We start from the raw sequence: 47,040 nt of genomic DNA, 5'->3' as shown, positions 1-47,040 counted from the left end.
CCAGCGCGGGGCAAGCCCGCTCACTACAAAAGCTCCCCGCTACACAATTGTTGAAACAACAAAAATAAAAAAGATCCGAGGTGTTGCATGACCGAGTTAGCCGAACCGCAGATTCCTGCCGCGCCCGCCATGGTGCGGCTGCCCCTCTTGCAACTGATTCTGGTAGGCCTGCAACACGTCTTGCTGATGTACGGCGGCGCCGTCGCCGTGCCCCTGATCATTGGCCAGGCCGCCGGCTTGAGCCGTGAAGAAATCGCATTCCTGATCAACGCCGACCTGCTGGTGGCCGGTATTGCCACCATGGTGCAGTCGTTCGGCATCGGCCCAGTGGGCATTCGCATGCCGGTGATGATGGGCGCCAGCTTCGCCGCCGTCGGCAGCATGGTCGCGATGGCCGGCATGCCGGGGATCGGCTTGCAGGGAATCTTCGGCGCCACCATCGCCGCCGGGTTCTTCGGCATGCTCATCGCGCCCTTCATGTCCAAGGTCGTGCGCTTTTTCCCGCCATTGGTGACCGGCACGGTGATCACCGCGATTGGCCTGTCGCTGTTTCCGGTGGCCGTGAACTGGGCCGGAGGCGGCAGCGCCGCCGCTACGTTTGGCTCACCGATCTACCTGGCGATTGCCGCACTGGTACTCGCCACCATCCTGCTGATCAACCGCTTCATGCGCGGCTTCTGGGTGAATATCTCGGTGCTGATCGGCATGGGCCTGGGCTACGCCTTGTGCGGTGCGCTCGGCATGGTCGACCTCAGTGGCCTGGCCGTGGCGCCGTGGGTGCAGGTGGTGACGCCGCTGCACTTCGGCATGCCCAAGTTCGAGTTGGCGCCGATCCTGTCGATGTGCCTGGTGGTGGTGATCATCTTTGTCGAGTCCACCGGAATGTTTCTCGCCCTGGGCAAGATCACCGGCCAGGATGTCACGCCGAAGATGCTGCGCCGTGGCCTGCTGTGTGATGCCGGCGCGTCGTTCTTCGCCGGTTTCTTCAACACCTTCACCCACTCCTCGTTCGCCCAGAACATCGGCCTGGTGCAGATGACCGGTGTGCGTTGCCGCTCGGTGACGATCATGGCCGGGGTCTTCCTGATTGTGCTGAGCCTGTTGCCAAAGGCCGCCTACCTGGTGGCGTCGATACCACCGGCGGTGCTGGGCGGCGCGGCGATTGCCATGTTTGGCATGGTGGCGGCGACCGGGATCAAGATCCTGCAGGAAGCCGACATCGCCGACCGTCGCAACCAGTTGCTGGTGGCGGTGAGTATCGGCATGGGCCTGATCCCCGTGGTGCGCCCGGAGTTCTTCGCGCAACTACCGCTGTGGATGAGCCCGATTACCCACAGTGGCATCGCCATGGCCACACTCAGCGCGTTGTCGCTGAATATCCTGTTCAACATCCTGGGTGGCGCTGAACGCCCTGAAGTCGCTCATACGCATTGATTCCTTCGTTCAAACAAAAACAATAACGAAACGGGAATAACCACATGCACACCCTTCACCTGGGGCCGGCCACAAGCCGTGCCCCATTCTCGCCCCACGCGCTCTTTAACAGCGCACTTGAGCCACGGCATAAGAGCCAGTATTCTCCGCGCCCGCTCGAATCGACTCAAAAAAAAACAGCGAATGTAAAAGCTGACTGCAAGGCCAACTTATCCCGGCCTTATGTCTGCGGCCAAAGTGCGCAAAAGTCCTCTGAATTCGACTGCATCCGATGCAGCCGACGGGGATTTTTTGGCTTTTTAAACACCTTGGCGCAGCTCTTGCTAAAAGCACTAAAGCTGACCGAACAGACGATTTTTGCAGCGAACCAAAAGGCGCCACACCAGAGCGCCTGCGTAGAAGAAAAACCATAAAACTTTAACTCGGGAGCAACCGAATGAAACCTATGTTCAAAGGCCTGATGCTGGCGGGATCCCTGCTGGCCGGTGGCCAAGCCGTGGCCGGTGACCTGTTGCAGTGGCAGAACAACAGCCTGACTTACCTGTGGGGCAAGAGCTTTACCGTCAACCCGCAGATCCAGCAAACCGTCACGTTCGAACATGCCGATGCGTGGAAGTATGGCGACAACTTTATCTTCGTCGACCGCATCTTTTACAACGGCAAGGAAGACGGCAACGTCGGCCCCAGTACTTATTACGGTGAAATAAGCCCGCGCCTGTCGTTCGGCAAGATCTTTGATAAAGACCTGTCGTTTGGCCCGATCAAAGACGTGCTGCTGGCATTCACTTACGAGTTTGGCGAAGGCGATAACGAGTCGTACCTGCTCGGCCCAGGCTTTGACCTGAACATCCCCGGCTTCGACTACTTCCAGTTGAACTTCTACCAGCGCCAGACCGAAGGCAATCGTCCGGGTGACGGCGTCTGGCAGATTACTCCGGTCTGGTCCTACACCATCCCGGTGGGCAACTCCGACGTGTTGATCGACGGCTTCATGGACTGGGTCACGGACAACGACAAGAACGCCCGTGGCACCTACCACGCCAACCTGCACTTCAACCCACAGGTCAAATATGACCTGGGTAAAGCGCTGCATTGGGGTGACAAACAGCTGTATGTCGGCTTCGAATACGACTACTGGAAGAACAAGTACGGGATCGAAGATTCGGGTGCGTTCAAGACTAACCAGGACACCGCAAGCTTCCTGGTCAAGTATCACTTTTAACTGAGCACCGCATACCCTTGTGGGAGCGGGCTTGCTCGCGAATGCGGTGCGCCAGTCAACTCATGTGCTGACTGATCCACCGCATTCGCGAGCAAGCCCGCTCCCACATTTAGACTGTAGGCAGCCCCAGAAACCGCGTGATTTCCTCGCGCTTGGCCAACGCGTCGCGCCGCCCCAGCTCGATCAGCTCGCTGCAATACCCCGCCTCGAACAACAAGTAACTCAAGACCCCCGCCCCACTCGTCTTGGTCGCCCCCGGCCCACGCAAAAACAAGCGCAATGCCGCCGGCAATTCCTGGCGGTGCCGTGCCGCGATTTCGTCGATCGGCTGGCTGGGCGCAATCACCAGCACTTCTACCGCCGCCACGCCAGGCGCGGCATGGCTGAACTGATTCAAGCGCTCCAGCAACTCGATATCGCTTTCCAGGCTGTCAATGAACGTGCTGTTGAGCATGTGCCCGCCGATTTGCGCCAACGTCGGCTCCTGGCCGGTAAAGGTACGTTGCGCCGCCGGCTCATTGCCGCGTGGGTTGCCACTGACCCCAACCACCAGCACACGGCTGGCGCCCAGGTGCAACGCCGGACTGATCGGCGCCGACTGCCGCACGGCGCCGTCGCCGAAATATTCCTGGTCGAGTTTGACCGGGGCGAACAGCAAGGGAATCGCGGAGCTGGCCAGCAGGTGTTCAACCGTCAATTGGGTGGGCATGCCGATACGGCGATGGCGCAACCAGGCGTCGATGGTGCCACCACCCTGATAGAAGGTCACTGCCTGGCCGGACTCGTAACCAAAGGCCGTCACCGCCACCGCGTGCAGATGTTTGTTGCGGATGGCTTCGTCGATGCCGGCCAGGTGCAGCTTGTCTTTGAGCAGCGCCTTCAGTGGCGTGCTGTTGAGCAACGCCACCGGCACCTGCGCACCAAGACCGAGGAGGCTGTGGATAAAGAAGAGGCTCGCCTGGCGGATCACCCCCGGCCAATCACTGCGCAGCACCAAGTGGCTGCGAAAACCCTGCCAGAAGGCGGTCAGGCGTTGGATCGCGGCCCTGAAGTCCGTGGCGCCACTGGCCAGGCTCACCGCATTGATCGCACCGGCCGAGGTGCCGACGATCACCGGAAACGGATTGGGCGCCCCCGGCGGCAACAGCTCGGCAATCGCCGCCAACACCCCCACCTGATACGCCGCTCGCGCCCCGCCGCCGGAAAGAATCAAGCCTGTCACCGGTTCAGCTGGGCGCATTGCGTCACTCCATGTGGGGAAATGTCTGTCTTATCGGCGGCGTTTTTCGTACAACTTAGGCTCACCCGGTGGCCGGCTCTTGAAGCGGCGATGGGTCCACAGGTATTGCTCCGGGCATTCACGCACCGAGGCTTCGACCCACTGGTTGATGCGCAAGCAGTCGGCTTCATCGCTCTCGCCGGGGAAGTCGGTGAGCGGCGGATGGATCACCAGGCGGTAGCCGCTGCCATCGGCCAGGCGTTGTTGAGTGAACGGCACCACCAACGCCTTGCCCAGCTTGGCGAACTTGCTGGTGGCCGGCACGGTGGCGGCCTGGATGCCGAACAGCGGCACGAAGAGGCTTTGCTTGGCGCCGTAGTCCTGGTCCGGTGCGTACCAGATCGCGCGACCGGCGCGCAGCAGCTTGAGCATGCCGCGCACGTCTTCACGCTCCACGGCCAGGGAATCGAGGTTGTGGCGTTCGCGGCCACGGCGCTGGATGTAGTCGAACAACGGGTTGCCGTGTTCGCGGTACATGCCATCAATGGTGTGCTTCTGCCCCAACAGCGCGGCGCCGATTTCCAGGGTAGTGAAATGCAGGGCCATGAGGATCACGCCCTTGCCGTCCAATTGGGCCTGCTTGAGGTGTTCCAGGCCTTCGACGTGGGCCAGGCGCGCCAGGCGCTGGCGCGACCACCACCAGCTCATGGCCATTTCGAAGAAGGCGATGCCGGTGGAGGCAAAGTTTTCCTTGAGCAGTTGCTTGCGCTCTTGGGCGGATTTTTCCGGGAAGCACAGTTCCAGGTTTCGCGCAGCAATGCGGCGACGTTCGCCGGCCACGCGGTACATGCCGGCGCCCAGCAGGCGACCAATGGTCAGCAGCGCACGGTACGGCAGCTGGGTGACCAGCCACAACAGGCCGAGCCCCAGCCATAACAGCCAGAAACGCGGGTGAAAAAATACAGCTCGAAAACGCGGGCGATCCATTACAGATTCCGGTAAAGACAAGGGCCGCGCATTCTACAACGGTTCGACTCGGCTTGCGGCGGGTGAGTGTTCTCGTTATAAGTCTCGACACTTTTCGTGACAAGCCGCTTTTGCCGACCATGAGCCAAACCGAACCGCTAGACCAAGATCCCGTGTTCCAGCTGAAAGGCAGCATGCTCGCCATCACCGTGCTGGAACTCGCCCGTAACGACCTCGACGCCCTGGACCGCCAGCTCGCCGCCAAGGTCGCCCTGGCGCCCAATTTTTTCAACAATGCCCCGCTGGTGCTGGCCCTGGACAAACTGCCCGCCGGCCAGGGCAGCATCGACCTGCCCGGCCTGATGCGCGTATGCCGCTCCCACGGCCTGCGTACCCTGGCGATCCGTGCCAGCCGTATCGAAGACATTGCTGCAGCGATCGCCATTGAACTGCCAGTACTGCCACCGTCCGGTGCGCGTGAGCGTCCACTTGAACCATTGGTCGGTGAAGAGAAGAAAAAACCGGAAAAACCACCCGAGCCTGCGATCAAGCCTACAAAGATCATCACCTCGCCCGTACGCGGCGGGCAGCAGATTTACGCCCAGGGCGGCGACCTGGTAGTGATCTCCTCGGTCAGCCCAGGGGCGGAACTTCTCGCCGATGGCAACATCCATGTATACGGCCCGATGCGCGGACGTGCCCTCGCCGGCATCAAGGGTGATACCAAGGCCCGTATTTTTTGCCAGCAGTTGACCGCTGAGCTAGTGTCCATCGCAGGCCAGTACAAGGTTTCAGAAGATTTGCGCCGTGATCCGCTGTGGGGGGCTTCGGTGCAGGTCAACCTGTCGGGCGATGTGTTGAACATCATCCGTCTTTAACGGATACTGCCGCATTTTCCAAGCATCTCTAGACTCTGATAGCACAGCGAAACCGGCATTACTTATGTAGGAATTATTTTTCCTACAAGGCTGTCCGCCTGCAGCGAGTTCCAAGAGATGTTTTTCAGGGACCGAAATGTCCTTCTTCCTTAGGGGTGAAACACCTTGGCCAAGATTCTCGTGGTTACATCCGGCAAGGGTGGTGTGGGTAAGACCACCACCAGCGCCGCTATCGGTACCGGCCTCGCTCTGCGCGGCCACAAGACAGTTATTGTCGACTTCGACGTCGGCTTGCGTAACCTCGACCTGATCATGGGCTGCGAACGCCGCGTGGTGTATGACTTCGTCAACGTGGTCAACGGTGAAGCCAACCTGCAACAGGCCCTGATCAAGGACAAGCGCCTTGAGAACCTGTACGTGCTGGCCGCCAGCCAGACCCGTGACAAAGACGCACTGACCAAAGAAGGCGTGGGCAAAGTCCTGGCCGAGCTGAAGGAAACCTTCGAATACGTGGTCTGCGATTCGCCGGCCGGTATCGAAACCGGTGCTCACCTGGCCATGTACTTCGCAGACGAAGCCATCGTCGTGACCAACCCGGAAGTCTCCTCCGTACGTGACTCGGACCGTATGCTCGGCCTGCTGGCCAGCAAATCCAAGCGCGCCGAAGAAGGCCAGGACCCGATCAAGGAGCACTTGCTGCTCACCCGCTACAACCCTGAGCGCGTCAGCAACGGCGAAATGCTCGGCGTTGAAGACGTGAAGGAAATCCTCGCAGTGACCCTGCTGGGCGTGATTCCAGAATCCCAGGCGGTCCTGAAGGCTTCCAACCAGGGTGTTCCGGTGATTCTTGACGACCAGAGCGACGCCGGCCAGGCGTACAGCGATGCCGTCGATCGCCTGCTGGGCAAGACCGTGGAACATCGCTTCCTCGATGTCAAGAAGAAGGGATTCTTCGAGCGTATCTTTGGAGGCAACTAAACAATGAAATTTCTCGACTTCTTTCGCGCCAACAAAAAGCCTACGACCGCGTCGGTAGCGAAAGAGCGTCTACAGATCATCGTGGCGCACGAACGCGGCCAACGCAGCACGCCGGACTACCTGCCAGCCTTGCAGAAGGAACTGGTCGAGGTGATCCGCAAGTACGTCAATATCGGCAACGATGACGTGCATGTCGCCCTGGAAAATGACGGCAGCTGCTCGATTCTGGAACTCAATATCACCCTGCCTGATCGTTGATCGAACAGGCGGCCGCCACGGCGGCTCGTTCACCCTGATCCCTTTTTGGGGGCCGGGTGGGCGAGCCGCCGTTGGCGTTTGTTACGAGGCTGTTTAATGCCGCTGTCCAATATTCATATCTTGCATCAGGACGATGCCGTCCTGGTGGTGAACAAGCCCACCCTGTTGCTCTCGGTGCCTGGCCGCGCCGACGACAACAAGGACTGCCTGATCACCCGCCTGCAGGAAAACGGCTACCCCGAAGCCCGCATCGTGCATCGCCTGGACTGGGAAACCTCAGGCATCATCCTGCTGGCCCGTGACGCCGACACCCACCGCGAACTGTCCCGCCAGTTTCACGACCGTGAAACCGAAAAGGCCTACACCGCCCTGGCCTGGGGCCAACCGGAACTGGACAGCGGCAGTATCGACCTGCCCCTGCGCTACGACCCGCCGACCAAACCACGGCATGTGGTGGACCACGAATTCGGCAAGCACGCGCTGACCTTCTGGAAGGTGCTGGAGCGCTGTGGCGACTGGTGCCGCGTGGAGCTGACGCCGATTACCGGGCGCTCTCACCAACTGCGCGTGCACATGCTCTCCATTGGCCACCCCTTGCTGGGTGATGGCCTGTATGCCCATGAGCAAGCCCTGGCTGCCTGGCCGCGCCTGTGCCTGCATGCAAGCATGCTGAGCTTCACCCATCCGCAAAGCGGCGAGCGTTTGCGTTTCGAGTGCCCTGCCCCGTTCTGAAGAATAAATACGGTAAACTCGCGGCATTGTTGTCTGGAGCTATTTATGCGCGAAGCGTTGAATCAAGGCCTGATCGACTTCCTCAAGGCCTCCCCTACTCCTTTTCATGCCACTGCCGCCCTGGCCCAGCGCCTGGAAGCGGCCGGTTACCAGCGTCTCGACGAGCGCGAGACCTGGACCACCGAGGCCAACGGTCGCTATTACGTGACCCGCAACGATTCCTCGATCATCGCCTTCAAGCTCGGCCGTCATTCGCCGCTGCAGGGCGGTATCCGTCTGGTCGGCGCCCATACCGACAGCCCGTGCCTGCGGGTCAAGCCCCAGCCTGAGCTGCAACGCCAGGGTTTCTGGCAACTGGGCGTGGAAGTCTACGGCGGCGCGCTGCTGGCGCCATGGTTCGACCGCGACCTGTCCCTGGCCGGCCGCGTGACGTTCCGCCGCGATGGCAAAGTCGAAAGCCAGTTGATCGACTTCAAGCTGCCCATCGCCATCATCCCCAACCTGGCCATTCACCTGAACCGTGAAGCCAACCAAGGTTGGGCGATCAATGCCCAGACCGAGCTGCCGCCGATCCTCGCGCAGTTTGCCGGTGACGAGCGTGTGGACTTCCGTGCCGTGCTCACCGAGCAGCTGGCACGGGAACATGGCTTGAACGCCGACGTGGTGCTCGACTACGAGCTGAGCTTCTATGACACCCAAAGCGCCGCGGTCATCGGTCTGAACGGCGACTTCATCGCCGGCGCGCGCCTGGACAACCTGCTGTCGTGCTACGCCGGCCTGCAAGCCTTGCTCACCAGCGACAGCGAAGAAACCTGCGTACTGGTGTGCAACGACCACGAAGAAGTCGGCTCCTGCTCGGCGTGCGGGGCCGATGGCCCGATGCTGGAACAGACCCTGCGTCGCCTGTTGCCGGAAGGGGATGAATTCGTACGCACCATCCAGAAATCCCTGCTGGTGTCTGCGGACAACGCCCACGGCGTTCACCCGAACTACGCCGAGAAGCATGACGCCAACCACGGCCCCAAGCTCAACGCCGGCCCGGTGATCAAGGTCAACAGCAACCAGCGCTACGCCACCAACAGCGAAACCGCCGGGTTCTTCCGCCACCTGTGCATGGCTCAGGAAGTACCGGTGCAGAGCTTCGTGGTGCGCAGCGACATGGGTTGCGGCTCCACCATCGGCCCGATCACCGCCAGCCACCTCGGCGTGCGCACCGTGGACATCGGCTTGCCGACGTTTGCCATGCACTCCATTCGCGAGCTGTGCGGCAGCCATGATCTGGCGCATTTGGTGAAGGTACTGGGGGCGTTCTACGCGAGCCACGACTTGCCCTGATGTGGCATGGGGTTGATGTGTTTCTGATACACATCAACCCCACTTCCTGCAATCCGACCTAGACTTGTCAGTATTCCCACTCCGACAAGGCCGTCGCACCATGATCTCCATGTCCTCCTTCCACGCCATGCTGATCCCGATCCTGATCGGCATGATCATGCTCGCCGTGGGCTTCAACTTCCGTGACAAACCCCTCGGTGTGTTTGGCATGTGGATCGGCATGCTGCTGATCCTGGGCACTGTGGTGTACAAGATCCTCGCAAAACTGGCTGAATGACGATTGCGCTCGTACACTCGGTCAACTCGTCGTTTCCAAGGTTGACCGCCTCGTGCTTTCCCGCCTGTTTGCCCTGCCCTGCTATTGCTTGATCGCCCTGCTGACGCTGCTGCCGCTGACGCCTGCCCATGCCGTGGGCCTGCCCGGCCTGCTCGGCAACACCAACAAGACCCAGCCCCAGGCCGAAGTGCCGCTGGGGCAGTCGTTGGACGAGGTGATCAAGACCCTGGAGAACGACCAGCAACGTACCCAGTTGCTGAGTGACCTGAAAAAGCTCCGTGAAGCCACGAAAAAAGCCCAACCGGCCGCCGAAGAAGGTGTGCTGGGGTTGATCGGCGGCACCCTGGCCAACCTGGAAGCACAGTTTTCGGGGGCCGATAGCCCACTGGGGCGCTGGTCCAATGAAATCGACCAGGCCAAGGAAGAACTCAGTGCACTGATACTGCCGGCCAACGAATGGCTGCCGATCATTTTCGGTTTTGCACTGATCCTTGCCGTGTGGAGCCTGCTCGCCGCCGCGCTGATCTGGCTCAGCCACCGCGTGCGCGAACGCTTCGGCCTGCCCGAAGAACTGCCGCAACATCCGCGTACCTGGGACATGGTGCGCTTTGCCCTGCGTAAACTCGGCCCATGGCTGATTGCCCTGGTGATCACGGTGTATTTGAGTTATGCCCTGCCGTCGTCCCTGGGTAAATCCCTGGCGATGGTATTGGCCTACGCGCTGGTGGTGGGCACCTGTTTCTCGGCGATCTGCGTGATTGCGTTTTCCGTGCTCGACGGCCCGCATCGCCATCGCGCGTTGTACATCCTGCGTCACCAGGCGTTCCGCCCGCTGTGGTGGATCGGCAGTTTTGCCGCCTTTGGTGAGGCCTTGAGCGACCCGCGACTGGTGGCAGCACTGGGGCAACACTTGTCCCATACCGCCGCGACCATCGCCAATGTGATGGCGGCGTTGTCCACTGGCGTGTTCATCCTGCGCTTCCGCCGACCCATCGCCCACCTGATCCGCAATCAGCCACTGTCACGCCGCCTCACACGTCGCGCCCTCAGCGACACCATCGAAATCATCGGTTCCTTCTGGTACATCCCCGCGCTGCTGTTGGTGGGTATTTCGCTATTCGCTACCTTCGTCTCGGCGGGCGATACCAGCACAGCACTGCGCCAATCGCTGCTGTGCACGGTGCTGCTGGTGCTGTGCATGGTGATCAACGGACTGGTCCGCCGTCACGCCCTCAAGCCACAACGTGGGCACAAACGCCATGCGCTGTACTCCGAGCGCCTGAAAAGCTTCGTCTACACCCTGGCCCACCTGGTGGTGTGGCTGGTGTTTATCGAGTTGGGCCTGCGGGTGTGGGGGCTGTCGCTGATCCGCTTTACCGAAGGCGATGGCCATGAAGTCAGCGTCAAGCTGTTCGGCCTGGCCGGGACCCTGCTGTTTGCCTGGTTGATCTGGATTCTCAGCGACACCGCGATCCATCACGCCCTCACCCGCTCGCGCAAAGGCCTGGCCAATGCCCGCGCGCAGACCATGATGCCGCTGATCCGCAACGTGCTGTTCGTGACCATCTTCATCATCGCCGCCATTGTCGCCCTGGCGAACATGGGCATGAACGTCACGCCACTGCTGGCCGGTGCCGGTGTGATCGGCCTGGCCATCGGTTTCGGCGCGCAGTCGCTGGTGGCGGACTTGATCACCGGCCTGTTCATCATCATCGAAGACTCCCTGGCCATCGATGACTACGTGGACGTCGGCGGTCACCTCGGCACCGTCGAAGGCCTGACCATCCGCACCGTGCGCCTGCGCGACATCGACGGCATCGTGCACACCATTCCGTTCAGCGAGATCAAGAGCATCAAGAACTACTCGCGGGAGTTCGGCTACGCGATCTTCCGTGTGGCGATCCCCTACAACATGGAGATCGACGACGCCATCAAGCTGATGCGCGATGTCGGCCAGAAGATGCGCAACGACCCACTGCAGCGCCGCAATATCTGGTCGCCGCTGGAGATTCAAGGCGTGGAGAGTTTCGAGTCGGGCAGCGCGATTCTGCGCGCACGGTTCAAGACCGCGCCGATCAAGCAGTGGGAAGTGTCGCGGGCGTTCAACCTGTCCCTCAAGCGTCATCTGGACGAGGCCGGGCTGGACCTGGCCACGCCGCGCCTGAGCGTGCAGGTGGTAACCGCCGGCACTGTGCAGGAGAAAGATCAACAACAATAAACTCAGGAGAGGTCCTTATGCGTTTAACCGGTCTGACACACCCGTGGATTTTTGGCATGTTGTGCGGGGTCGCCAGCAGTACCGTGATAGCCGCCAGCAGCGGCCAGGACAGCGCCCGTGAGGAAATCGCCGCCCAGACAAAAGCCCTTGAGCCGGCGCTGCTGGAAACCCGACGCGACATCCACGCCCACCCGGAATTGGGCAACACCGAAACCCGCACCGCCGAGCTGGTCGCCAAACAACTGCGCGACCTGGGCCTTGAAGTAAAAACCGGCGTCGCCCGTACAGGCGTCGTTGCCGTACTGAAAGGCGCCCTGCCCGGCCCCACCGTCGCCCTGCGCGCCGACATGGATGCGCTGCCGGTGAAGGAAGTCGCCGACCTGCCCTTCGCCTCCAAAGCCAAAGGCACCTACCTGGGCAAAGAAGTCGACGTGATGCACGCCTGCGGCCACGACGCCCACGTCGCTATCCTGCTGAGCACTGCGAAAATCCTGACCGGTATGCGCGAACGCTTGCCGGGCACTGTGGTGTTCTACTTCCAACCGGCCGAGGAAGGCCCGAGCGATTTCATCCCCGACGGCAAAAACACCTGGGGCGCCAAAATGATGGTGCAGGAAGGCGTGATGAAGGCGCCCAAGCCGGACGCGGTGTTCGGCCTGCACGTGTGGGCCGGTGTGCCCGCCGGCCAGATTGCCTACCGTCCGGGACCGACCCTGGCCAGCTCGGACGATTTGCGCATCAAGATCCTCGGCAAGCAAACCCACGCCGGCCGCCCTTGGGATGGCATCGACCCGATCACCGTGGGCGCACAGACTATTGTCGGCCTGCAGACCGTGGTCAGCCGCCGCACCGATATCTCGTCATTCCCGTCGGTGGTGAGCATTGGCACCATCAATGGCGGCACGCGCTACAACATCATTCCGGAGTCGGTAGACATGACCGGCACCATTCGTTCCTACGACTATGGCATCCGCCAGAAGCTGCACGCGGACGTGCGCCAGACCGTGGAGAAAATCGCTGAAAGCGGCGGCGCCAAGGCCGAAGTCACCATCATCGAGAAGTACGATCCCACCATCAACAACCCGGCGCTGACCGAGAAGATGCTGCCGAGCCTGCGCTGGGCGGCCAAGGATGACGTGGTGCAGGGCCCGTTGGTGGGCGGTGCCGAGGACTTCTCGTTTTACGCCAAGGAGGCACCGGGGCTGTTTGTGTTCCTGGGGGTGACGCCGAGGGATCAGGACATGAGCAAGGCGGCGCCGAACCACAATCCGGGGTTCTTCGTGGATGAGTCGGCGCTGGTGGTAGGGGTGAGGACATTGGCGTCGTTGGCGACGGATTATCTCTATACCCACTAGCTGCTAGCTGCCGAAATGCTTGTCTGTGGTGAGCGGGGCTGTTGTGGTGAGCGAGCTTGCTCGCGCTGGAGTGCGAAGCGCTCCCGGCTTTTTAGGGCTGCTGCGCAGCCCAGCGCGGGCAAGCCCGCTCACTACAACTGGCCCACATCCACAGGATCGGTGGGTCAACCGGCGAGCGCAGCCCCGTCCATCTTCTGGCGCAAGCTCAACGGACGCATATCCGTCCAGACTTCTTCGATGTAGGCCAGGCATTCTTTCTTCAGGCCGCTCTTGCCTACGGTGCGCCAGCCTTCTGGCACGGCCTTGTAGTCGGGCCAGATGGAATACTGTTCTTCGTGGTTGACCACTACCTGAAACAGGATGTCGTCGCGGTCAAATACTGAGGTCATTGCTGTTCTCCATCGCTGAAAGACTGGCTGCGCACCGCGCGCAGCACTGATATCTGTAGAAACGTACCAAGCGTGCAAAAAATTAGAGGCTGGCGACCGCCGCCGCCAACGCGCGCCCGAAGATGTCCGCCACCTGGTCGACTTCAGCCGCAGTAATCACCAGCGGCGGCAGGAAACGCACCACGCTGCCGTGCCGGCCACCGAGTTCCAGGATCAAGCCGCGCTTGAGGCATTCACGCTGCACCAGCGGCGCCAGTTGGCGGTGCACGGGAGGATGGCCCTGGATGTCTAGTGGGCCATTCGGGTCTACCAGTTCCACACCCAGCATCAGCCCACGACCGCGAATATCGCCCAGCTGTGGAAAGTCGCGTTGCAGGATGCGCAGGTGTTCGCCCAAACGTTCGCCCATGGCGGCCGCGTGACCGGCCAGGTCATGCTCCTTGAGGTAGCGCATCACCGCCGAGCCTGCCGCCATCGCCATCTGGTTACCCCGGAAGGTCCCGGCATGGGCGCCCGGCAGCCAGGTGTCGAGCCAGTCGCGATACACCACCACCGCCAACGGCAGGCTGCCGCCGATGGCCTTGGACATCACCACCACATCCGGAATGATGCCGGCGTGTTCGAACGCAAACATCTTGCCGGTGCGACCGAAACCGCTCTGAATTTCATCAACGATCAACGCCACGCCCGCCTGCTCGGTGATACGGCGCAGGCCGCGCAGCCAGTCGAGATCCGCCGGGATCACGCCGCCCTCGCCCTGCACCACTTCGACGATCACCGCCGCCGGCAATAGCACGCCCGCTTCGGGATCATTCAGCAAATTCTCCAGGTAATGCAGGTTGACCCGCACCCCTTCGGCGCCACCCAGGCCAAACGGGCAACGGTAGTCGTAGGGGTACGGCAGAAACTGCACGCCATTGCCGAGCAAGGCCCCCAAGGGTTTTTTCGGCCCCAGGCTGCCCATCAGGCTCAACGCGCCCTGGCTCATGCCGTGGTAACCGCCCTGGAAAGACAGTACGGTGCTGCGCCCGGTGGCGGTGCGTACCAACTTCAATGCCGCTTCCACCGCATCCGTGCCAGTAGGGCCGCAGAACTGGATTTTCGCTTCCCGCGCCAACGCAGGCGGCAACAGGCCGAACAGGTCCTGTACAAACTGATCCTTGACCGGCGTCGTCAGGTCCAGGGTGTGCAGAGGCAATTCATCGGCCAGCACTTGCTGGATCGCCTCGATCACCACCGGGTGGTTATGCCCCAGCGCCAACGTACCCGCACCGGCCAGGCAGTCGATGAAACGGCGGCCTTCCACGTCTTCCACGTAGAGGCCCTTGGCACGTTTGAGCGCCAGGGGAATGCGCCTAGGGTAGCTGCGGGCGTTGGATTCCTGCTGGCGCTGACGGGCGAGCAGCGGGGTTTCGTCGAACTGGTAAAGCGTTTCATGCACCTGGACGTCTTCGATACGGCTGGTAGCGACTGACATTTCTCGATCCCTCAATACGCTGATGATGGTGACCAAACTGCCGATCCGCTGGCGTCTGGCCCAAGGGGCATGCGCACGGATTTCCTGTTCTGGAAACGCACCAGCACGGAATGGATTTAGTGATCGCCGAGCTTTACCTGATGGATGAAGATCCCAGTGTGGGAGCGGGCTTGCTCGCGAAAGCGGAGTATCAGGCACCGGACATGTTGACTGATCCACCGCATTCGCGAGCAAGCCCGCTCCCACATTTGAACCGCACTCGGCTTCACAGCCCCAGGTACTTTTCATTCAACGCATAAAGAATCGCGCAGGTTTCAGCATCCAGAAACCCACGATAATCCCGTGGACGAAAGTGCATCTGAAACGCTCGCGTGCGCTGTTCAAACCCCTGCCGATTCTTCGCCGGCGCATACCCGTAGCGCTGAAACGCCCGCTCCACCTCGACTTCCGACGGCAAACCGAGGCAAAAGCGGCGTTGATACATCGCCTGGGACGTCTCATCAAACCAGGCCCCTACTCCGGCGTCATACAAGCGCCGCCACGGCAGTTGCGGTCCTGGATCGCTCTTACGGCTGAACGCCACGTCCGAATGCCCGAGAATGTCGGTAGGCCCAATCTGTGGATAACGTCCGAGAATGTCGCGCACCAGGGCAATCAACACGTCGACTTGTTCCTCACCGTAGGCGGGAAAGGTGAACACACCGCCGTCATCCCGTGCCAGGTTGACGATCTCGATACCGACCGAGCGGCTGTTGAGGTTGTCGCGCCCTGCCCAATGGCTCACCCCGGCATGCCAGGCGCGCTTGTCCTCTTCCACCAACCGGAACACCCGCAACTCTTCGTAGCCTGCGGCGCGGTAGCTGGGGTCGTCAGAGTCGGGCAGCAGGTAGTGCGCACTCACGCCATCCTGGGTCAGGGTGCGCAGGGATGAGCCAAAAGGTGCCGCGGTGTAATGCAGGATCACCTGCCGCACGGGCTCGCCGTTGCGTTCGTTGAAACCTTTGGCAGGGAAGCTTGTATCGATGACCAACATAAGAACCGTCCTTTTCAATACAGGCCGAGTCATTCAGCCCGTTCAAGCGCAAAAAATTACCGCCATCCTGAAGGCTTGATCCTCAGGAGGGCGGTAACTATGTGGCACTTGAAAGAAAAGTGATCAGCGCCGCAGCGGCATGCCCAGGTCAACGCGCAAGCCATCCGGCTGGCTGTCGAACTTCAGCGAGCAGGAGCAGCGCTGCACGATCGCTTGCACAATCGCCAGCCCCAGGCCGCAGCCTTCGCTGCTGCCATTGCGCCAGAAGCGTTGGGTCAGGTACTGCAGGTCCTCCGGCGAAATCTGCTGGCCGTGGTCACGCACGCGGAACACCACGTTATCTGCCTCGATCAATACGCGCAGTTCCACCCGCGTGTCCGCAGGCGTATGGCGCAGGGCGTTGTCCAGCAGATTGCGCAGGGCTGCGACCGCCAGGCCCACCGGCATTTCCACCGGGGTAGCGGACAGATTGTCCGGCAGGATCAGGTCGATACGCGCGTTATCGCCGGCATTGGCATCCAGGATGGCCAGCCGTGCCACGTCCTCGGCGCTGGAGTGCATGCCATCGTCAAATGACAGGTTGCCCTCCACCCGCGCCAGCAGCAGCAATTGCTCCAGGGTGCGATGCAGGCGGTCGGCGCCCTCCTCGGCGTGGGCCAGGGATTGGTCGCGGGCTGCGCCGTCGGTCATGCGCGCTACTTGCAGGTGGGTCTTGATCGCCGTCAGCGGGCTGCGCAGTTCGTGGGCGGCGTCGCCAGTGAGGCGGCGTTCGCGCTCGATGGTCTTGGCGATGCGTTGCAACAGTTGGTTCTGGGTGTCGAGCAGCGGCTTGAGCTCGCTGGGCAACGGGTGGATCTGCAACGGTTCCAGGGAATCGGCACTGCGGCGCATCAAGGCGTCACGCATGCGGTTGAGCGGCAGCAGGCTCTGGCCGATGCCCAACCACAGCAGGCACAGGCAGCCAAGCATTGCCACGCCGACCGGCACCGAAGCAGCCAGCAGGATCGACAGGTTCAACGCCTCACGCTCCACCTGACGGTCGGCGGTGGTGATCAACAGGTCACCACGGGACAGGGTGAAACTGCGCCAATTCACGCCATCGATCACCTGGTCACGAAAGCCACTCTGGCGCGATTCCAGGCCTTCATCCGGCGTGGCATGACTGCGCGCCAGCACTTCGCCACGCAAGGAACTGACCTGGCACGCCATGCCACCCGGCACGTTGAGTTGTGCCCCATGGAAATGCGCACCGCCGCTCACACTGGCCAGGCCCGGCATTTGCTCGGTCAGCCCCGCCACCATGCGCGCCGACGCCACCAGGCGTTGGTCGAGAGAGAACATCATCTGGTTGCGCAGGTCGTTGAGCATCCAGGCCGCCGCCAGCGCCCAGATCAACACAAAAGCGGCGCCCAGCTTGAATGTCAGGCGCAGGCGCAGGCTTTTCACGATGCGTCCTCGCCCCCGTCCGCCGGGCCCAGGCGATAGCCGAGGCCGCGCACGGTCTCGACGATGCCGTTGCCCAATTTGCGCCGCAGGTGGTGGATATGCACGTTGAGGGCGTTGCTTTCCAATTCGTCATTGAAACCGTAGACGCTGTCCTTGAGCTGTTCGCTGGACAGCACCCGGCCTTTGTTATGCAACAGGGCCTGCAACAGCGCCTGCTCGCGGCGCGACAGGTCCACCGGCTCGCCGCCCAGGAAGGTTTCGCGGCTGCTGGGGTCGTAGGCCAGGCGGCCATGTTCGATCAGGTTGACGCTGCGCCCCGCCACCCGACGCAGCAGGGTTTGCAGACGGGCGGCGAGTTCGCGCAGGTCGAAGGGTTTGAGCAGGTAGTCGTCGGCGCCGGCCTGCAGGCCGTCGACACGGTTGGTCACTGAGTCGCGTGCGGTGAGGATCAGCACCGGAATCTCCAGGCCCTGGCTGCGCTGTTGCTGCAACAGCTTGAGGCCGTCCTCGTCCGGCAGGCCGAGGTCGAGCACCATGATGTCAAACGTGGCGGCCCTGAGCATCGCGCGCGCGGCACCGGCAGAGGCCACGCGCTCCACGGTAAAACCCTGGGCGGTCAGGCCGGCCACGATGCCGCTGGCGATCAGTTCGTCGTCTTCACAGACCAGTACGTGCATGGTGAACCCTTCATGAAAGATGGGGTGATTAAAAGTGCCGTGGATTAACTGCAGATTATGCCGCTAACCCCCCCACACTCAATCTAGAATAGCCTCGGTTAATCATCGGTTAATCAACGCCACACATTGTGTGCCTACTTGCATCGAACTAAGGCTTGACCATGCGGCATCTGTTTACCTTTCTGCTGGTGTTGTTCGCGGGGTTCGCCCAGGCCGCGCCGGGCAATCCGTTTGAGACCAAACCCGATTTCCTCCCGGTGGGCAAAGCCTTCACCTTTACCTCCGAACGTCTTGAAAGTGGCGAGACCCAGCTGTATTGGCAGATTGCCGACGGTTACTACCTCTACAAGCAACGCATGAAATTCGAGGGCCTGGCCGAAAAGCCCGCGTTGCCGCAAGGCGAGGCCCATAGCGATGAATTCTTCGGTGACCAGGAGGTGTATCGCCAGGGCCTGGAGGTGAAGATCCCGGCCGGCGCCACCGGCCAGGTCAAGTTGGGCTGGCAGGGCTGCGCCGATGCGGGCCTGTGCTATCCGCCGCAGTCGATCACCGTGGACCTGGGGGGCAACCCGGCCGTCGCCGCGACCGCCGAAGCCCAGGATCAGAGCCTGGCCAGTGGCCTGCAACAACGCAGCCTGGGCTGGAGCCTGCTGATATTCTTTGGCTTGGGACTGCTGTTGGCCTTTGCCCCATGCTCGTTGCCGATGCTGCCGATTCTCGCCGGCCTGGTGGTCGGCAGCGGCGCAAGCCCGCGGCGCGGGTTTGCCCTGGCCAGCAGCTACGTCGTATGCATGGCGCTGGTGTATGCCGCGCTCGGCGTGCTGGCGGCCTTGCTGGGTGGCAACCTTGCCGCCTGGCTGCAAACGCCGTGGATTCTCGGCAGCTTCGCCGCCCTGTTCGTGATTCTTGCCCTGCCGATGTTCGGCTTCTTTGAACTGCAACTGCCGGCCTTCCTGCGTGATCGCCTGGACAATGTCAGCCGCCAGCAAAGCGGCGGCAGCCTGGTCGGTGCGGGAGTTCTCGGCGCACTGTCCGGCCTGCTGGTGGGCCCGTGCATGACCGCCCCCCTGGCCGGAGCCCTGTTGTATATCGCCCAGAGCGGCAACGCCTTGCACGGCGGCCTGATCCTGTTCGCCATGGGCATCGGCATTGGCATTCCGCTGTTGCTGCTGGTGACCGTGGGCAATCGCTTCCTGCCCAAGCCGGGCACCTGGATGAACGTACTCAAGGGCGTCTTCGGCTTCCTGTTCCTCGGCACCGCCGTGCTGATGATTCGCCCAGTGGTCGATGAAAGCCTGTGGATCGGCCTGTGGGGCGCACTCGCGTTGGTGATGGCCTACTGCGGCTGGACCCTGGCCCGCGAATATGGCCTGGCGGCCAAGGTGTTTGGCGCCGGTTCCCTGGTGCTCGGCCTGTGGGGCGCGGTGCTGGTGGTGGGCGCAGCGGGTGGCAGCGATGACCTGTGGCAACCGTTGAAGGTCTACAGCGGCTCGCGGACTGCCGCCGCACCGAGCGCACACGACGCCTTCATGACCCTCAGCGACCCCGCCGTGCTGCAAAGCCAGCTCGATAGCGCCAAGGCCCAAGGCCAGTGGGTGCTGGTGGATTACTACGCCGACTGGTGCGTGTCGTGCAAAATCATGGAAAAACAGGTATTCGGTAAACCCGAGGTGATGGCTGCCCTGAAAGACGTACGCCTGCTGCGCCTGGACGTCACCGCCGACAATGCCGCCAGCCGCGAGCTGCTCGGCCGCTACAAAGTCCCTGGCCCACCGAGCTTCGTATGGATCGGCCCGGACGGTGAAGAACGCCGCGCCCAACGCATCACCGGCGAAGTGGATGCCGCCGCTTTCCTGCAACGCTGGACGCAAACCCGGGACGCCCTCTGAATGCTGACCCTGACCATCGGCACCTTCGCCATCGCCCTGAATCACATCCTGCTGATCAGCGCGCTGATTCTCGCCACCCTGGTGGGCTGGCGCGTGGCCAAGCGTGGTGGTGAAAACCCGGAATCGGTGCTGTTCAGCCTGTTCCTGCTGGGCATGCTGGTGGCCCGCGTCAGCTTTGTGCTGATGTACTGGAGTGACTACAGTCACGCGCCGCTGCAGATGGTCGACCTGCGCGACGGCGGCTTCCTCGCCTGGCCCGGTGTGATTGCGCTGATCCTGGGCGCGCTGCTCTACGGCTGGCGCCGCCCGGCCCTGCGCACGCCGCTGGCTGCCGGGGTGGCCACCGGCCTGGTGTTCTGGGGCCTGACCAGTCTGTCCCTGAGCCTCTACGACAAAGGCTCGCAACTGCCGGACATCACCCTGCGCAATGCCAATGGCGACGTGGTGCAACTGACCGATTACAAAGGCGGCCCGCTGGTGATCAACCTGTGGGCCACCTGGTGCCCGCCGTGCCGTCGCGAGATGCCGGTGCTGGAACGTGCCCAGCACCAACGCCCTGACGTGACCTTCCTGTTCGTCAACCAGGCCGAAAGCATGCAGAGCGTCAGCACCTTCCTCGCCACCCAGGGCCTGACCCTCGACAACGTTTTATTCGACGCCAGCGGCCGCCTCGGCCAAGCCGTGGGCTCGATGGCCTTGCCGACGACGCTGTTCTATAGCGCCGAAGGGCGCCTGATCAACAGCCACCTCGGCGAACTGTCCCAAGCCAGCCTGGCCCGTGCCATGGAACCCTTCGACACCGCCCCACAAAGGAAACCGACATGCCTCGCCTCCGCCACCTGCTGACCCTGCTGCCGCTGACGCTCGCGGCCACCCTGGCCCAGGCCGAAGACTGGCCGGCGCCGATCAAACAGATCGAGGCCAAGGGCGCCAAGATCCTTGGCAAATTCGACGCCCCCAGCGGCCTCACCGGCTACGCCGCGCAATACCAGAACCGTGGCATGGCCCTGTACTTGACCGCCGACGGCAAAAGCGTGATCGCCGGCAACCTGTACGACGCCCAAGGCAACGACCTGAGCAGCGCGCCGCTGGAGAAACTGGTGTACGCGCCGATGGCCAAGGAAGTCTGGGCCAAGATGGAAAAAAGCAGCTGGATCCAGGACGGCGACGTAAAAGCCCCGCGCATCGTCTACCTGTTCAGCGACCCCAACTGCCCTTACTGCAACATGTTCTGGGAACAGGCGCGTCCGTGGGTGAAGGCCGGCAAAGTGCAGCTGCGCCACATCATGGTTGGCATCATCCGCGAAGACAGCCCAGGCAAATCCGCTGCGTTGTTCGCCGCCAAGGATCCGCAAAAAGCCCTTGAAGAACATGAAGCCGCCGGCAAAGGCAGTAAGTTGCAGGCGCTGGACAAGATCCCGGCCGATATCGAGGCCAAGCTGGATAGCAACATGAAGTTGATGGATGAGCTGGAATTGTCAGCGACGCCGGCAATTTTCTATCTGGATGACAAGGGTGGGTTGCAGCAACAGCAGGGGGCGCCTTCGCCGGAGAAGTTGGGGAAGATTTTGGGGCCGAAGTAAGCCACGCGCGATTGTTTAAAAAAAAGGCCTCCATTCTGCGGAGGCCTTTTGCTTGCTAGAAAACGCTCAGTGGAATCAGAGCTCATACACCCTGAGCCAAGTCACCCTGAAGTCATTTCCCGGCCCCATGCCCATACGAAGGTTATTGAAACTGAGCCTTACAGTAGCCGAAGAGGCAGTAAACGCGCCCTCAAGATAATACCAATTGGTATCAGGTGTAATCACCGGGGTGATATCGACTCCATTCACCCTAAGCACAAGCAGAGGCGGGTTAGGGACGCCGTTATCGTCCCGGACCCAGGCGTGAAACATATATATATGCCCCGGTTCCAGATTGTCGAAAACTCTAAAAAGTATCTCGCTCTGGGTGCCTGGGTTGGTTGTATTTGTATACCCCCAGTTCGTCAGCCAGTAGCCGTTACCCCAAGGATAGGGGCCGTAATCACGTCTCAGATCAGCAGGGTTGGTTGCCCCGGCGCCTCTCTGCCAGCTGTTCCAGTCTCTCCCATTTGGGTCGAATGGCGTTTCGTCAAGCAAGCGCTTACGAAGGATTAACTTCAACGCAGGAAAAGTAATTGCCTTGTTTACATCAACACCGCCGTCCGCGGTTAGCTTGAACACGAAAGTCAATTCCGTACCGGTTTCGTATTTATCCAACTCAAGTCGCTTAAGCGCGCGCGACAACCCGTTGGTGACATCCGCATTCGTAATCAACTCGGCATCCATTACCTTAAAGGTGTGGATAGACCCATTCCACAACTTGCCCGAACACTCCAGCCAGCCCCGTTGCCCGGTCAACATGAACCACCAATCGGGCACACCAATGTCAGCATCGGCACCAAATGTACGCAAATCCAGAATGCCGCCTTGCGTTGCAGGCGGCGTGGCCTGCGCCACTTCCGGCGTTGTCAGGCGCACAGGCTCGCTGACGTCAAGATCCAGATCTTTCGACGTCTGAAACTTGCAGGCACTGGTAACGGTGTAGTTGATCGTGAGCGTCTTGCCGCTTGCATGAATCACTTCCGTGCGATCAATAGGGAAGTCTACATATCCACGATTTCTGTCACCCGGCAGGGGGAGCAACGGTATGGAGGTGCCATCTGCCCGCTTAACGTTCAACTCGATGTGATGTTTGTCGCTTATGCCGGTGTAGGCAACTCGAACGGTCATGCCGTTTCTGGCGTTGTAAATCGTCAGTTGATTGCCCACAGCTTCGAGCACATCCGGCGCATCCAACACCAGGTCTTCCTGCTCAATGTTAAGCGTTTGAACAGGAAACTCGAACGCAGTCGCCAGATCGCACTTCCCATCAAAACTCACCGCCGCATGCAGCTCGAAATTGCTGCAATCCTCAAGTTTTTGCAACGCTACCCGGCTGATCGGTGCCTCCACGCCATTAGTCAGCCAGTCGGCCGTGAGGGGCTCATCCATCAGCACAGACAATTGATAGGCGCTGCCGTCCTCCAAAGTACCGATGATCCAAACCCAGACACATTGCCCGACAGCAGCGTAGTGCCAGATAGGCACCAGCACGGTGGCATCGTCCGTGAATGTCTTGAGGTCAAGGGTGCGACCCGTCGCTTGTTCGATGCATGGCCTGGTCAGTTGAGGCCCTAACACCTTAATCACACATTCGGGAGAGTTCTGCGGCAGGTAATTGTTAAATTGAACGCTATAGATCAGTGTCAACGTTTCGTTGAACAAGGCTGCGAAGATCTCAGGCGCGACATCGAATGAAAGGCTCACATCGCCCGGGTTTACGTGCTGGCAACCGAGAGGCCTGGGCCCATAATTCGGTCCACTGACTTGCGCGCAGACATGATCGCCTTCGGTCATGCCTGGGTAGGCCACAATTACATGTCCGCCCTGGGTGGTATTGGCCGGGTTGACCTGCCAGTGGCCAGGGGATATCTGCACTGCTTCCTGTAGACGCGGCGGGTTCAACTCCAGTGCAGGATCGACGCGCAACAGCACTGTAGAGCGCTGATGGAAATCCTGAGCATTTCTAGGCAGCGGGTTCACATTCGACACCGGTGCATCAGGTTCACAACCGTCCCAGATAACCCCCAAATGGCAGGTACATGACGAGTAATCATCCAAGCGTGCTAGCCAGGCCCGCAACAACTCAAACTCGAACACATACCCCTCATGCGCTTCCTCTTCAGTTACGACATGATCAAAGGCCACCCATTTGAATAACGGCGGCACGTTTTGCTCATTACCCGCAACAACAATAAACAATCGCGAGCCCGCCCGAATCATCGGCCAGGCCTTGACCCGGATAGTTTCATTCCCCTTGAACTTGAACATGCTCAACCACCGCGTGCCCCACTCCAACTCGGCATGCGCGAACTCAGGCATTGATTCACGCAGATCACCTTCGCGGACGTCCTGGATCTCAAGTTCAAGTACCAGTGACTCTTCGCGCTTACCACCGACAACAGCCTCGTACGAGATCAGCACCGTATGCCCGATACAGGTACTGATCCATTGCCAAGGAATGTCGGCTACATCGCCACTCACCACATGGATCGGAGGGAATGTCGCACAGCTCTGGCCCTTGATAGCGAAATGCACAATGACCTGGGTGCTTCCTGCGGGAAGCGTCAGTGTCGCAGTCGTACCTTGAGCGGCATCCAGAGGGTAAAGCAGACTATTGTTCGTAGCGTACTGGATGATCGCAAAGGGTAATTCAGCTGTGACCGCCTTGATTGATGCGGCGGGTGCAGCGCTCATAACCTGAGCTGGGGAGGTTTTTTTAGGGATCGGTTTTTTAGCCACGATAAGACTCCTGTCCAACGTTAGATAACCGTCAAGGCTGGCTTTACCAGCCAAAAGCTTCGGTTATCTAACGCTCGGATCAGAAATCTTGCCTACTGTCAGATCTGACAGTTCTGACAAGTGGCGCGCTTAAAGTCCCTCCAACTCCGCCATCAAATCACTCAACCGATCCACCTTCTCGGCACTGATCTCATTGGCCGCCAACCCATCGATATACTCAGCCAATTCCGCCACCGTGCTGCACTCGAACATCGCCCGCAGCGGCACATCCCGCTGCAAGGTCTTCTGCACCCGCGAGGCAATCTGCGTGGCCAGCAACGAGTGCCCGCCCAGTTCAAAGAAGTTGTCTTGCACCCCCACCCGCTCGACCTTCAGCACTTCGGCCCAGATCGCGGCCAAGGTGCTTTCCAGTTCGTTGCGCGGCGCCAGGTAGTCCTGGCTGTGCAGCTGGCCGATCTCCAGGGCCGGCAGCGCCTTGCGGTCGAGTTTGCCGTTGGCGTTGAGCGGCAGGCGGTCGAGCCAGAGCCAGTGCAGCGGCACCATGTATTCCGGGAGTTCGGCGCGCAGGCGTTGCTTGATGCGGTCGAGGCGTTCGCTTGAGTTCAGGGCTGCATCCGCCGCCACCAGGTAGCCGACCAGGTGCTTGCCGTTGACGCCTTCCTGCACGCCTACCGCCGCGTCGCGCACTTCCGGTTGTTCATGCAGGCGCGCTTCGATTTCACCCAGTTCGATGCGGTAGCCACGAATCTTCACCTGATGGTCAACACGCCCGACGTATTCCAGCACGCCGTCGCTGCGACGGCGCGCGAGGTCGCCGGTGCGGTAGAGGCGTTCGCCCGATGCGCCGAAGGGGTTCGGCACAAATACCGGCGCGGTGCGCAGCGGGTCGCTGACGTAACCGCGACCGACGCCCGTACCGGCGACGCACAACTCGCCAACTGCGCCTTGCGGCACCAGTTCCAGGGCGCCATCGAGCAGGTACAAACGGTTGTTGTCGGTCGGTGTACCAATCGGCAGATAGGTGCCACGGGTAGACGCCAGGTCGACGCGGTAGAACGCCACATCGTCCGAACATTCCGCCGGGCCGTAAGCGTTGACTAGCCCGATCTGCGGATAACGCAGCAACCACTGATGCGCCAATTCCGGCGGCATCGCTTCACCGGTCGGCAGCATCCAGCGCAAGCCATCCAGGCTGATGCGGTCCTGGGCGAGCATGCCTTGGATCAGCGACGGCACGCTTTCCAGCACGGTGATGCCTTGGGCCTGCACATGCTCCAGCAAGCCCTGCGGATCATGGGCGATGGCGTTCGGCACGATATCCACCCGTGCGCCAAACAACGGCGCAGCGAGGAACTGCCATACGGAAATATCGAAGCTCTGCGACGCGGTTTGCGCAATCACATCGGCGTCGCTCAAGGCCAGGTACGGCACCTTGCTCAATTGGTTGTTGATCATGCCGCGCTGTTCCACCATCACGCCCTTGGGCAGGCCGGTGGAGCCCGAGGTGTAGATCACGTAGGCGAGGTTGTCCGGGCCACTGTAGATGCCAGGGTTTTCGCCACGTGCCGGTATCTCTTCCCACACCAGCAACTGGCAGTCAAAACCCTCCAACAACTCGATGGCCTGCTCGCGGGACGCCTCGGTGCACACCAGCAATGGCGTGCGGCTCAGGTCGATGATGCTGCGCAGGCGCTGGCTTGGCAGGCCTGGGTCCAGCGGCAGGTAGCCCGCACCGGCCTTGAAGCTGCCGATGATCATGCCGAGCAGGTCAAGGCCACGCTCGGCCAGCAACGCCACCGGCTGGTCCAGGCCGACACCCGCTGCGATCAGCGCGTGGCCGAGGCCGTTGCTGCGGCGGTTAAGTTCCTCATAAGTCCATTGCTGGTCTAGGCAGCTGGCAGCGATGCGCTGCGGGTGCGCGGCGACCTGCTCTTCGAACAGTTCGATGTAGCTGCGCTCCAGCGGGTAAGCATGCTCACTCTGGTTGCAGCCCTCCACCAGGAACCCGCGCTCCTGCTCGCCAATCAGCGGCAAGTCGGCCATGTCGCCATGGAAGCCTTGGACCAACGCCAACAGCAGGCGCTTGAACTCGCTGAGCATGCCTTGCACGGTGGTTTCGTCGAAGTAGCGCTGGTCGTAGGACAGGTGCAGGCCCAGGTCATCGCCCGGATAACACACGGCCGTCAGCGGGAAGTTGGTGTGGGTACGGCCGGAATCCGAGGTGGCATTCAGGCTTTGTGCGCGGTCCAGCACCGAGACTTCCACCGGGGCGTTTTCGAACACGAACAGGCTGTCGAACAGCGGCTGGCCCTTGGGCAGTTCGCTGTGTTCCTGGATCGTCACCAGCGGCAGGTATTCGTACTCGCGCAGTTGCATATTGCTGTCGAGCAAACCACTCAGCCACTGGCGCACGCTGCAACGCTGGTCATCCTCGGGCAGTTTCACCCGCAGGGCGATGCTGTTGATGAACAGGCCGACGGTGCGTTGCATCTCCGGCATTTCCACCGGGCGGCCGGCCACGGTCACACCGAACAACACGTCGCGATCACCGCTCAGGCGGCGCAGCACCAGCGCCCATGCCGCCTGGGCAAAGGTGTTGACAGTCAGTTGATGCGCCTGGGCCAGTTCGCGCAGCTGGGCACCGTCGCGGGCATCGAGGCGGGTGTAGCAATCGCCCACCACCATGCCGCCGCTGTGGCCCGCGTGTTCACGCAGGAACGGCCGGTCGCTCGGGATCGGCGTGGTGCGCTCGAAACCTTGCAGGTTCTGCTGCCACCACTGGCGCGCTTCGTTGAGGTTCTGGCGTTGCAGCCAGGCGATGTAGTCGCGATAACGCGGCGGTGTCGCCAGTTGCGCGTCGCGGCCTTCACCCAGGGCCATGTAGAGTTCGAAGAAGTCATTCATCAGCAACGAACGGCACCAGGCATCGATAAGGATGTGGTGGTTGCTCATCATGAACCAGTAGCGCTCGGCACCGACGCGGATCAGGCGCAGGTGGAACGGTGCCTGGTTGAGCAGATCGAAACCGGCTTCGCGCTCTTGCTTGAGCAGCGCTTGCAGACGCGGTTCCTGTTCGCTTTCCGGCGCGTTGCTCCAGTCCAGGTATTCAATCGGCGTGCTGCCCGGTTTGTGGATCACTTGCAGCATGTCTTCGCCGACGTTCCAGCAGAACGAGGCGCGCAGGGCTTCGTGGCGGGCGATCACCGCCTGCCAGGCCTGGGCGAAACGCTCCGGGTCCAATGCGCTGTTGATGCGGTAGCGGTCCTGCATGTAGTAGAGGCCGGTGCCGGGCTCCAGCAGGGTGTGCAGCAGCAGGCCTTCCTGCATCGGGGTCAGCGGGTAGACGTCTTCGATGGCGCTGGCGGCAATCGGCAGGCTATCGAGTTGCGCTTGGGTCAGGTGCGCCAGCGGGAAGTCGGACGGCGTGAGGCCTCCGGCATCGTCCTGCAGGCAATGCGCGACCAGGCTTTGCAGCTCAGCGAGGTAGGCATCCGCCAGTTCATGGATGCTCTGTTGATCGTGACGCTCGCGGCTGAAGGTCCAGCGCAGCACCAGTTCACCGCCGTACACCTGGCTGTCGACGCTCAACTCGTTGGGCAGCGGCGCGTCCGGGTCATGGGCCAGGCCGGCGGACTCGTCCAGCGGGTGGAACAAGGCATCGGCACCGAAGCTCTGGTCGAACTGGCCGAGGTAGTTGAAGGTGAGCTGCGCGCTCGGCAGCGCGGCCATGGTCTGCTTGCACAGGTCATCGGCCAGGTAGCGCAGCACGCCATAGCCCAGGCCTTTATGCGGTACGGCGCGCAGTTGCTCCTTGATCGCCTTGATCGAATCGCCCTGCCCGGCGTGCGGGGTCAGGCGTAGCGGGTAAGCACTGGTGAACCAGCCGACGCTGCGGGTCAGGTCGATGTCATCGAACAGGGTTTCACGGCCATGGCCTTCCAGTTGGATCAGCGTCGAAGCGTGGCCGCTCCAGCGGCATACCACGCGGGCCAAGGCGGTCAGCAGCAGGTCGTTGACTTGGGTGCGGTAGGCGCTTGGCGCCTGTTGCAGCAACTGGCGGGTGTGTTCGGCATCCAGGCGCACGCTGACGGTGTCGGCGTCGCGGTTGCGCAGCGAGCCTTGTGGACGGGCCACTGGCAATACGGTTTCCGGCCCAGCCAATTGGTCTTGCCAGACGCTCAACTCTTCACGCAGGGATTCGCTGCCGGCATAGGCCTGCAAACGTGCGGCCCAATCACGCAAGGCGCTGGTCTTGGCCGGCAGGCTGACGGACTGGCCTTCGCTGAGTTGGCGGTAGACGTTTTGCAAGTCTTCCAACAACACGCGCCAGGACACGCCGTCTACCACCAGGTGATGGATCGCGATCAACAGGCGTTGCTGTCCCTCGGGTCCGTCCACCAGCAAGGCGCGCAGCAGCGGGCCGTGTTGCAGGTCGAGGCTGCGCTGGGTGTCGGTGAACAGCGCGGTGCACTGCGCCATGTCACGCACTTGCGCCTGCATCAGCACGCCGCCTTGCGGCGCGGCTAAATGCTCGGCGTGCCATTGCGCGTCGCGCTGGCAGAAGCTCAGGCGCAGGGCGTCGTGGTGTTCCAGCACCGCCAGCAGCGCTTGCTCCAGGCGATGGGGGTCGAGCAGTTGCAGTGGTTTGAGGACCAGCGCCTGGTTCCAGTGCTGACGGTTTGGGATGTCGGTATCGAAGAACCAATGTTGGATCGGCGTGAGGCCCGAGCTGCCGGTCAGCACGCCCTGCTCTGCCGTGACCTGCTCGGAGCGCGTGGCCACGGCGGCTAGGGTCTGCACGGTTTGGTGCTGGAACAGGTCACGGGGGCTGAAGTGAATCCCGGCCTGTCGCGCACGGCTGACCACCTGGATCGACAGGATCGAGTCGCCACCCAGCTCAAAGAAGTTATCGTCCAGGCCGACTTGCTGCACGTTCAGCACGGCGCACCAGATCGCCGCCAACGTCTGTTCAAGCTCGTTGCGTGGCGCCACATATGTTTGGCGGTTTGCCTCAGGATCCGGTTGCGGCAAGGCACGGCGATCAAGTTTGCCGTTGGCGGTCAGCGGCATGCTGTCCAGCACGATCAGGTGCGCGGGCACCATGTAGTCCGGCAGTTGCGCCTTGAGATGGGCCTTCAGCGCGTCACGCAGCGCGCCGTGTTCCGCATCGCTGACCAGATACGCCACCAGCTGTTTGCCGCTCGGCGAATCCAGCGCCAACACCACTGCTTCGCGCACGGCAGCGTGTTCGAGCAGGCGGGTTTCGATCTCGCCCAGTTCGATACGGAAACCACGGATTTTCACCTGATGGTCGATCCGCCCCAGGTACTCCACCAGGCCATCGGCGCGTTGGCGCACCAGGTCACCGGTGCGGTACAGGCGCCCGCCATTGCTCGCGAATGGATCGGCGACAAAACGCTCGGCGGTCATTCCCGGACGCTGGTGATACCCCTGGGCCAGGCCGGCGCCGCCGACGTACAACTCGCCGGTCGCGCCTTGTGGCACCAGGGCCAGGTCGGCGTCGAGAATGTACGCCACGCGGTCACCGATGATGCTGCCGATCGGCACGCTGGCGGCGCCCTCCTCCAACTGCTCAGGCGCGAGGCTGGCCAGCGGCATCACCACGGTTTCAGTCGGGCCATAGGCGTTGAAGAACACCTGTGGCTGGAACGCGGCGCGGATGCGCTGCAAATGTTCGCCGGTCAGGGCTTCGCCGCCGGTGATGCACATGCGCACCGGCAAGGTTTGTTGTTGAGTCGCCAACCACTGCGCCAACTGGCTGCCGTAGCTCGGGGTGAAGCCCAGGATGTTGATGCCATGGGTACGGATCAGCCCGCAGATTTCCTCGGCATCCCACTGGCCCTGCGCCCGCAACACCACCTGCGCGCCGCTGAGCAGCGGCACCAGCAGGCGCTCGGTGGCGGCGTCGAAGTTGATCGAATAGAAGTGCAGCTCGCAGTCCTCCGCGCGCATGCCAAACCGCTCGATCACCGCCGCGCAATGCATGGCGATTTCACCGTGGGACACCACCACGCCTTTCGGCTTGCCGGTGGAACCAGAGGTGTAGATCAAGTACGCCTGGTGTTGCGGCAGGCTGATAAACGGCAGCGCATCGGCCGGGTAGTTGGCCAGCACTGGCGAGTCATCTTCCAGGCACCAGCACGCGACGGTGGCCGGCAACTCGCCGAGGGCTTCGAACATCGCCGCATCGCTGAGCAGCAGGCCGATGCCGCTGTCTTCGATCATGTAGTGCAGGCGATCCAGCGGGTATTCCGGGTCCAGCGGCACATAGGCGCCGCCAGCCTTGAGGATGGCCAGCAGGCCGATGACCATTTCCAGGGAGCGCGGCAACGCCAGGCCGACGCGCACCTGCGGGCCGACGCCACGTTCGCGCAGCATCCAGGCCAGGCGGTTGGCGCGTTCGTCGAGTTCACGGTAGCTGAGGGTCACGCCGGCAAAGGTCAGCGCCGGCGCATCGCCACGCACTGCGGCCTGTTGGCGGAACAGTTGCTGGATGCACTGGTCGAGACGGTGCTCACCTTTCTCGACGCCAAGGCTGTCTTGCAACACGCGCTGTTCTTCGGCGCTCAGCAACGGCAATTCGCTGAGACGCTGTTGCGGGTTGGCGATCAACGCTTCCAGCAGGTTGCGCCAATGCTCGGCCATGCGTGCAATGCGCGGCTCGTCAAACAGGTCGGTGCTGTAGGTCAGGCAGCAACCCAGCCGATGATCGAGGTCGGTGACTTCCAGGTTGAGGTCGAACTTGGTCGCGCGGGCATCGTTGGCCAGGTATTCGACGGTCATGCCAGCCAGTTGGCGGCTTTGCTGGAACTCCCAGCGCTGCACGTTGCACATCACCTGGAACAGCGGGTTGTACGCTGCGCTGCGCGGGGGTTGCAGGGCTTCCACCAGATGGTCAAACGGCAAATCCTGATGGGACTGACCCTCGATCACGGTGTGGCGCACTTGCTCGAACAACTCAGCGACATTCATCTGCCCATTGAGCTGGCAACGCAGCACCTGGGTGTTGAGGAACGCGCCGATCAGGCCTTCGCTTTCCGGGCGAATGCGGTTGGCGACCGGAGCGCCGATACGCAGGTCGGTCTGGCCGCTGTAGCGATAGAGCAACACAGCCAGGGTGGCGGTCATGGTCATGAACAGGGTAAGGCCGCGTTCGGCATTGAAAGCACGCACACGGGCCGCAAGGTCGTCGCTGAGGTCGAAGCGATACAGCTCGCCCTGGTGGCTTTGCACAGGCGGACGCGGACGGTCGCCGGGCAGTTCCAGCAGCGGGTGTTCATTGCCCAGTTGCGCAGTCCAGTAATCCAATTGGCGTTGACGCTCGCCGGATTCCAGCCACTGGCGCTGCCACACGCTGTAGTCGAGGTACTGCACGGGCAGCGGCGCCAGCGGCGAGTCGCGCTCGTCGATAAAGGCTTCGTACAAGGCACTGAGTTCACGGGCAAAGATGTCCATGGCCCAGCCTTCGGTGACGATGTGGTGCAGGGTCAATACCAGGTAGTGTTCCTGCTCGCCGGCCTTGACCAGGCACGCACGCAGCAGCGGCCCGGTTTCCAGGTTGAACGGCGTGTGTGCCTCGTGATCGGCCAGTTGTTGCAGGCGCGGTTGGCGTTCGGTTTCGCTCAGCGCGGAGAAATCCTGCCAGTCCATGCGCAGGCCCGTTTGCGGCGAGACCTTCTGATAGGCCACGCCGTCGACGCTCGGGAACGTCGTGCGCAGGGTTTCATGACGCATGATCAGCGCTTGCAACGCCGCCTCGAAACGCCCCACATCCAGCACGCCGCGCAAACGCGCCATGCCGCCGACGTTGTAGGCCGGGCTGTCCGGTTCCATCTGCCACAGAAACCACATGCGCTGCTGGGAATAGGACAACGGCACCGGCTGGCTGCGGTCGACCTTGGCGATGGCCGTCTGTTGGTTGCGCTGGCCTGAAGCCTGGATCAGGCCGACCTGCTCGACAAACGCCCCCAACTCACTGGCTTCAAACAAGGTACGCAACGGCAGCTCGACGTCACAGGCCTGGCGGGTGCGGGAGATGATCTGCGTGGCCAGCAACGAGTGGCCGCCGAGGGCGAAGAAGTCATCGCGCAGACCAATGCCTGGCAGGCCGAGGACTTCGCGCCAGATGGCGGCGATCTGCTGTTGCAGCGGGGTTTCGGGTTCGACATGTTCACGCACTTGCCACACCGGTTCGGGCAACGCGCGGCGGTCCAGCTTACCGCTGGGGCTCAGGGGCATGGCGTCCAGGCGCATCAACAGCGCGGGCACCATGTACTCCGGCAATTCGGCGGCCAACGCGGTTTTGACCTGCTGTTCGTCCAGTTCGCCCTGGGCGGTGAAGTAGCCGATCAACTGCCCGTCATGCACCTGCACGACGGCTTGGGCGATGCCGTCCAGGCCAAGCATGCGCGCTTCGATTTCTTCCGGTTCCACACGGAAGCCGCGCAGCTTGACCTGCTGATCGAGGCGACCGAGGTACTCGATCACGCCGTCAGCATTCCAACGCGCGCGGTCACCGGTGCGGTACAAGCGTGCGCCGGCCTCACCAGAGGGATCGGCAACAAAACGCTCCGCCGTCAGCCCGGCACGCCCGAGGTAACCCCGGGCCAGGCCGATACCGCCGATGCACAGCTCACCCGGCACGCCCAGCGGCACGGGGTTGAGCTGTTCATCCAGCACGCGGCAGATCACATTGCCCAGTGGCCGACCGATTGGCGAGCGCTCGCCGTCTTCGGCGCGGCAGTGCCAGTGGGTCACGTTGATCGCGGTTTCGGTCGGGCCATAACGGTTGTGCAACTGCACCGCCGGCAACTGCGCCAACACGCGGTTGCGCAACTCGGCGGGCAAGGCTTCACCACCCGAGAACAAGCGACGCAGGCTTGTGCATTCAGCCACCAACGGCTCGTCGATAAACAACTGCAACAGCGGCGGCACAAAGTGCAGCGTGGTCACCCCGTGTTCCTGCACCAACTGGGCGATGCGATGTGGGTCGCGATGCTCACCAGGACCAGCCAGTACCAGCTGGCATCCGGTGATCAGCGGCCAGAAGCATTCCCACACCGACACGTCGAAACTGATCGGCGCCTTTTGCATCAGCACGTCGGTTTCATTGAGTTGATAAGTGGCCTGCATCCACTGCAAGCGCTCGGCCAGCGCGGCATGCGTGTTGCCCACGCCTTTGGGCTGGCCGGTGGAGCCGGAGGTGTAGATTACGTAGGCGAGGTTATCGCCGTGCAGGTGCAGGCCGGGCGGCTGGGTCGGCCAGCTGTCCAGATGCAGGCTGTCCATGGCAATCACACACACGCCGTCGCTACTCGGCACCTGTTCCAGCAGCGCAGTCTGGGTCAGCAGCAGGTGAACGCCGCTGTCCTTGAGCATGTAGGCCAGGCGCTCGGCGGGGTAATCCGGGTCCAGCGGCACGTAGGCGCCACCGGCCTTGATGATCGCCAGCAAGCCGACCAGCAATTGCGGCGAACGCTCGGCGGCGATTGCCACGCACACGTCCGGGCCGACACCTTTGTCGCGCAGGTAATGCGCCAAGCGGTTGGCCTGGGTGTGCAATTGGGCGAAGGTCAGGCTGCCGCCGTCCCAGACCAGCGCAGTGTTGTCCGAGGTCTGCTGGTTGAGTAGTTCCGGCAACCACAGTTGGGCCGGTGCGCAGGGGGCTTCGCTGTACAGCGCCTGTTCGTCGTGCTGCATCAGCCGCAGGTCGCCGATGGCTTGCTCAGGCTGTTCGCAGACGGCCTGCAACAGGTTGATGTAGTGCTCGGCCAGGCGCTGGATGGTCGCGTTTTCGAACAGTTCATCGGCGTAGTCGAACGACAGGCTCAGACGCCCGTTGCGGTCTTCTTCGGTGTGCAGTTGCAGGTCGAACTTGGCTTCGCGGCTGTGCCACGGCAACTCGTCGGCGAGCATGCCCGGCAGGCGGCGCAAGGCGCTGAGGTCGCGTTGCTGGTGGTTGAACATGACCTGGAACAGGCCCTGTTCGCGGGCCTGCGGGAAGGCTTCCAGCAGTTGTTCGAACGGCAGGTCCTGATGGGCCTGGGCACCCAGCGCCGCCTGGCGTGTCGCGGCCAATAGCGCGTTGAACGGCAGGCGTGCGTCCAGCTCGGCACGTAACACCAGCGTGTTGATGAAGAAGCCGACCAGGCCTTGGGTTTCCTGGCGCGGGCGATTGGCGTTGGGCACGCCGATGCGAATGTCGCGCTGGCCGCTGTAGCGATGCAGCAGGCTCTGGAACGCTGCCAGCAACAGCATGAACGGGGTGGACTCGTTGGCCTGGGCGGCGTGGCGAATCGCTTCGCTGAGGCTCGCGCCAAGGCGCACGGTGTGGCGTGAGGCACTGTGGCGGTGGTGTGCCGAGCGCGGGTGGTCGGTCGCAAGGCTCAGGGTGGGATGCTCTTCACCCAGCTGTGCTTTCCAGTACGCCAGTTGACGCTGGCCTTCACCTTCGGCCAGCCATTGGCGCTGCCAACTGCCGTAGTCGGCGTATTGCAGGGCCAGGGGCGGCAGCTCCAGGGTTTGGCCCTGGGCGGCGGCGGCGTACAGGCGCGAGAATTCATCGATCAAAATGTTCAGCGACCAGCCGTCGGCGATGATGTGGTGCAGCGTCACCAGCAGTTGGTGATCTTCATCGTCCAGGCGCACCAGGGTCACCCACAACAGCGGGCCTTTTTCCAGGTCGAACTGGGTGCGTGCTTCGTCTTCGCGGATCTGTTGCGCACGGGCTTCGCGCTCGGCAACAGGCAGGTCGCTGAGGTCGATGACTTGCAGGTCGAAATCCGCCTTGGCGTCAACACGCTGGAAGGCCTGGCCGTCGCGCTCGTAGAAGCAGGTACGCAGGGCTTCGTGGCGCTGGATCAGTTGTTGGAAGCTGGCACGCACGGCGTCTTCATCCAGCTCGCCGCGCAGGCGCAGGGCGCCGGGGATGGTGTAGGCGCTGCTGTGCGGGTCCAGTTGCCAGGTGATCCACAGGCGGTTCTGTGCCAGGGATTGAGGCAACTCCTCTTGGCGTGACAGGCGCTGAATCGCGCCTTGGGCGACGCCACCGTCTTGCTGCAACTGCGCAACGTTGGCGGCAAAGCCTTCCAGGGTCGGCGCTTCGAATAGCATGCGCAGGTTCAGCTCCAGGCCGAGAGTTTCGCGCAGGCGTGCGACCACCTGGGTGGCGGTGATGGAGTTGCCGCCGAGCAGGAAGAAATGATCATCGGCAGCAACGCTGGCGACGTGCAGTTGTTCACACCAGATCGCCGCGATCTGGCTGTGCAACTCGGATTCCAGCGCGCCTTCGCGCACCTGCGTTTGCAGGTCGGGGAACTGCGCATAGCTGTCCAGGCTGCCGTCCTTGTGGCGCAGCGCACAGGCTGCGCGCTGTACTTTGCCGCTGGAGGTCTTGGGCAAGGCGCCGGGGTTGAGCAGCACCACTACGCTTGGCGCCTCTTGATACGCCTCGGCAACGGCCTGGCGGATCGCCTTGATCAGCGCTTCGGGCGGCAGGATTTTCTGCACGCTGCGGCTGATTTCGGCGGCAATGCCGATACCTTCCAGGCCCTGCTCATTCACCGCAAAGGCCGCAACCCGGCCTTTGCGCACCACTTCCACTTCGCGCTCGATGGTCTGCTCGATGTCCTGGGGATACAGGTTGTGGCCACGCACGATCAGCAAGTCCTTGAGGCGACCGGTGATATACACCTCGCCGTCACGGATGAAGCCCAGGTCGCCGGTGCGCAGCCAGGTACGGCCGGCGTGCTGCACGAAGGTCTTGGCGGTGGCTTCGGGGTTGCGCCAGTAGCCGTGGGCGATGCTCGGGCCAGTAGCCCAGAGTTCGCCGACGCTGTTGTCGGGCAGCTCGGTGAGGGCCTGCGGGTCCGCGATCAGCACCGCGTGTTCGGGCTGGCTGGTGCCGCAGCTCATGATCGCACTGCCCTGCCCCGGTTCGGCGCGGTTGGCGGCCAAGGCTTGCTCGTCGACGCGCAGCGCCGGGATGCCATGACCACGGGTGCCACCGGCGACAAACAGGGTCGCCTCGGCCAGGCCGTAGGAGGCAAAGAAGTTGTTCGGGGTGAAACCGCAGGCGGCGAACTTCTCGGCGAAGCGCTCCAGGGTGTCGAGGCGGATCGGTTCGGAACCGGAATAGGCCACGCGCCATTGGCTCAGATCCAGGCGCTCCAGGGCTGAGTCGCTGACCCTTTCGCTGCACAGGCGATAAGCGAAATCCGGGCCACCGCTGATGGTGCCGCCATATTCGCTGATCGCTTCCAGCCAGCGCAATGGCCGACCCAGGAAGTAGGCCGGCGACATCAGCACGCAGGGCACGCCACTGAAGATCGGTTGCAGCAGGCCGCCGATCAAGCCCATGTCGTGGTACAGCGGCAGCCAGCTGACGATCACGTCATCCGGGTTCAGGTCAATGCCGAAACCGCGACGGATCAGTACTTCGTTGGCGACCAGGTTGCCGTGGCTGACCTGCACGCCCTTGGGCAGCGAAGTGGAACCGGAGGTGTATTGCAGGAAGGCGATATCGTCCGGGTGCAGGTCAGGGGCGACCCAATGGCCGACACTTTCCAAGCTATCGACGCTCAATACCGGCGGCGCGTTTTCGATCTGCGACAAGCCATCGGCGAGGCTGGCGATGGTCAGCAACAGGCGCGGCTCGGCATCGCTGATGATCGACAGCAGGCGCTCCTGATGATGACGGCGGGTGGACTCCGGCGGATAGGCCGGCACCGCGATTACACCCGCGTACAGGCAACCAAAGAACGCCGCGACGTAATCCGGGCCGCTGGGAAACAACAGCACGGCACGGTCGCCCAGGTCCGCATTGGCTTGCAAGGCGGCGGCGATGGTGCGGGCGCGCTGGTCCAGGTCGCGGTAACTGAGCACGACGCTGTGCTCGGCGGACTCGGCGAGGAAGCGCAGGGCGACCTGGTCCGGGGTCTGCGCGGCGCGACGTTGAAGGGACTGGACCAGGGTGCGGGGAAGTTCAAAGGCGTCCATCATGGGGTTCCTGCCTGAAATCGGCTTACGGGAAATTCAACAATTCGGGGGGCTTGCTCAGCCGACGGCGAGTGGCCGTGCCGCGCCATTGCGCCAGCGGGCCAGGTGTTCGTCGGCGTAGCGCCGCATGCAGCGCAGCACGGCGCTTTCGTGTTGCATGAGGAAGAAGTGTTGGCCGTCGAACATGTCCAGGGAAAAGCCGCTGGCAGCGTCGAGCTGCCAGTCGAGCAACTGGTCGGCGCGCACGCTGTCCTGCTTGCCACCGAACACGTGGATCGGCATGCCCAGCGGTGCGCGCTCGCCGTAGGTGAAGCTGCCGCACAACAGGAAATCGGCGCGCAGGATCGGCAGCATCAACTGCATCAACTCGGGGTTGGCCAGGGCTTCCTCGGCGGTGCCTTGCAGTTCGCGCAGGCGGGCGATCAGTTGTTCGTCGGTCTTTTCGATGGCGTATTCACTGACGTCGCGACGCGCCGGCCCGGCCGTTCCGGAAGCGAACAGGGCCAGCGGCGGCGGCACATTGCGCGCACGCAACGCATGCGCCAATTCAAAGGCGAGCAGGCCGCCAAGGCTGTGGCCGAACAAGGCGTAGGGGCCGTTCAAGTCGCGGCTGATTTCATCCGCGAGCTGGGCGGCCAAGACCTTGATGTCGCGTTGCAGCGGCTCGTCCATGCGCATGCCACGCCCCGGCAATTCCAGTGGGCATACCTGCAACCACTCAGGCAGGGATCGGCGCCAGCGTGCGTAAACCATGGCGCTGGCGCCCGAATAGGGCAGGCAGAACAGGCGCAGTCGGGTCGGCGTACTCATCGAGTGACGACTCCAAACTGAAACACGCTGTATGCACGATAGAAACCCATTTCGTCCTCCTGCGGGTGCTGATCCTTGGCCGTTTCGCTAACGGACCTGTCACCCAGAAGAACGGACGGCACCGGCAAATAATTAGTCGCCGGCTACGCGCGAGACGTGGTTCACACCTAACAAGAAAGCATAAGATTAGTTCGCCTTCTCATTTGACAATCATTATCATTCAGCATAATTTGTTGCCCGATGTGTAGGAGGCCTCAGCAAGGACGCCCTCCCCTAACCTCTTTTGCGACAAGGTGATTTCCATGACGGAACAAGTATCCACAGGCAGGTGCGACTCACCGCTTCTCCAGGCATTCGTCGATAATCGGCTGATTCTGGTGAAGATCGCGGCACGCATTACCGGCTGCCGCTCCCGCGCCGAAGACGTAGTGCAGGACGCCTACTTCCGGCTGCAGTCGGCGCCGACGATCACGTCATCGTTCAAGGCGCAATTGAGTTATCTGTTCCAGATCGTGCGCAACCTGGCCATCGATCACTACCGCAAGCAGGCCCTGGAGCTCAAATACTCCGGGACGGAAGAGGAAGGCTTGAATGTGGTTATCCACGGCGCTTCACCGGAAACCTCGCACATCAACTTCAACACCCTGGAAAACATCGCCGACGCCCTGACGGAGCTGCCGCAACGCACCCGCTACGCGTTCGAGATGTACCGCCTGCACGGCGTGCCGCAAAAGGACATCGCCAAGGAACTCGGCGTGTCGCCGACCCTGGTGAACTTCATGATCCGGGATGCGCTGGTGCACTGCCGCAAGGTGTCGGGCAGCCATAGTGATACGTTTGCGCGACGGGTGTGACACACCGCTGTAGGAAATGTGGGAGCGGGCTTGCTCGCTCCCACACTCAGGGCACCGCCGTCACATCAATGCGATACGGCTCGAAAATCTTCAGCATCTCGCCATCATCGCGCAAGCGCTTGAGCAACGCGGCAAACGCCTCCCCCGTAATCGGCGCTTTCGGGCGCAGCAAGGCGTAGTGGTGATAGACCTGATCGATGCGTTCCGACACCAGGAACTGCCCGGCCATGTCCGCGTTGCGCACCATGAAATCACTCAAGTACGAACGCGTCACCAGGGCGATGTCGGCACGCCCGCGCGCGACCATCAGCAAGTTGCTGTCATGGGAATAGGTCAACGTGGCGTTGAAGTGCTCGGCCATGTACTTGGGGTCGGGGTTGAAGTTGGCAAAGGCGTAGTGATAACCGCTGAATACCGCCAGGCGCTTGCCGTTCAGGTCAGCGAAATAAGCCTGGTCACGGCCGGGCTCACGCTGGGCGACGAAGATTTCGGCGTCTTCCAGGCCCATGTCGACGCTGGTGTGGGGAATCTTCTGCCAGCCCCAGGCGGGGTTTTCGAAGATGGCCATATCGATTCGGCCCTGCTCGAAATCGCGGAAACGCCGAGGGATTGAGGTAGGCACCAACACAAACTGGTAATCGGTTTGCGCGGCGTTCAACGCCTCGACCAGTTGCGGCAGCAAACCGGTATCGGCGCCCTGCTCCGGGCGCACGGTGTAGGGCGGAAAGTGCGCCGCGCCGATGCGCACCAACTGCGCCGCCGACGCCGGCATCCACCACGCGGTGCCCAGTGCCCAAAAGGTAAGTCCTGCAGCCAGCCGCCATGGCGAAAACATCAAGGCACACACCGTTCAAAAACGCTAATGGCGATAAGCTAGGCGTTTTTGTCTGGCGAGACAACTTTCTACCGGCAAATTAATAGCTTGCACCTCAATCGGCTTTCAGAACCATGAGCAGGGCTTCTTCGGCCAATTGCTCAAGCGTCAGGCTGCCCTCGGCGCGAAACCAAGTGGTGGTCCAAGACAGGGCACCGGTCAGGAAACGTCGCGTAATAAATACGTCGCCACGGATATAGCCAGCATCCTTGGCCTCGCCCAGCACTTGCAGCCAGAGCGCCTCATACACGTCACGCAGGGCCAGCACTTGGGCTTGGCCTTCAGCCGACAGTGAACGCCATTCGTACACCAGTACCGCCATGGCCTCGCCGCTGCCGCCCATGATCGACTGCAATTCGCAGCGGATCAGCGCCAGCACCCGCTCGCGTACGTTGGTGGCTTCCTCGAGGGACGCGCGCATCATCGCGGTGTTGTAGTGGATGGTTTCTTCCATCACTGCGCGCAGGATCTCGTCCTTGCTCTTGAAGTGATGAAAGATGCTGCCGGACTGGATGCCCACGGCGCTGGCCAGGTCGCGCACGGTGGTGCGCTCGAAGCCCTTGTTGCGAAACAAGTGGGCCGCAGTCTGCAGCAGCTTGCCGCGTGCGCTGTCGGGGTCGGTCAATTGGCCGCCGTCGACCATGGTGCGCATCACCCGCAGGGCTTTATGCTCATCCATGCCTCTCTCCTCTACTTCCACGGACGTCTTGGCCGGCAATTTAGGCCGTGACGGCCACCCAAGCAAGCGCTTGGCTAAAACTTGTGACTGGAGTTTACAAACCAAGCGCTTGCTTGGTAGTCTCGCCCACAGCCATTCGAGGAAGGATTTCTCATGAGCAAGACGGTTCGTATCGGCTGCGCCAGCGCCTTCTGGGGCGACACCTGCACCGCCGCCGCCCAACTGGTGCACGGCGGCACACTGGATTACCTGGTGTTCGACTACCTGGCGGAAGTCACGATGTCGATCCTCGCCGGCGCGCGCATGAAGGATCCCCAAGCGGGTTATGCCTCGGACTTCGTCGACGTGCTCACACCGTTGCTGGCGGATATCCAGCGCCAGGGCATTCGCGTGATCAGCAACGCCGGCGGCATCCATCCGCAGGCCTGCGCCGCCGCCCTGCAAGCGGCCTGTGACAAGGCCGGTGTCACACTCAAAATCGCCGTGCTGCTGGGCGATGACCTGCTGCCCCAACTCAAGCAACTGCACAACATCACCGACATGTTCAACGGCACGCCGTTGCCGCCCGTGTGCGTGTCCGCCAATGCCTACCTCGGTGCGCCGGGCATCGCACAGGCGCTGGCACTGGGTGCGGATATCGTCATTACTGGCCGCGTGGTCGACAGCGCCGTGGTCAGCGCGGCACTGGTGCACGAATTCGACTGGTCCTGGCAGGACTACGACCGCCTCGCCCAGGCCGCCTTGGCCGGGCATATCATCGAATGCGGCGCGCAGTGCACCGGCGGTAATTTCACCGATTGGCGCGACGTGCCGGACTACGCACACATCGGTTTTCCGGTCGTTGAGGTCAGCGCCGACGGGCAGTTCACCGTCAGTAAGGTCGACGGCACCGGTGGGTTGATCAGCGAACTCAGCGTGGCCGAACAACTGCTGTATGAAATCGGTGATCCGCGTGCTTACCTGCTGCCGGATGTAATCTGCGATTTCAGCCAGGTCAAATTGCAGCAGCAAGGCAAGAACCGTGTGCGCCTGCACGGCGCCAAGGGCTTGCCCCCGACCGATCAGTACAAAGTCAGCGCGACCTACCCGGACGGCTTCCGCTGCACCGCCAGTTGCCTGATCGCCGGAATCGATGCGGTGGCGAAGGCCGAGCGAGTCAGCCAGGCGATCATCGACAAGACCTCGGAGCTGTTCAGCCAACGCGGCTGGGCGCCGTACACCGAGGTGAACATCGAACTGCTCGGCAGCGAAGCGACCTACGGCGCCCACGCAAGGCGCCAGGACTGCCGCGAAGTGGTGGTGAAACTGGCGGTGCGTCACCCGAGTAAACAGGCGCTGGTGCTGTTCGCCCGAGAGATCGCCCAAGCCGCCACCGGCATGGCGCCGGGCCTGACCGGCATCGTCGGCGGACGACCGAGCGTGTACCCGTTGATACGGCTGTTTTCATTCCTGATCGATAAATCCGCCTGCGAGCTGCTGATCGACTATCAGGGCGAACGCCATGCCTGCACCCTGCCGGTTGCCGACGCCCCCGCCCTGCCCGAAGCACCGATTGCCCCGCCCAAACCCCAAGGCCACGCCGACGCCAACGTGCCATTGGTGAAACTGGCCGTGGCGCGCTCCGGCGACAAGGGCAACCAAAGCAACATCGGCGTGATCGCCCGCGATCCCGAGTACTTGCCGTGGATCGCCGAGGCGCTGACCCCGGAAGTGATCGTCGACTGGATGAGCCATGTGCTGGACCCCGTCCATGGCCGCGTCGAGCGCTGGTATTTACCGGGCAGCCACAGCCTCAACTTCCTTCTGGAAAATGCCCTGGGCGGCGGCGGTATCGCCAGCCTGCGCATCGATCCGCAAGGCAAGGCCTTTGCCCAGCAACTGCTGGAAATCCCCATCGCCGTGCCGCAGCACATCGCAGATTCACTCAACTAACAGGAGCGTTGCCGTGGCCTTCGACTCGATCTTCAAAGCCGACCTGTTCCAAGGGCACACCGTGATAGTCACCGGCGGCGGCAGCGGTATTGGCCGCTGCACAGCCCATGAACTGGCGGCCTTGGGTGCCAAGGTGATCCTGGTGGGACGCAAGCCGGAAAAACTGCAAACCGTTGCGATCGAGATTGCCGAAGATGGCGGCAGCGCCGCGTGGCAGGCCTGCGACATTCGCGATGAAGAGGCCGTCAAGGCGCTGGTCAAACACATCATTCATGAGCACGGCCCGATCCACGGCCTGGTCAACAATGCGGGTGGCCAATACCCGTCGCCGCTGGCCGCGATCAATCAAAAAGGCTTCGAAACCGTACTGCGCACCAACCTGGTCGGCGGTTTCCTGGTGGCGCGCGAAGTGTTCAACCAATCCATGAGCAAGCACGGCGGCGCCATCGTCAACATGCTTGCGGATATGTGGGGCGGCATGCCCGGCATGGGCCACTCGGGCGCGGCGCGCGCCGGCATGGATAATTTCACCAAGACCGCCGCCTTCGAATGGGGCTACGCCGGGGTGCGGGTCAACGCCGTGGCACCGGGCTGGATCGCCTCCAGCGGCATGGACACCTACGAAGGCGCGTTCAAGGCGGTGATCCCGACGCTGCGCGAACACGTGCCGCTCAAGCGTATTGGCACCGAGTCGGAAGTCAGCGCGGCCATCGTGTTCCTGCTCAGCCCCGCCGCCGCGTTTATCAGCGGCAGCACCCTGCGCATCGACGGAGCGGCCAGCCTGGGCAGCCGCGCCTGGCCGTTGCACAAGGCGCAGGCGCCGAGCGAACCCTTCAATGGCTTTCACCGCGCCTACCTGCCGGATGTGCTCAAGGCGGAGCAATAGACCATGCCGGTGATTGAATCCCAGATCGACGCCCACAGCGCCCAGTTCGCGCAAAACCGCGAGGCCATGCTCGCGGCCATCGCCCAGCTTCACCAGTTGGAATCCAACCTGCTCGCCAAGGCTCAGGATGCCCAGCCCAAGTTCGACAAACGCGGCCAACTGCTGCCCCGCGAGCGCCTCAACCGGCTGCTGGACCCCGGCGCGCCGTTCCTGGAACTGGCCAGCCTGGCCGGCTACAAGCTGCACGACGACAAGGACGGCAGCGCCGCTGGCGGTGGGCTGATCGCCGGCATCGGCTATGTCAGCGGCGTGCGCACGCTGGTGGTGGCCAATAACAGCGCGATCAAGGGCGGCACCATCTCGCCTACCGGCCTGAAGAAGTCCCTGCGCCTGCAACAGATCGCCCTGGAGAACAAGCTGCCGGTGGTGACCCTGGCCGAAAGCGGCGGCGCCAACCTCAACTATGCCGCCGAGATTTTCGTCGAAGGCGCGCGCAGCTTCGCCAACCAGGCGCGGATGTCGGCCATGGGCTTGCCGCAGATCACCGTGGTACACGGCTCGGCCACGGCCGGCGGCGCGTATCAGCCGGGGCTGTCGGATTACGTGGTGGTGGTGCGTGGCCGGGCCAAGTTGTTCCTCGCCGGGCCGCCGCTGCTAAAGGCCGCGACCGGCGAAGTGGCGACGGATGAAGCACTCGGCGGCGCCGAGATGCACGCGCAAACCGCCGGCACTGCCGAATACCTGGCGGAAAACGATGCGGACGGCGTGCGCATCGCACGGGAGATCGTAGGCCTGCTGCCCTGGAATGATCGCCTGCCATTGGCGCCCAAACGCACCTACGCAGAGCCTCTGTACCCCATTGAAGAACTGCTGGGCCTGATCCCCGACGACCCGAAAAAACCCTACGACGTCCGCGAAATTCTCGCGCGCCTGGCCGACGGCTCGCACTTCCTCGAATTCAAAGGCGAGTTCGATGCCCACACCGTCTGCGGCCACTTGCACATCCAAGGCCGCGCCGTCGGTGTGATCGGCAACAACGGCCCCATCACGCCCAAGGGCGCGAGCAAGGCCGCGCAATTTATCCAACTGTGCGACCAGAGCCGCACGCCACTGCTGTTCCTGCACAACACCACCGGCTTCATGGTGGGCACCGAGTCGGAGCAGCAAGGGGTGATCAAGCACGGCGCGAAGATGATCCAGGCGGTGGCCAACGCCCGGGTGCCTAAACTGACGATAGTGGTCGGCGGTTCTTATGGCGCCGGCAACTATGCAATGTGCGGGCGCGGCCTGGACCCGCGCTTTATCTTCGCCTGGCCCAACAGCCGCACGGCGGTGATGGGCGGTGCGCAGGCGGGCAAGGTGCTGCGCATTGTCACCGAGGCCAAGCAATTGAAGGACGGTCTGGTGCCGGATCCCAAGGTGCTCGACATGCTGGAACAAGTCACCGCGCAGAAGCTCGACAGCCAGTCAACCGCACTTTATGGCAGCGCGAACCTGTGGGATGACGGGCTGATTGATCCACGGGACACGCGGACCTTGCTGGGCTTTCTGCTGGATATCTGCCACGAAGCCGAGGTGCGTGAGTTGCAGGCCAATACCTTCGGTGTAGCGCGCTTTTAGGAGAACCATAAAAATGATCTTTACCCAGGAACACCAGGAGCTGCGCCGCACCGTCCGCGCCTTCGTCGACCGCGAGATCAACCCCCATGTGGACGAATGGGAAAAGGCCGGACGCTTTCCCATCCACGATATTTTCCGCAAGGCCGGTGACCTTGGCCTGCTGGGCATTTCCAAGCCAGAGCAATTCGGCGGCATGGGCCTGGACTACAGCTATTCCATCGTCGCCGCCGAAGAGTTCGGCACCATCCGCTGTGGCGGCATCCCCATGTCCATCGGCGTGCAGACCGACATGTGCACCCCCGCCCTCGCCCGCTTCGGCAGCGACGAACTGCGCGACGAATTCCTGCGCCCGGCCATCAGCGGCGAGCAGGTCGGCTGCATCGGCGTCTCGGAAACCGGCGCCGGCTCCGACGTGGCCGGGCTCAAGACCCACGCGCGCAAGGACGGCGACGACTACGTGATCAACGGCAGCAAAATGTGGATCACCAACTCGCCCAGCGCCGACTTCATCTGCCTGCTGGCCAACACCTCCGACGACAAGCCGCACATCAACAAATCGCTGATCATGGTGCCGATGAACACCCCCGGCATCAGCGTCAGCCCGCCCCTGGAAAAACTCGGCATGCACAGCTCCGAGACCGCCCAGGTGTTCTTTGACGGCGTACGCGTGCCCCAGCGCAACCGCATCGGCCACGAAGGCGCGGGGTTCATGATGCAGATGCTGCAGTTCCAAGAAGAACGCCTGTTTGGCGCGGCCAATATGATCAAGGGCCTGGAGCACTGCATCGACAGCACCATCGAATACTGCAAGGAGCGCCAGACCTTCGGCAAGGCGCTGATCGACAACCAGGTCATCCACTTTCGCCTGGCTGAACTCGCCAGCGAAATCGAATGCCTGCGCGCGCTGGTCTACCAGGCCACCGAGCAATACATCAAAGGCCAGGACGTGACGCGCCTGGCCTCCATGGCCAAGCTCAAGGCCGGGCGCCTGGGCCGCGAAGTCAGCGACAGTTGCCTGCAATATTGGGGCGGCATGGGCTTCATGTGGGACAACCCGGTGGCCCGCGCTTACCGCGACGTGCGCCTGGTCTCGATCGGCGGCGGCGCCGACGAAATCATGCTGGGCATCATCTGCAAACTGATGGGCACATTACCGGGGAAAAAACCATGAACACCCTGCTGCTCGAACCGCATAACGGCGTGCTGCACATCACCCTCAACCGACCGGAAAGCCGCAATGCAATGAGCCTGGCAATGGTCAATGAACTGCGCAGCGTGCTGGCGCAATTGGACAGCCAGACTCGGGCCGTGGTGATCAGCGGCGCGGGCGGGCACTTTTGCGCCGGGGCGGATGTGAAGGACCTGGTCTCCGCAGGCAATCAACTGCAAGCGCTGAACCGGGCATTCGGCACCTTGCTGCAGGCAGTGGAAGCCGTGCCGCAAGTGGTGATCGTGGTGCTGCAAGGCGCGGTGCTGGGCGGCGGTTTTGGCCTGGCGTGCGTGAGCGATATCGCCATCGCCGATCACCAGGCGCAATTCGGCCTGCCGGAAACCAGCCTGGGCTTGTTGCCGGCGCAGATTGCCCCGTTTGTGGTGAAGCGAATTGGCCTGACCCAGGCACGCCGCCTGGCACTCACCGCCGCGCGCTTTGATGGCGTAGAAGCCGAGCGACTGGGCGTCGTGCACTTTACCGAGCGCGATCCGCAGGCGCTGGCAGAACGATTGGATGAAGTGTTGAGCCAGGTCCTGAAGTGTGCGCCAGGCGCGAATGCACGGACCAAAGCACTGCTGCTTGCGAGCGTGGATGAACCGCTTGAGGCGGTGATGGATCGCGGAGCGCAGTGGTTTGCCGAGGCGGTGAGGAGTGAGGAAGGGATTGAGGGGACGCAGGCGTTTGTGCAGAAGCGGAAACCGAAGTGGTGCAGATGACGCCTTCGCGGGCAAGCCCGCTCCCACATTTTTGACCTCGCACGACGCACAAAAAAGGTCGGCTTTCAGGCCGCCTCGCTTTTGATCTGGAGCGCCCCGTCAAACACGCTGGCCGAACGCAGGCTTGAATCCGTGGGTAACCCGGCAGGACGCCGGGTTAGCCGCGCTGGGCCAAGGATGGCCCATCGCGGCGGCCCACGGATTCAAGCCTGCGTTCGGGCACACCGAGCCTAGGCGAGGTGCCGAGTGTTGGGGCGAGGACCTTTTGGTTACTTTTGGGTCCTTCCAACAG

General features: G+C 62.4%; 32 protein-coding genes. 20 read left to right on the top strand and 12 right to left on the bottom strand.

The window, feature by feature from the left end; genetic code table 11:
• Positions 1–87 precede the first annotated feature (87 nt).
• Genes HX823_RS30695 through HX823_RS30685 form a run of 3 tightly spaced genes read left to right on the top strand, consistent with a single transcriptional unit; the run spans position 88 to position 2,656 of the window.
• Positions 88–1,434: a nucleobase:cation symporter-2 family protein gene (locus HX823_RS30695; RefSeq protein WP_177078355.1), complete on the top strand. Its 1,347-nt coding sequence runs from the start codon at positions 88–90 to the stop codon at positions 1,432–1,434.
• Between the two features lie 44 nt (positions 1,435–1,478).
• Positions 1,479–1,847 carry a hypothetical protein gene (locus tag HX823_RS30690; protein WP_152514674.1) on the top strand — a complete coding sequence of 123 codons (369 nt, stop codon included), beginning with the start codon at positions 1,479–1,481 and terminating at the stop codon, positions 1,845–1,847.
• Positions 1,848–1,870: 23 nt separating this feature from the next.
• Entirely contained in the window at positions 1,871–2,656 is a 786-nt protein-coding gene (locus HX823_RS30685; RefSeq protein WP_028617274.1) for an outer membrane protein OmpK, read from the top strand.
• Between the two features lie 109 nt (positions 2,657–2,765).
• Here HX823_RS30685 and HX823_RS30680 read toward each other — a convergent pair whose 3' ends face one another.
• A complete protein-coding gene (locus HX823_RS30680) occupies positions 2,766–3,896 on the bottom strand; it encodes a patatin-like phospholipase family protein (RefSeq protein WP_177078353.1) in 1,131 nt (376 codons plus the stop codon).
• Between the two features lie 30 nt (positions 3,897–3,926).
• A complete protein-coding gene (locus HX823_RS30675) occupies positions 3,927–4,862 on the bottom strand; it encodes a lipid A biosynthesis lauroyl acyltransferase (RefSeq protein ID WP_038841734.1) in 936 nt (311 codons plus the stop codon).
• Between the two features lie 119 nt (positions 4,863–4,981).
• On the opposite strand from HX823_RS30675, the gene minC reads away from it, so the two are divergent.
• The 8 genes from minC to HX823_RS30635 all read left to right on the top strand — a co-directional run bounded on the left by minC (position 4,982) and on the right by HX823_RS30635 (position 12,872).
• Complete coding sequence (gene minC / locus HX823_RS30670) at positions 4,982–5,719, top strand: septum site-determining protein MinC (protein WP_033900844.1); 738 nt, start codon at positions 4,982–4,984, stop codon at positions 5,717–5,719.
• Between the two features lie 165 nt (positions 5,720–5,884).
• Entirely contained in the window at positions 5,885–6,697 is an 813-nt protein-coding gene (gene minD / locus HX823_RS30665) for a septum site-determining protein MinD (RefSeq protein ID WP_003175251.1), read from the top strand.
• 3 nt (positions 6,698–6,700) lie between these two features.
• Complete coding sequence (minE, locus tag HX823_RS30660) at positions 6,701–6,955, top strand: cell division topological specificity factor MinE (RefSeq protein WP_010208824.1); 255 nt, start codon at positions 6,701–6,703, stop codon at positions 6,953–6,955.
• Positions 6,956–7,051: 96 nt separating this feature from the next.
• Positions 7,052–7,687 carry an RluA family pseudouridine synthase gene (locus HX823_RS30655; RefSeq protein WP_005789965.1) on the top strand — a complete coding sequence of 212 codons (636 nt, stop codon included), beginning with the start codon at positions 7,052–7,054 and terminating at the stop codon, positions 7,685–7,687.
• A 45-nt stretch (positions 7,688–7,732) separates the two neighbouring features.
• Positions 7,733–9,022, top strand: a complete 1,290-nt coding sequence (locus tag HX823_RS30650; protein WP_025854984.1) for a M18 family aminopeptidase — start codon at positions 7,733–7,735, stop codon at positions 9,020–9,022.
• Between the two features lie 100 nt (positions 9,023–9,122).
• Positions 9,123–9,299: a hypothetical protein gene (locus HX823_RS30645; protein WP_010208820.1), complete on the top strand. Its 177-nt coding sequence runs from the start codon at positions 9,123–9,125 to the stop codon at positions 9,297–9,299.
• 52 nt (positions 9,300–9,351) lie between these two features.
• On the top strand, positions 9,352–11,517 hold the full coding sequence (locus HX823_RS30640; RefSeq protein ID WP_033900837.1) for a mechanosensitive ion channel family protein: 2,166 nt from the start codon (positions 9,352–9,354) through the stop codon (positions 11,515–11,517).
• A gap of 17 nt (positions 11,518–11,534) precedes the next feature.
• Positions 11,535–12,872 carry an amidohydrolase gene (locus HX823_RS30635; protein WP_177078351.1) on the top strand — a complete coding sequence of 446 codons (1,338 nt, stop codon included), beginning with the start codon at positions 11,535–11,537 and terminating at the stop codon, positions 12,870–12,872.
• 164 nt (positions 12,873–13,036) lie between these two features.
• On the opposite strand, the gene HX823_RS30630 is transcribed toward HX823_RS30635, so the two are convergent.
• The 5 genes from HX823_RS30630 to HX823_RS30610 form a co-directional block, all read right to left on the bottom strand.
• Complete coding sequence (locus tag HX823_RS30630) at positions 13,037–13,261, bottom strand: MbtH family protein (RefSeq protein ID WP_038841721.1); 225 nt, start codon at positions 13,259–13,261, stop codon at positions 13,037–13,039.
• Positions 13,262–13,343: 82 nt separating this feature from the next.
• On the bottom strand, positions 13,344–14,738 hold the full coding sequence (locus tag HX823_RS30625) for an aspartate aminotransferase family protein (protein ID WP_038841719.1): 1,395 nt from the start codon (positions 14,736–14,738) through the stop codon (positions 13,344–13,346).
• A gap of 265 nt (positions 14,739–15,003) precedes the next feature.
• Positions 15,004–15,771, bottom strand: coding sequence for an N-acetylmuramoyl-L-alanine amidase (locus HX823_RS30620; protein ID WP_177078349.1), 768 nt, complete (start codon positions 15,769–15,771; stop codon positions 15,004–15,006).
• A gap of 123 nt (positions 15,772–15,894) precedes the next feature.
• Entirely contained in the window at positions 15,895–17,217 is a 1,323-nt protein-coding gene (locus HX823_RS30615) for an ATP-binding protein (RefSeq protein ID WP_177078347.1), read from the bottom strand.
• Positions 17,214–17,894, bottom strand: a complete 681-nt coding sequence (locus HX823_RS30610) for a response regulator (protein ID WP_010208813.1) — start codon at positions 17,892–17,894, stop codon at positions 17,214–17,216. Before HX823_RS30610 ends, HX823_RS30615 begins: the two co-directional genes overlap by 4 nt.
• Before the next feature lie 161 nt (positions 17,895–18,055).
• Here HX823_RS30610 and dsbD point away from each other — a divergent pair, with 161 nt between their 5' ends.
• Genes dsbD through dsbG form a run of 3 tightly spaced genes read left to right on the top strand, consistent with a single transcriptional unit; the run spans position 18,056 to position 21,366 of the window.
• Positions 18,056–19,783 carry a protein-disulfide reductase DsbD gene (gene dsbD / locus HX823_RS30605; RefSeq protein ID WP_177078345.1) on the top strand — a complete coding sequence of 576 codons (1,728 nt, stop codon included), beginning with the start codon at positions 18,056–18,058 and terminating at the stop codon, positions 19,781–19,783.
• Positions 19,784–20,629 carry a TlpA disulfide reductase family protein gene (locus HX823_RS30600; protein WP_038841707.1) on the top strand — a complete coding sequence of 282 codons (846 nt, stop codon included), beginning with the start codon at positions 19,784–19,786 and terminating at the stop codon, positions 20,627–20,629.
• Positions 20,605–21,366, top strand: a complete 762-nt coding sequence (gene dsbG, locus HX823_RS30595; RefSeq protein WP_177078343.1) for a thiol:disulfide interchange protein DsbG — start codon at positions 20,605–20,607, stop codon at positions 21,364–21,366. The genes HX823_RS30600 and dsbG overlap by 25 nt, the downstream gene beginning before the upstream one ends.
• Before the next feature lie 75 nt (positions 21,367–21,441).
• On the opposite strand, the gene HX823_RS30590 is transcribed toward dsbG, so the two are convergent.
• The 3 genes from HX823_RS30590 to HX823_RS30580 all read right to left on the bottom strand — a co-directional run bounded on the left by HX823_RS30590 (position 21,442) and on the right by HX823_RS30580 (position 37,974).
• Entirely contained in the window at positions 21,442–24,147 is a 2,706-nt protein-coding gene (locus HX823_RS30590) for a hypothetical protein (protein WP_371317993.1), read from the bottom strand.
• Positions 24,148–24,276: 129 nt separating this feature from the next.
• Entirely contained in the window at positions 24,277–37,167 is a 12,891-nt protein-coding gene (locus HX823_RS30585; RefSeq protein ID WP_177078341.1) for a non-ribosomal peptide synthetase, read from the bottom strand.
• Positions 37,168–37,221: 54 nt separating this feature from the next.
• Complete coding sequence (locus HX823_RS30580; protein ID WP_177078339.1) at positions 37,222–37,974, bottom strand: thioesterase II family protein; 753 nt, start codon at positions 37,972–37,974, stop codon at positions 37,222–37,224.
• 302 nt (positions 37,975–38,276) lie between these two features.
• Here HX823_RS30580 and HX823_RS30575 point away from each other — a divergent pair, with 302 nt between their 5' ends.
• A complete protein-coding gene (locus HX823_RS30575) occupies positions 38,277–38,828 on the top strand; it encodes an RNA polymerase factor sigma-70 (protein WP_005789991.1) in 552 nt (183 codons plus the stop codon).
• 46 nt (positions 38,829–38,874) lie between these two features.
• Here the strand turns inward: HX823_RS30575 and HX823_RS30570 are convergent, their stop codons facing one another.
• Complete coding sequence (locus HX823_RS30570) at positions 38,875–39,663, bottom strand: ABC transporter substrate-binding protein (protein WP_080642369.1); 789 nt, start codon at positions 39,661–39,663, stop codon at positions 38,875–38,877.
• Between the two features lie 94 nt (positions 39,664–39,757).
• The gene (locus HX823_RS30565) at positions 39,758–40,381 is read right to left on the bottom strand and encodes a TetR/AcrR family transcriptional regulator (RefSeq protein WP_038844366.1); all 624 of its coding nucleotides are present in this window, start codon (positions 40,379–40,381) and stop codon (positions 39,758–39,760) included.
• Positions 40,382–40,534: 153 nt separating this feature from the next.
• Here HX823_RS30565 and HX823_RS30560 point away from each other — a divergent pair, with 153 nt between their 5' ends.
• The 5 genes from HX823_RS30560 to HX823_RS30540 are packed head-to-tail and all read left to right on the top strand — an operon-like array spanning position 40,535 to position 46,748.
• Positions 40,535–42,313 (top strand): acyclic terpene utilization AtuA family protein, encoded by a 1,779-nt coding sequence (locus HX823_RS30560; RefSeq protein WP_177078337.1) that lies wholly within the window; start codon positions 40,535–40,537, stop codon positions 42,311–42,313.
• A gap of 13 nt (positions 42,314–42,326) precedes the next feature.
• Complete coding sequence (locus HX823_RS30555; RefSeq protein ID WP_038844363.1) at positions 42,327–43,199, top strand: SDR family oxidoreductase; 873 nt, start codon at positions 42,327–42,329, stop codon at positions 43,197–43,199.
• A gap of 3 nt (positions 43,200–43,202) precedes the next feature.
• Entirely contained in the window at positions 43,203–44,819 is a 1,617-nt protein-coding gene (atuC, locus tag HX823_RS30550) for a geranyl-CoA carboxylase subunit beta (protein ID WP_177078335.1), read from the top strand.
• Positions 44,820–44,832: 13 nt separating this feature from the next.
• Positions 44,833–45,990 carry a citronellyl-CoA dehydrogenase gene (atuD, locus tag HX823_RS30545; protein ID WP_038844360.1) on the top strand — a complete coding sequence of 386 codons (1,158 nt, stop codon included), beginning with the start codon at positions 44,833–44,835 and terminating at the stop codon, positions 45,988–45,990.
• Positions 45,987–46,748, top strand: coding sequence for an enoyl-CoA hydratase/isomerase family protein (locus HX823_RS30540; protein WP_177078333.1), 762 nt, complete (start codon positions 45,987–45,989; stop codon positions 46,746–46,748). The genes atuD and HX823_RS30540 overlap by 4 nt, the downstream gene beginning before the upstream one ends.
• Positions 46,749–47,040 lie beyond the last annotated feature (292 nt).

Source organism: Pseudomonas sp. P7759 (genome assembly GCF_013386445.1).
Taxonomy (GTDB): domain Bacteria; phylum Pseudomonadota; class Gammaproteobacteria; order Pseudomonadales; family Pseudomonadaceae; genus Aquipseudomonas; species Aquipseudomonas azotoformans_A.
This window is presented reverse-complemented; position numbering and strand designations above follow the sequence as displayed.

Excerpts from the sequence above, each read along its gene's own strand:
- HX823_RS30610 (WP_010208813.1), bottom strand. The coding sequence starts at position 17,894 with ATGCACGTACTGGTCTGTGAAGACGACGAACTGATCGCCAGCGGCATC.
- HX823_RS30560 (WP_177078337.1), top strand. The coding sequence starts at position 40,535 with ATGAGCAAGACGGTTCGTATCGGCTGCGCCAGCGCCTTCTGGGGCGAC.
- HX823_RS30655 (WP_005789965.1), top strand. The coding sequence starts at position 7,052 with ATGCCGCTGTCCAATATTCATATCTTGCATCAGGACGATGCCGTCCTG.
- atuC (WP_177078335.1), top strand. The coding sequence starts at position 43,203 with ATGCCGGTGATTGAATCCCAGATCGACGCCCACAGCGCCCAGTTCGCG.
- HX823_RS30570 (WP_080642369.1), bottom strand. The coding sequence starts at position 39,663 with ATGTTTTCGCCATGGCGGCTGGCTGCAGGACTTACCTTTTGGGCACTG.
- dsbG (WP_177078343.1), top strand. The coding sequence starts at position 20,605 with ATGCCTCGCCTCCGCCACCTGCTGACCCTGCTGCCGCTGACGCTCGCG.
- HX823_RS30675 (WP_038841734.1), bottom strand. The coding sequence starts at position 4,862 with ATGGATCGCCCGCGTTTTCGAGCTGTATTTTTTCACCCGCGTTTCTGG.
- HX823_RS30600 (WP_038841707.1), top strand. The coding sequence starts at position 19,784 with ATGCTGACCCTGACCATCGGCACCTTCGCCATCGCCCTGAATCACATC.
- HX823_RS30635 (WP_177078351.1), top strand. The coding sequence starts at position 11,535 with ATGCGTTTAACCGGTCTGACACACCCGTGGATTTTTGGCATGTTGTGC.
- HX823_RS30625 (WP_038841719.1), bottom strand. The coding sequence starts at position 14,738 with ATGTCAGTCGCTACCAGCCGTATCGAAGACGTCCAGGTGCATGAAACG.
- HX823_RS30575 (WP_005789991.1), top strand. The coding sequence starts at position 38,277 with ATGACGGAACAAGTATCCACAGGCAGGTGCGACTCACCGCTTCTCCAG.
- HX823_RS30630 (WP_038841721.1), bottom strand. The coding sequence starts at position 13,261 with ATGACCTCAGTATTTGACCGCGACGACATCCTGTTTCAGGTAGTGGTC.
- HX823_RS30580 (WP_177078339.1), bottom strand. The coding sequence starts at position 37,974 with ATGAGTACGCCGACCCGACTGCGCCTGTTCTGCCTGCCCTATTCGGGC.
- HX823_RS30620 (WP_177078349.1), bottom strand. The coding sequence starts at position 15,771 with ATGTTGGTCATCGATACAAGCTTCCCTGCCAAAGGTTTCAACGAACGC.
- HX823_RS30650 (WP_025854984.1), top strand. The coding sequence starts at position 7,733 with ATGCGCGAAGCGTTGAATCAAGGCCTGATCGACTTCCTCAAGGCCTCC.
- HX823_RS30695 (WP_177078355.1), top strand. The coding sequence starts at position 88 with ATGACCGAGTTAGCCGAACCGCAGATTCCTGCCGCGCCCGCCATGGTG.
- minE (WP_010208824.1), top strand. The coding sequence starts at position 6,701 with ATGAAATTTCTCGACTTCTTTCGCGCCAACAAAAAGCCTACGACCGCG.
- HX823_RS30565 (WP_038844366.1), bottom strand. The coding sequence starts at position 40,381 with ATGGATGAGCATAAAGCCCTGCGGGTGATGCGCACCATGGTCGACGGC.
- HX823_RS30685 (WP_028617274.1), top strand. The coding sequence starts at position 1,871 with ATGAAACCTATGTTCAAAGGCCTGATGCTGGCGGGATCCCTGCTGGCC.
- HX823_RS30585 (WP_177078341.1), bottom strand. The coding sequence starts at position 37,167 with ATGATGGACGCCTTTGAACTTCCCCGCACCCTGGTCCAGTCCCTTCAA.
- HX823_RS30680 (WP_177078353.1), bottom strand. The coding sequence starts at position 3,896 with ATGCGCCCAGCTGAACCGGTGACAGGCTTGATTCTTTCCGGCGGCGGG.
- HX823_RS30690 (WP_152514674.1), top strand. The coding sequence starts at position 1,479 with ATGCACACCCTTCACCTGGGGCCGGCCACAAGCCGTGCCCCATTCTCG.
- HX823_RS30540 (WP_177078333.1), top strand. The coding sequence starts at position 45,987 with ATGAACACCCTGCTGCTCGAACCGCATAACGGCGTGCTGCACATCACC.
- minC (WP_033900844.1), top strand. The coding sequence starts at position 4,982 with ATGAGCCAAACCGAACCGCTAGACCAAGATCCCGTGTTCCAGCTGAAA.
- HX823_RS30645 (WP_010208820.1), top strand. The coding sequence starts at position 9,123 with ATGATCTCCATGTCCTCCTTCCACGCCATGCTGATCCCGATCCTGATC.
- atuD (WP_038844360.1), top strand. The coding sequence starts at position 44,833 with ATGATCTTTACCCAGGAACACCAGGAGCTGCGCCGCACCGTCCGCGCC.
- dsbD (WP_177078345.1), top strand. The coding sequence starts at position 18,056 with ATGCGGCATCTGTTTACCTTTCTGCTGGTGTTGTTCGCGGGGTTCGCC.